50 protein-coding genes are annotated in these 57,671 nt (G+C 52.1%); 22 read left to right on the forward strand and 28 right to left on the reverse strand.

What is annotated here, in order from left to right; all coding sequences use genetic code 11:
- Positions 1-246: 246 nt before the first annotated feature.
- A complete protein-coding gene (locus P9L94_17530) occupies positions 247-846 on the forward strand; it encodes a hypothetical protein (GenBank protein ID MDP8245887.1) in 600 nt (199 codons plus the stop codon).
- Here the strand turns inward: P9L94_17530 and P9L94_17535 are convergent.
- Both P9L94_17535 and P9L94_17540 read right to left on the reverse strand, forming a co-directional pair.
- A complete protein-coding gene (locus P9L94_17535; GenBank protein MDP8245888.1) occupies positions 836-1,195 on the reverse strand; it encodes an STAS domain-containing protein in 360 nt (119 codons plus the stop codon). The genes P9L94_17530 and P9L94_17535 overlap by 11 nt on opposite strands.
- A gap of 137 nt (positions 1,196-1,332) precedes the next feature.
- Positions 1,333-2,223 carry a polysaccharide deacetylase family protein gene (locus P9L94_17540; protein MDP8245889.1) on the reverse strand — a complete coding sequence of 297 codons (891 nt, stop codon included), beginning with the start codon at positions 2,221-2,223 and terminating at the stop codon, positions 1,333-1,335.
- Between the two features lie 71 nt (positions 2,224-2,294).
- On the opposite strand from P9L94_17540, the gene P9L94_17545 reads away from it, so the two are divergent.
- The 4 genes from P9L94_17545 (at position 2,295) to rplU (ending at position 6,988) form a co-directional block, all read left to right on the forward strand.
- Positions 2,295-4,079 (forward strand): ABC transporter ATP-binding protein, encoded by a 1,785-nt coding sequence (locus P9L94_17545; GenBank protein MDP8245890.1) that lies wholly within the window; start codon positions 2,295-2,297, stop codon positions 4,077-4,079.
- Positions 4,080-4,108: 29 nt separating this feature from the next.
- Positions 4,109-4,489 (forward strand): CoA-binding protein, encoded by a 381-nt coding sequence (locus P9L94_17550; GenBank protein MDP8245891.1) that lies wholly within the window; start codon positions 4,109-4,111, stop codon positions 4,487-4,489.
- 419 nt (positions 4,490-4,908) lie between these two features.
- A complete protein-coding gene (locus P9L94_17555; protein MDP8245892.1) occupies positions 4,909-6,588 on the forward strand; it encodes a glycosyltransferase family 39 protein in 1,680 nt (559 codons plus the stop codon).
- Positions 6,589-6,673: 85 nt separating this feature from the next.
- The gene (gene rplU / locus P9L94_17560) at positions 6,674-6,988 is read left to right on the forward strand and encodes a 50S ribosomal protein L21 (protein MDP8245893.1); all 315 of its coding nucleotides are present in this window, start codon (positions 6,674-6,676) and stop codon (positions 6,986-6,988) included.
- A gap of 414 nt (positions 6,989-7,402) precedes the next feature.
- On the opposite strand, the gene pnp is transcribed toward rplU, so the two are convergent.
- The 10 genes from pnp to P9L94_17610 all read right to left on the reverse strand — a co-directional run bounded on the left by pnp (position 7,403) and on the right by P9L94_17610 (position 19,835).
- The gene (pnp, locus tag P9L94_17565) at positions 7,403-9,781 is read right to left on the reverse strand and encodes a polyribonucleotide nucleotidyltransferase (protein MDP8245894.1); all 2,379 of its coding nucleotides are present in this window, start codon (positions 9,779-9,781) and stop codon (positions 7,403-7,405) included.
- A 396-nt stretch (positions 9,782-10,177) separates the two neighbouring features.
- The gene (rpsO, locus tag P9L94_17570; GenBank protein MDP8245895.1) at positions 10,178-10,447 is read right to left on the reverse strand and encodes a 30S ribosomal protein S15; all 270 of its coding nucleotides are present in this window, start codon (positions 10,445-10,447) and stop codon (positions 10,178-10,180) included.
- Between the two features lie 28 nt (positions 10,448-10,475).
- On the reverse strand, positions 10,476-11,426 hold the full coding sequence (gene truB, locus P9L94_17575; GenBank protein MDP8245896.1) for a tRNA pseudouridine(55) synthase TruB: 951 nt from the start codon (positions 11,424-11,426) through the stop codon (positions 10,476-10,478).
- Complete coding sequence (rbfA, locus tag P9L94_17580) at positions 11,413-11,796, reverse strand: 30S ribosome-binding factor RbfA (protein ID MDP8245897.1); 384 nt, start codon at positions 11,794-11,796, stop codon at positions 11,413-11,415. Before rbfA ends, truB begins: the two co-directional genes overlap by 14 nt.
- A 13-nt stretch (positions 11,797-11,809) precedes the next feature.
- Positions 11,810-12,091, reverse strand: a complete 282-nt coding sequence (locus tag P9L94_17585) for a DUF503 domain-containing protein (protein ID MDP8245898.1) — start codon at positions 12,089-12,091, stop codon at positions 11,810-11,812.
- A 33-nt stretch (positions 12,092-12,124) separates the two neighbouring features.
- The gene (gene infB / locus P9L94_17590) at positions 12,125-14,692 is read right to left on the reverse strand and encodes a translation initiation factor IF-2 (GenBank protein MDP8245899.1); all 2,568 of its coding nucleotides are present in this window, start codon (positions 14,690-14,692) and stop codon (positions 12,125-12,127) included.
- A gap of 41 nt (positions 14,693-14,733) precedes the next feature.
- On the reverse strand, positions 14,734-16,146 hold the full coding sequence (nusA, locus tag P9L94_17595) for a transcription termination factor NusA (GenBank protein ID MDP8245900.1): 1,413 nt from the start codon (positions 16,144-16,146) through the stop codon (positions 14,734-14,736).
- Between the two features lie 682 nt (positions 16,147-16,828).
- A complete protein-coding gene (locus tag P9L94_17600; GenBank protein MDP8245901.1) occupies positions 16,829-17,467 on the reverse strand; it encodes a prepilin-type N-terminal cleavage/methylation domain-containing protein in 639 nt (212 codons plus the stop codon).
- A gap of 143 nt (positions 17,468-17,610) precedes the next feature.
- A complete protein-coding gene (locus P9L94_17605) occupies positions 17,611-19,320 on the reverse strand; it encodes a CRTAC1 family protein (protein ID MDP8245902.1) in 1,710 nt (569 codons plus the stop codon).
- 92 nt (positions 19,321-19,412) lie between these two features.
- Positions 19,413-19,835, reverse strand: a complete 423-nt coding sequence (locus P9L94_17610; GenBank protein MDP8245903.1) for a hypothetical protein — start codon at positions 19,833-19,835, stop codon at positions 19,413-19,415.
- Between the two features lie 306 nt (positions 19,836-20,141).
- Here P9L94_17610 and icd point away from each other — a divergent pair, with 306 nt between their 5' ends.
- The 4 genes from icd (at position 20,142) to P9L94_17630 (ending at position 24,136) form a co-directional block, all read left to right on the forward strand.
- A complete protein-coding gene (gene icd, locus P9L94_17615) occupies positions 20,142-21,467 on the forward strand; it encodes an isocitrate dehydrogenase (NADP(+)) (protein ID MDP8245904.1) in 1,326 nt (441 codons plus the stop codon).
- A 375-nt stretch (positions 21,468-21,842) separates the two neighbouring features.
- Complete coding sequence (gene mdh / locus P9L94_17620) at positions 21,843-22,775, forward strand: malate dehydrogenase (protein ID MDP8245905.1); 933 nt, start codon at positions 21,843-21,845, stop codon at positions 22,773-22,775.
- Positions 22,776-23,117: 342 nt separating this feature from the next.
- Positions 23,118-23,768, forward strand: coding sequence for an MBL fold metallo-hydrolase (locus tag P9L94_17625; GenBank protein ID MDP8245906.1), 651 nt, complete (start codon positions 23,118-23,120; stop codon positions 23,766-23,768).
- A 29-nt stretch (positions 23,769-23,797) separates the two neighbouring features.
- Positions 23,798-24,136 carry a P-II family nitrogen regulator gene (locus P9L94_17630; GenBank protein ID MDP8245907.1) on the forward strand — a complete coding sequence of 113 codons (339 nt, stop codon included), beginning with the start codon at positions 23,798-23,800 and terminating at the stop codon, positions 24,134-24,136.
- Here P9L94_17630 and P9L94_17635 read toward each other — a convergent pair.
- The 3 genes from P9L94_17635 to P9L94_17645 are packed head-to-tail and all read right to left on the reverse strand — an operon-like array spanning position 24,133 to position 26,763.
- A complete protein-coding gene (locus tag P9L94_17635) occupies positions 24,133-25,002 on the reverse strand; it encodes an NAD(+)/NADH kinase (protein ID MDP8245908.1) in 870 nt (289 codons plus the stop codon). The genes P9L94_17630 and P9L94_17635 overlap by 4 nt on opposite strands.
- Positions 24,999-25,799: a TlyA family RNA methyltransferase gene (locus P9L94_17640; protein ID MDP8245909.1), complete on the reverse strand. Its 801-nt coding sequence runs from the start codon at positions 25,797-25,799 to the stop codon at positions 24,999-25,001. Before P9L94_17640 ends, P9L94_17635 begins: the two co-directional genes overlap by 4 nt.
- 7 nt (positions 25,800-25,806) lie before the next feature.
- Positions 25,807-26,763 carry a glycosyltransferase gene (locus tag P9L94_17645; protein MDP8245910.1) on the reverse strand — a complete coding sequence of 319 codons (957 nt, stop codon included), beginning with the start codon at positions 26,761-26,763 and terminating at the stop codon, positions 25,807-25,809.
- A 292-nt stretch (positions 26,764-27,055) separates the two neighbouring features.
- Here P9L94_17645 and P9L94_17650 point away from each other — a divergent pair, with 292 nt between their 5' ends.
- From P9L94_17650 to P9L94_17670, 5 genes are all read left to right on the forward strand, one after another.
- Positions 27,056-28,459, forward strand: coding sequence for a sigma 54-interacting transcriptional regulator (locus tag P9L94_17650; protein MDP8245911.1), 1,404 nt, complete (start codon positions 27,056-27,058; stop codon positions 28,457-28,459).
- 116 nt (positions 28,460-28,575) lie between these two features.
- Entirely contained in the window at positions 28,576-30,393 is a 1,818-nt protein-coding gene (locus P9L94_17655) for a glycosyltransferase (GenBank protein MDP8245912.1), read from the forward strand.
- Positions 30,390-31,163: a class I SAM-dependent methyltransferase gene (locus tag P9L94_17660; protein ID MDP8245913.1), complete on the forward strand. Its 774-nt coding sequence runs from the start codon at positions 30,390-30,392 to the stop codon at positions 31,161-31,163. Before P9L94_17655 ends, P9L94_17660 begins: the two co-directional genes overlap by 4 nt.
- 138 nt (positions 31,164-31,301) lie before the next feature.
- Positions 31,302-32,114, forward strand: a complete 813-nt coding sequence (locus P9L94_17665; GenBank protein ID MDP8245914.1) for an MBL fold metallo-hydrolase — start codon at positions 31,302-31,304, stop codon at positions 32,112-32,114.
- 40 nt (positions 32,115-32,154) lie between these two features.
- Positions 32,155-33,387, forward strand: a complete 1,233-nt coding sequence (locus P9L94_17670) for a hypothetical protein (protein MDP8245915.1) — start codon at positions 32,155-32,157, stop codon at positions 33,385-33,387.
- A gap of 574 nt (positions 33,388-33,961) precedes the next feature.
- On the opposite strand, the gene accD is transcribed toward P9L94_17670, so the two are convergent.
- From accD to trpB, 3 genes are all read right to left on the reverse strand, one after another.
- Entirely contained in the window at positions 33,962-34,867 is a 906-nt protein-coding gene (accD, locus tag P9L94_17675) for an acetyl-CoA carboxylase, carboxyltransferase subunit beta (protein MDP8245916.1), read from the reverse strand.
- A gap of 81 nt (positions 34,868-34,948) precedes the next feature.
- Positions 34,949-35,791, reverse strand: coding sequence for a tryptophan synthase subunit alpha (trpA, locus tag P9L94_17680; protein MDP8245917.1), 843 nt, complete (start codon positions 35,789-35,791; stop codon positions 34,949-34,951).
- Positions 35,791-37,017, reverse strand: coding sequence for a tryptophan synthase subunit beta (trpB, locus tag P9L94_17685; GenBank protein MDP8245918.1), 1,227 nt, complete (start codon positions 37,015-37,017; stop codon positions 35,791-35,793). The genes trpA and trpB overlap by 1 nt, the downstream gene beginning before the upstream one ends.
- A 456-nt stretch (positions 37,018-37,473) precedes the next feature.
- On the opposite strand from trpB, the gene P9L94_17690 reads away from it, so the two are divergent.
- The 4 genes from P9L94_17690 (at position 37,474) to P9L94_17705 (ending at position 42,241) form a co-directional block, all read left to right on the forward strand.
- On the forward strand, positions 37,474-38,646 hold the full coding sequence (locus P9L94_17690; GenBank protein MDP8245919.1) for a DUF362 domain-containing protein: 1,173 nt from the start codon (positions 37,474-37,476) through the stop codon (positions 38,644-38,646).
- A gap of 11 nt (positions 38,647-38,657) precedes the next feature.
- The gene (locus P9L94_17695; protein ID MDP8245920.1) at positions 38,658-39,878 is read left to right on the forward strand and encodes a PQQ-binding-like beta-propeller repeat protein; all 1,221 of its coding nucleotides are present in this window, start codon (positions 38,658-38,660) and stop codon (positions 39,876-39,878) included.
- A 250-nt stretch (positions 39,879-40,128) separates the two neighbouring features.
- The gene (locus P9L94_17700; GenBank protein ID MDP8245921.1) at positions 40,129-41,079 is read left to right on the forward strand and encodes a hexose kinase; all 951 of its coding nucleotides are present in this window, start codon (positions 40,129-40,131) and stop codon (positions 41,077-41,079) included.
- Between the two features lie 46 nt (positions 41,080-41,125).
- Complete coding sequence (locus P9L94_17705; GenBank protein ID MDP8245922.1) at positions 41,126-42,241, forward strand: DUF1080 domain-containing protein; 1,116 nt, start codon at positions 41,126-41,128, stop codon at positions 42,239-42,241.
- A gap of 328 nt (positions 42,242-42,569) precedes the next feature.
- Here P9L94_17705 and P9L94_17710 read toward each other — a convergent pair whose 3' ends face one another.
- Positions 42,570-43,355, reverse strand: coding sequence for a class I SAM-dependent methyltransferase (locus P9L94_17710; GenBank protein MDP8245923.1), 786 nt, complete (start codon positions 43,353-43,355; stop codon positions 42,570-42,572).
- 216 nt (positions 43,356-43,571) lie between these two features.
- On the opposite strand from P9L94_17710, the gene P9L94_17715 reads away from it, so the two are divergent.
- Positions 43,572-44,279: an RNA methyltransferase gene (locus P9L94_17715; GenBank protein MDP8245924.1), complete on the forward strand. Its 708-nt coding sequence runs from the start codon at positions 43,572-43,574 to the stop codon at positions 44,277-44,279.
- A 323-nt stretch (positions 44,280-44,602) separates the two neighbouring features.
- On the opposite strand, the gene P9L94_17720 is transcribed toward P9L94_17715, so the two are convergent.
- The 5 genes from P9L94_17720 to P9L94_17740 all read right to left on the reverse strand — a co-directional run bounded on the left by P9L94_17720 (position 44,603) and on the right by P9L94_17740 (position 49,114).
- A complete protein-coding gene (locus P9L94_17720; protein ID MDP8245925.1) occupies positions 44,603-45,721 on the reverse strand; it encodes a hypothetical protein in 1,119 nt (372 codons plus the stop codon).
- 471 nt (positions 45,722-46,192) lie between these two features.
- On the reverse strand, positions 46,193-46,741 hold the full coding sequence (locus P9L94_17725; protein MDP8245926.1) for a hypothetical protein: 549 nt from the start codon (positions 46,739-46,741) through the stop codon (positions 46,193-46,195).
- Between the two features lie 111 nt (positions 46,742-46,852).
- Positions 46,853-47,602, reverse strand: a complete 750-nt coding sequence (locus P9L94_17730) for a DUF1080 domain-containing protein (GenBank protein ID MDP8245927.1) — start codon at positions 47,600-47,602, stop codon at positions 46,853-46,855.
- 15 nt (positions 47,603-47,617) lie between these two features.
- On the reverse strand, positions 47,618-48,613 hold the full coding sequence (locus P9L94_17735; GenBank protein MDP8245928.1) for a hypothetical protein: 996 nt from the start codon (positions 48,611-48,613) through the stop codon (positions 47,618-47,620).
- Positions 48,614-48,712: 99 nt separating this feature from the next.
- Positions 48,713-49,114, reverse strand: coding sequence for a secondary thiamine-phosphate synthase enzyme YjbQ (locus P9L94_17740; GenBank protein MDP8245929.1), 402 nt, complete (start codon positions 49,112-49,114; stop codon positions 48,713-48,715).
- 373 nt (positions 49,115-49,487) lie between these two features.
- On the opposite strand from P9L94_17740, the gene P9L94_17745 reads away from it, so the two are divergent.
- Positions 49,488-50,771 (forward strand): Gfo/Idh/MocA family oxidoreductase, encoded by a 1,284-nt coding sequence (locus P9L94_17745; GenBank protein ID MDP8245930.1) that lies wholly within the window; start codon positions 49,488-49,490, stop codon positions 50,769-50,771.
- A 602-nt stretch (positions 50,772-51,373) separates the two neighbouring features.
- Here the strand turns inward: P9L94_17745 and P9L94_17750 are convergent.
- Both P9L94_17750 and P9L94_17755 read right to left on the reverse strand, forming a co-directional pair.
- The gene (locus tag P9L94_17750) at positions 51,374-52,699 is read right to left on the reverse strand and encodes an NCS2 family permease (GenBank protein MDP8245931.1); all 1,326 of its coding nucleotides are present in this window, start codon (positions 52,697-52,699) and stop codon (positions 51,374-51,376) included.
- A gap of 77 nt (positions 52,700-52,776) precedes the next feature.
- Positions 52,777-53,523, reverse strand: coding sequence for a hypothetical protein (locus P9L94_17755; GenBank protein MDP8245932.1), 747 nt, complete (start codon positions 53,521-53,523; stop codon positions 52,777-52,779).
- Positions 53,524-53,697: 174 nt separating this feature from the next.
- Between P9L94_17755 and P9L94_17760 the strand changes: the two genes are divergently transcribed.
- Together P9L94_17760 and P9L94_17765 are read left to right on the forward strand one after the other, a co-directional pair.
- Positions 53,698-54,162 (forward strand): hypothetical protein, encoded by a 465-nt coding sequence (locus P9L94_17760; protein ID MDP8245933.1) that lies wholly within the window; start codon positions 53,698-53,700, stop codon positions 54,160-54,162.
- Entirely contained in the window at positions 54,155-54,496 is a 342-nt protein-coding gene (locus tag P9L94_17765; protein ID MDP8245934.1) for an STAS domain-containing protein, read from the forward strand. Before P9L94_17760 ends, P9L94_17765 begins: the two co-directional genes overlap by 8 nt.
- Positions 54,497-54,517: 21 nt before the next feature.
- Here the strand turns inward: P9L94_17765 and P9L94_17770 are convergent, their stop codons facing one another.
- Both P9L94_17770 and P9L94_17775 read right to left on the reverse strand, forming a co-directional pair.
- The gene (locus tag P9L94_17770; GenBank protein MDP8245935.1) at positions 54,518-57,028 is read right to left on the reverse strand and encodes a PAS domain S-box protein; all 2,511 of its coding nucleotides are present in this window, start codon (positions 57,026-57,028) and stop codon (positions 54,518-54,520) included.
- 166 nt (positions 57,029-57,194) lie between these two features.
- Complete coding sequence (locus P9L94_17775) at positions 57,195-57,479, reverse strand: hypothetical protein (GenBank protein ID MDP8245936.1); 285 nt, start codon at positions 57,477-57,479, stop codon at positions 57,195-57,197.
- Positions 57,480-57,671: the final 192 nt, after the last annotated feature.

Raw genomic sequence — 57,671 nt, forward strand, 5'->3', positions numbered from 1 at the left:
GCACAGGCGCTCCCAGAGTTACACCCATGCCTGGTTTGGTTTGTCAATTATTGATACGCCGGAATACGTTTTCGGAATCAAAATCATGACCATCCATTAATGTAGGTACTCAATTACCGGATGAACCAAAAATGTTCGGTAAAAATTTTAACAAAGTCTAACGGTGGGATTCTTTACATTCATCCCACCCTACATTAGATTTCAGCGTATTAAAACACGTCATCGAATTATCATTGCGCATTGACGATGAAAAGCCAAACTCCCGTTTCAAGACATTTTCTCGCAGGCGTCCTGACATTCTTTATGTTGGGGCTGGCTATATTCATGCTCACAGACCGTTATCAGTTTCTGAAGACCAAGCGCGATTTGCATATCTTTTTTGAAAATTCTCTCCGGCATATTTACCAGAATCCTGTCATTCAATTGAGCCAGGGAACAGAGGCGACTCAAGGCGACAAACAACTGCATGAAGAACTAAAAAACCGACCTTTAAGCACTGTTTATATAGTCGATAGCAATAATATAGTGCGCCCGTTTTTAAATTTTAACCAATTATTCGGTCTCAATAATGCTTTGCTCCAAGGCTACGGCCAGGTCACTCATGCTCATGTCCCGGCGAAGCCGAATATTACAGGCGTCACGCGGGCGTGGTTTGTTGTGAGCGCGGGGCCGTCGGGCGTGGATGTGAAGATAGAAGAACGCGCAGAGCCAGACGGTGTTCACAAATATACTATCGCGAGCCAGCCCTATCACATCACAAACGGAATTCACAGCGTGGGGTATTTATACACGGATACAAATGGGATGAGAGTCGGCTACACGCCGCTGGTTGGAACTACGAAGTGAATTGCTTCGCTGCTTCTTCGATGGTGTCGCAATGATATTCATCAAACAAAGCGTCGAGGCGAGTGATCTCGAACAAGTGCTTCACCTTTTCGCTGAAGGCGCCGGTCAGGATAAACTTGCTTTTTTTTGATTCCGCCAGCTGGACGCCCTCGACCAGCGTCGCGATGCCGGAACTGTCCATATAGTCGCAACCGGAAATATCAATAATCATGCTCTTGCCTTGCTCAAATGTTTCTGCGATCAACGTGCGCAGTTCAGGCGAGTGGGTGGCGATAATTGGCCCGGTAATGCGTACGGCGGTGTAAGCCGCCTCAGCGCTAACGTCGAGTTCCATGGGTTCGCGGTTCATGTTTGATGCGCTCGCAGCATATTGAATAAGTTGTTCGAGTTTGTTTTTCACAGGTTTATGCAAGTTGATCTTTAAGTTAAAAACAACTGGAAATTACAATCGTACTCTGAGGCGGGGTTTGATTCAATCCAAATTGCTTATCTTTTTGAATTTGCTTCATTCGTTGTTTGAATGGCCGCCGCATATTCGCCCATCGGGACGCAACGATACTGGTCAAACAGTTTGCGCAATTTGCTCTCGACGCTTCGCAGCCCCCAATGGTGAATCCATTGTTGTTTGATCGGCAAATTCAACGGCGGGTGTTTTTGTAAAAATTCCCACGGGTGCATGTAAATCACAGGCGGGAACCCTTCGCGGATGTAGCGTTTTCGCGCCCAGGTTTGATAGAGCGAGGGCAAGATGCGCAGCGTCCCGCCGCCGCCGACCGGCCAGCGGCGCCCCAGGCATTCAATGGAAGCAGGCGGCAACTCAAGCAGCCCATGCAGCATGTAGGGATGGCGCGGCGCCTCTGCGTCGCCGTATAGATAAGTCCCGTGCGGGTTGATCGACGAGTCGTACTGAATGCCGTTTTGTTTGAGCGCCTCAAATTGCCAGGGTTTAGCGCGTTCCAGTGAAAACGCCGGGGCGCGATGGCCGACGACTGCGTTTTTGCCCGCGATGTCGCGTAAGATACGCAGGCTTTTTTGTAACGATTGCGTGAATTGCTCTTGCGATAACGTATTGACGAAATGGTGGGTGTAGGTATGGGTGCCGATTTCGTGGCCTTGTTCGAGCGTCCATTCGACGATCTGCGGGTAGCGTTCCGCCAGCCAGCCGACGAAGAAGAACGTTGCTTTTACGCGATGCTCTTGCAATAATTTCAGGCAGCGCTCCATGCCGGTTTCGATGCGCGATGGAAACGAAGGCCACGCCTCGAACGGGATGGTTTCGGGGCTCATAAAATAGTCTTCGACGTCGATGGTGAAGACGGCGGCGCCATCAAACCCCGTGGGTGAAAAAACCGTTACTTCGTTTTCTGAGTTTGCCATAGTATACTAAATGAAAGTCATAAACTACGCTTCGTTTTTTGAAATAGTCCAAATAGAAACCTGATTACTTTATGCGCGAAGAAACAATATCCGGTAAAGCGTACGACGCCCGATTGATGCAGCGTCTCTACCCTTACATCGCCCCCTATTGGAAATACATCGTTTGGGCGTTTTTGGCGCTGACCATTTCGACTTCGATCGAACTGGCGTCTCTCTATTTGTATAAATCCGTCATCGACCAGTTTATTCAGAACGAAGAGACGCGCGGGCTGGCGATGTTGTGCGGCATTTATATTTTATTGCTTCTTGCCGGGTTCCTCTTTCAGTATACCCAATTTTATCTGGTCAACCTGATGAGCCAAAAGAGTATGTACGACTTGCGGCTGCATCTGTTTCGCCATCTCGAAAGCCGCTCGCTGGCATTCTTCAACAACCGCCCGGTCGGTTATTTGATGACCCGCCTCACCAGCGACATTGAAGCGATGGACTCAATGTTCGCCAATTGTATTGTATTCACTTTCAGCGACGTGTTGTACATCATTGGGCTTTTGGTGGTGATGTTTTCGCTTAGCCCTTCGCTGACCTTTGTTGTCTTGCTGGTGATGCCAGTGATTGTGTGGGCCAGTATAAAGTTTAAAAACGAAGTGCGCGACTCCTATCGCGAAGTGCGCCGCGTATTGTCTGAGATCAACGGCTTTCTGCAAGAAAATATCTCCGGCATGGAGACCGTACAAATTTTTGGCCGGCAAAAAGAACATCTGGGCTATTACAGCAACCTGACCGACGAATATCGCAAAGCCAACGTACGCAGTATTTATAATTATGCGGTGTTTTATCCGACGGTCGAATTTCTCGGCGCGGTGACCACGGTGCTGCTGTTGTGGTTTGGCGGCGGATTTATTTTGATTGAGAATCCCGCGTTTGTCGGGACTTTGGTTGCGTTCATTATTTCATCGCAGAAGTTCTTTCAGCCGATTCGCGACCTGGCCGACAAGTTTAATATTCTTCAAACCGGGATGACCGCCGCCGAGCGCGTGTTTAAACTGATGGACATCGACGAAGTTGTGTCGGAGCCGGAACAGCCCGTCCAGCAGGAAATCAAAGGTGAGGTCGAATTTCGCAACGTCAGTTTCGCTTACAAAGAAGGCGAATGGATTCTGAAAAATGTCTCCTTCAAGGCGCCGATTGGCAAGCGCGTCGCTATCGTGGGGCCGACCGGCTCAGGCAAAAGCACCATCATCAATCTGATTTTCCGTTTTTATGACGTGCAAGAAGGCGAAGTCTTAATCGACGGCGTCAATGTCAAAGAATACGACCTGTCGTATCTGCGCGAGCAAATCGGGCTGGTGTTACAGGACTTCTTTTTGTTCTCCGGCGACATTCAGGGCAACATTAGTTTAGGGCGCCCGGATGTGACCCCGGAGAGAATTGAACACGCCGCCAAAATTGTGCAGGCCGACCGCTTTATTGAAAAAATGGCGGACGGTTATGGCAGCGAAGTCAAAGAACGCGGCGCGACGCTATCCGTCGGCCAACGCCAGTTGCTATCGTTCGCGCGCGCGCTGGTGTCGAACCCGCAGATTCTCATTCTGGATGAAGCCACCTCCAGTGTTGATACCGAGACCGAATTTCTGATTCAGGAAGCCATTGAGCGCCTGATCGAAGGCCGTACCTCGCTGGTGATCGCGCACCGGCTTTCGACCATTCAACAGGCGGATGAAATACTCGTGCTGCATCGCGGCGAGATCGTCGAACGCGGCGCCCACCAGGAACTGCTGGCGCGCAAAGGCATGTACTACCGCCTCTACCAGCTGCAATACAAAAACCAGTCGCTTGAGACTGCGGTTAATGAGTAGCCGTAAACTTCAATAAAAAGGAATTCTCTTTGTCAACCAATAACACGATCGCAATCATTGGCGCATCAGCAAACCGTACGAAATACGGCAACAAAGCGGTGCGGGCGTATCAGGCGCAGGGCTACGCCGTGTACCCCGTCAATCCAGGCGCTGACGAGATTGAAGGGCTGAAGGCGTATGCGTCTGTTGGTGAGATTCCCGGCGAAGTAGAGACCGCCAGCGTGTACCTCCCGCCTCATAAAACGCTGACGGTTTTGGATGACTTAAAAGCGAAGGGCGTCTCGACCATCTTTCTCAACCCGGGCAGCGAAGATGAAACCGTCGTAGCCCGCGCGGATGAATTAGGGCTGAACATTGTCCAAGCGTGCAGCATCGTCTCGGCTGGGCGCTCGCCGGGCGAGTTTGTTTGAGACGGGACGAGGCCTGGGTACGTCTCACTTCGCTTCCGTGCGGGCTGTCAGGCCCTTTGCACAGGCGCTCACAGAGACGCCCCCAGGCCTCGTCCGCTTTGTTGCAATGAACGATGTTGCAGTGTAGGGGCACATTGACTTAAGGGGTGGCAAGCCAAGGCGTCGCGAAGTAAGGGCAGCCCTTGATGCAACGAAATCAAAAATATCAGCCCTGTAGGGGCGCAACGTGTTGCGCCCGAATCCCCCCTGGCGCTTTCAGCGCCGTCCCCCCTTAAAAAGGGGGGCTAAATGTCTTAATTCAATGTCCGTGAAAACGGGGGAACTTCAGACATTGGTGTAGGGGGGGCGTGAGTTATTTTAACATTACCGATGTATTGATAATTCTAGTATCCTAACCACTTTTCGCTCAGAATGGTTGAATGATATCCAAGCGAAATTCAACTGGGCTCTTATTACTTATACTTGTGTTGGGCGCGTTGTTGCGCGTCCCGGCGGCGCGGTTCGCCTCGCCCTATTCATACAATTGGGATGAGAGTTCATATATCTATGCTGCACATCGAATGCTGTCGTATCAATCGCTGAAATACACCTGGTTTAATGTCCCGCCGTTTTTTCTCTATCAACAAATTTCCGCCAACGCCGCCCACTACGCCTGGGCGCTTGGGACCGGGACGATCTCCAGCCTGGATGAGGTTCACATTCAAACCAGTGGAATCAACCGCAATATATCGCCTTCATCGCTGTTGTTTTTTTGCCGCATGTATACGGTGTTTTTAGGGCTTTGTTCGATTGGATTGGTCTATGCGCTCGGTGCGCGGATCGCGAACGCATCCGTTGGGCTGATCGCGGCGTTTCTGTTGGCAATCGCGCCTGGGTTCATCGAGCATTCGCTGTTTGTGACCATGGACCTACCGCTCGCCTTCATGGCGGCGCTGACAGTCTACGTCAGCCTGTCGATGTCAAAGCATCCAACCTATGCCGCCTATTTTTCGACTTCATTTTTTGCTGGACTCACGGCGGCGACCAAGTACAACGGCGCCATGATCTGGCTGCTGCCGTTTGCGCTTCATTGCAAGCATTTCAAATGGCGCTTTTTGAATGTGCGTCTAGTGTTTTTAATTGTGACCCTTTTTTTCGCATTCAGCCTCGCGTGTCCCTGGTGGAACTCGATGGATGATTTTACGCGGCAAGTCGGAATCGAAATTCAACATTATGGACGCGACATTGAATATTTGACTGGCTCTTCCATGTATGGATGGGCGTTTGTGCGTTCATGGGCGCAGGGCGGGTTCGGCGTCTTGCCGCTGCTATTTGCCTTCGGCGGTATGCTCGCTTTCGCGTTGTCGTCATCGAAGCACCGGGCCGCGATACTGATGTTTCCGCTCGCTTACTTCGCCATGTTGGCGATACAAAAAGCCGACTTTATCCGAAACGCTGTCGCGATGCTGCCCTTTTTGGCCTTGTTCGCTGCTTATGGCGTTGAGCGCTTATCGGCTTGGATCGTGAAGTGCACGGGATGGAAATTTACGCGAACTCTATTGATTGCGGCGGTCAGCCTGCAACCGCTCATTCAAGGCGGTCAGTTCGCTTGGGACCTCTCGCAATTGACCGATACGCGAACTCAGGCGGTCGCATGGTTGAATGCGCATGTCCCGCCGGGCGGCAGGGTCTTGATGGATGAAAACCTGGCGGTGCATCCCGAAGACCTGGCGCGGGCGCGTTTTGAATATGACATTGCACCTATTAATGAATGGCGCCAGCGGGATACGGCTTCGTATTCGTACTTGGTTTCGGTGGATGAATTTGTCGCGGAAGACCTGGTGAAGCATTGGCGTTATGAGATCAAAAATTGGAACGCCGCTCCGTATGAATTGCTGCACGAATTCAAGCGAGCGCCCTTGCCCGCGCATCTTGCCGCATCGCTAGAGAAAATCGAGCAGGTCAATCATTTTTTGTATGAACAACGCAAGGCCCGTCAATTTACGCCGGATATGGCTTTCCCCGCGTGGAGTTCGCTCTCGCTGTTTGATGCGGGGACATCGTATTTGGGGCGCGCATCGGTGAATCCGCCTGTTGCGGTTTATCGCCCGATTGACTGATGGGCGTTTCGTAAGGATTGTGATTTCGCCCCAATCCGGCTATATTACTCGTTCTGGATATATGAAGAGACCTTGGAGGACAACCATGTACGCAATCATTCAAACTGGCGGCAAGCAGTTTCAAGTCGCTAAGGGTGATATTCTCGAAATCGAGAAACTCGACGCCGCTGCAGGCGATCAAGTCTCGTTAGATCAAGTGCTTTTGATTCGCGACGGCGAAAACTTAGTCATCGGTCAGCCGATGGTGGAAAACGCTTCCGTCAAAGCCAAAGTGTTGGCGCACGACCGGGGCAAGAAAATTGTCGTGTTCAAGTTTAAAAAGCGCAAACAATACCGCCGCACTCAGGGCCATCGCCAATCATTCACCCGCATCAAGATCGAAGACATCGTCACCAGCTAATCGGCGATTCATAACCCGCGTTTCCAACAGGCTGACGGCTTTCCGTCAGCCTGTTTTGTGTTGATCTTTATTGGTCAGAGGCTGGGAATTTCGCAAAGTCGCTCGCCGGATGATCTCAAACGCCCGCCTTTTCATATCGAGTAACATTGATTTCATCATTCTGTAAACGCGCTTTGGACATATCATAAGCAAGTTGCATACGCATGAGGTGATCGGCTGGGTGGCAAGGGCAAGGCGACGCGAAGCGGCGACAGCCCTTGAAAAGTAATGCCACTGGATTCTCGTGGTGGGCTGCTAACGCGAGCCCACCCTACCCTTGGGCAATAAAAAAACGGGGCGCAGCACGCTGCACCCCGTTGGTCATTCAATGATTATACCCGGTGGGTTAAGAACCCACCCTACATCAGACGTTGTTTAGCGTCGACCGCCTCGGTCTCCGCCGCCGCTGGGACGACCACCGCCGCCGCCACTGCGACCACCGCGATCTCCACCGCCGCTACGTCCACCACCACCGCTGCGTCCGCCTCGGTCTCCACCACCGCTACGACCGCCGCCGCCGCTGGGGCGACTTCCACGGTCGCCGCCGCTTCCACCACTGGGACGATCTTCACTGCGGCCTGCATCCTGCGGGATGCGGCCTGCGTCGCGGTCGGCTTCTTTCTTGCTGAGATTGATGCGGCCAAATTCATCAATTTCGACGACTTTGACTTCAATCTCCTCGCCTTCCGAAACAACGTCGGTGACTGACTCAACCCGGCGCGGTTCGAGTTCGGAAATATGAACCAAACCTTCCTGACCGGGCAAGACTTCGACGAAGCAACCGAAGTTGGTGATGCGGGTGACCTTGCCTTTGTAGACGCGGCCTACTTCGACTTCTTGCGTAAGATAGTCAACCCACTCGCGCGCCTTGCGCCCGGCTTCTTCGTCGGTCGAGGCGATGATGACCTTGCCGTCGTCGTCGATGTCGATCTTGGCGCCGGTTTCGGCGATGATCTTACGGATCATCTTGCCGCTTGGCCCAATGACGTCGCGAATCTTATCAATGGCAATCATCATGGTTTGGATGCGCGGCGCAAACGAACGCAGTTCGCCTCGCGGCGCTTCCAGCGCTTCGGCCATCTTGCCGAGAATGTGCTGGCGGCCTTGCTTGGCTTGTTCAAGCGCTTTCGCCATGATATCGCGAGTGATGCCTTCGATCTTGAGGTCCATCTGGAAGGCGGTGATGCCGTTGCTGGTTCCCGTGACTTTAAAGTCCATGTCGCCGAGGTGATCTTCGACGCCGAGGATGTCAGACAACACCGCGAAGCGGCTGCCGTCGGAGATCAAACCCATCGCGATGCCCGCGACGGGCGCTTTGGTCGGGACGCCTGCATCCATCAACGCCAACGAACCGCCGCAGACGCTCGCCATTGATGATGAACCGTTTGATTCGAGAATGTCAGAGACAATGCGAATGGTGTACGGGAATACTTCGTGGTCCGGCAGCATCGGCTCTAACGCGCGTTCGGCGAGTGCGCCGTGACCAATTTCACGACGGCCCGGGCCGCGCATCGGGCGGGTTTCACCCACGCAGAACGGTGGAAAGTTGTAGTGCAAGAAAAATTTCTTGTAGTATTCTTCCGCCAGGTTATCGACTTTTTGTTCATCTGAGACGGTGCCCAGGGTTGAGATGACTAACGCCTGGGTTTGACCGCGGGTGAACAGCGCCGAACCGTGAGCGCGGGGAACGACCCCTGTTTCACAGGAGATGTGGCGAATTTGGTCGAGGCTGCGACCGTCGCTGCGGACGCCTTCATCCAGGATGCGGTTGCGCATGATTTCTTTTTCGAGATCATGGAAACTGCCGCCGATTTCTTTCGGCGCATTGGAGAGGCGTTCTTTGACGGCGGCCACGGCGGCTGCGTCGCCTGCGGTTTCTGCGTTTTGCACGTCGGTCGTGAGGCCGTCAATAATCGTGGCTTTGACTTCGTCGAGAATAACGCCCAGCGCGGCTTGGCGCGCGTGTTTGTCGCCCACCATGCTGGCTTCGCGGATGCGGCCTTCGGCCAATTCACGCAACCAGTTTTTGATGCCTTCGTCAGGCTGAGGCGCTTCAAATACGTATTTCTCTTTGCCGCATTTGCCGCGCAGTTCGGTAATCATTTCGCATAGGTCGCTAATGATGGATTGCGCGAGTTCAAAGGCGTCAAGCATGACCTCTTCAGGCTCTTCCTTCGCGCTGCCTTCAACCATCATGATGGCGTTTGACGACCCGGCGATTGTCAGGTTCATCGAACTGTCGGGCAGACGGTCCAGGGTGGGGTTGGCGACCAATTCGCCGTTGATGCGTCCGATACGGACGGCGCCCAGCGGCCCCGCGAAGGGTATCTCTGAAATTTCGATCGCAGCAAACGCCGCGACCATGCCGAGAATATCCGGCTCGTTCTCGCCGTCATACGAAAGCACCTTGAGCAATACCTGGACTTCATTTTTGAAGCCGTCAGGAAACAAGGGGCGCATGGGACGGTCGATGCAACGTGAGGTCAGCGTTTCGCGGTCGGAGGGACGCGCTTCCCGCTTGAAAAATCCACCGGGGAAACGGCCTGCCGCATAATACGGTTCGCGGTAATCAACGGTGAGGGGGAAGAAATCTTGACCTTCCCGGGCGTGTTGCGCCATGGTGGCGCAGGCCAATATGACGGTATCGCCATATTGGACGGTAACCGAGCCGCCAGCCTGTTTGGCCATGCGTCCGGTTTCGATCGTCAGCGTACGGCCGGCGATCTCTCTTGATACTTGTGTGACTTCAGACATAAAAGTCTCCCTTTTAATATCCGCTTGGCGAACGCTAGAGCGTTTGTCAAAAGCATGTGCGGAAAGCGCGCCCGTAGGGCTCAGCGATAGATGCAGTGATGAAAACTCAATCCGCACAAAATTTTAGCAACCACAATAAAAAGCGTTGAGCGCCAGTGAAAGGAAGAACTGGAATGGAAATGTCTCTGCGTTATACAGACGTGAGCGCAAATCATTGCGCGCCCCCGAATGAGGCAGGTACGGGTAAGACGGATGCCGACCCATCATCACCCTGACTAGGAGGTGGGAGGTTGTCGCCAACCTTCGACCTCCTAATCGGGGTGTTGAGGATACACTTCGGCCTCCGTCTCATCTCTTCCGTCCCCGAACTCCATTTCGCCCGGCGCTGCGCAGCAATTAGCGGCGTAGGCCTAAGCGGTCAATCAATTCGCGATAGCGATTCACTTGATTTAGTTTTAAATAGTCCAACAAACGGCGACGACGGCTAACCATTTTGATCAAACCGCGACGCGAGTGGTGGTCTTTTTTATGCATCTTAAAATGCTCAGTCAGGTTCTTGATTTTTTCAGTCAAAATGGCAATTTGAACTTCGGCTGAGCCTGTGTCGGTGTCATGCACTTTGTAATCGGTAATCAGTTCTTTCTTTTTGACAATGGTGATAGACAAAGTCTCACCTCCTCTATGATTCTACACGTTAAGCCGTGTGAAAAACTTTCACCGGTTTAATTACACGTAAATTTCCAGCCAGCGAGTCGAGCTGGTCAGAAGCCATCAAGGCCTCGCCCACGCCAATCAAGGCGCCGTCGCGGCTGGTGACGCGAATAAACGCGCCGCTGGTAAAATCGCCGATGCGCCGGGTGATGGCGCCTCCCGCCAGAGACCGTCCGCAAAACATTGAGGTTTTGCCTTCCGTCCCGACCATGACCGAAGGCATCGAGTCGAGCGCCTGGTTCAGGTCAAACAATTTGGCGGCTACATCATCGGGCGTACGCAGATCGGCCAGATCGACGGATTGGTCAATGTGAAAGCGTCCACATCGCACCCGCGACAATCCGGCCATCACGGCCCCGCTATTCATGGCTTCGCCGATATCGTGGCAAAGCGTACGTATATACGTCCCCTTGCTGCATGTAACCAGAAAGTGGACGTATGGCGGCTGAATATCCGTTAATTCTAATTTATGAATGGTAATCTTACAAGGATCACGCTTGACCTCAACCCCTTGACGCGCCAGTTCATAGAGGCGCTTGCCTTTATGGTGTTTGGCTGAAATCATGGGAGGCGTCTGCATGATTTCTCCCGTGAACTGGAGGAGGGTTTTCTCGACGTTTTCCCGGGAAAGATCAGGCATCGGGCGTTCTTCAATGACTTCGCCGGTGCGGTCTTGGCTGTCGGTGATGAGGCCCAGTTCCATCTTGACGTCATATTCTTTATCTTGGGCGATTAAAAATTGTTGAATTTTTGTCGCGCGTCCAACGCAAATCGGCAAAACGCCGGTCGCCATCGGATCGAGCGTCCCTGTATGTCCAACTTGTTTAATTTTTGCGGCGCGGCGTATGCGGTCGACCACGTCATGCGAGGTCATGCCGCTGGGTTTGTTCACGTTTAATACGCCGACGATTGTTGTGTTCTTATTCAATTTCATCGTCCTCGTTATCATCTTCCGGCGGGATGTCCAGATGATGGAGATGTTGAAAAATTCGCTCGGCTTTGTCGAGCGAGTCGTCATAGCGGAACGATAAATTTGGAATCGTTCTCAAATGAAGCCGCCCGAAGAGAATGCGGCGAATGTATCCAGAGGCGCGTTGCGCTGATTCGAGCGCCTGCTCGTGATCGGCGTCGCGGTGCACGGCGATAAATACGACAGCGTTACTCAAATCTCTGGATGCGCGCACTTCGGTGACGGTTAGGCCGCGTAAAATTTCATCCTGCATCTCAGTGAGAAGAACCGAGGCGATTTCTTCGCGCAATTGGCGGTTGATCTGATGGATGCGGTAAGTCTTTTTTTGGGTCATAGTGGTTTTTATTCTAATAATACTCAGTCCAGGATTCGGCGTGAGCGATTTCTGGACGGCTTTCGATCAAGTTGATGATCGTTTCAAAATCTCTTTCGATCACGGCTTGTTGCGATGCGACTGCGGCAAAAGCCAGCGTACAGGAGCGCCAGGTTTGGTGGCCCTCCGTTTCAGCGACCGAGACGTTATAGCGATTGCGGATTCGGTCTTTGAGACTGCGCACAACATGGCGCTTGTCTTTGAGAGACCCGGATTCCGGCAGGCGAAAAGAGACTTCGAGCACTCCGATGACCATGGCTGGCTTCGGCCTAACAAGGCCCTGCGTAATTTACAACGTCGCCGCCACCTCTTCGACCTGGTAACATTCTACCACGTCGCCTACGCGAACGTCGTTAAAGCGTTCAAAGCCGACTCCACACTCCATGCCGAATTTCACTTCGCGGGCGTCTTCTTTAAAGCGCTTGAGCGACGTGAGTTTGCCTTCATGAACAATGACAGAGTCGCGCAGCAACCGACAGCGGGCGTTGCGTTGCAACAGGCCTTCTTGCACATACGAACCCGCGATTGAAAGGCCTTTCGACAGGCGGAAGACTTCGCGAATTTCTCCGCGTCCCATGATTTTCTCGACGAAGGTCTTGTCGAGCATACCCGTCATGGCTTTGCGTATATCGTCTACGACTTCGTAAATGACGCGATAGGTGTTGATGTCTACGTGTTCTGATTTGGCCAGGTCGCGCACATTGGGGTGCGGCTGAACATTAAAGCCAATAATGATGGCGTTTGACGCTGAGGCCAGCATGATGTCCGATTCGGATATGGCGCCCACGCCGTTGTGAAGAATTTCGACGCGCACTTTGTCGCTTTCGATCTTCATTAAGCTGTCGCACAGGGCGTCGACGGAACCGTGCACGTCGCCTTTAACGATGACGCGCAGGTCTTTAACTTCACCGGATTGAATTTGCAGGTGCAGGTCTTCCAGCGTGACTTTATGCTGCTGGCGTAATTCGCGCTCGCGCTGAATTTGCATCAAACGGGCGCTGATTTGTTTCGCTTGCGAGTCGTCAGACACGACCTGGAACGGGTCGCCCGCGCTGGGGACTTTCTCAAGGCCGAGAATTTCAACCGGCATCGAAGGCCCGGCCGATTCAATCGGCTCGCCCTTGTCATTCATCATGGCGCGCACGCGGCCTGAATAGACGCCCGAAACAAATGGATCGCCTACGCGGATGGTGCCTTGCTGAATCAATAGCGTGGCAACTGCGCCGCGTCCCTGCTCAAGTCGGCCTTCGACGATGGCGCCGCGTCCACGGCATTCGGGATCGGCTTTGAGTTCCATCATTTCAGATTGCAGAATTATGCTGTCCAGTAAATCATTAACGCCTTCGCCGGTAATGGCTGAGATGGGCGCTACGATAGCGTCGCCGCCCCAGTCTTCTGCGAGCAGGCCTTTTTCGGATAATTGTTTTTTGACGCGATCCAAGTTGGCGTTTTCAAGATCAATTTTGTTGATTGCGACAATGATCGGAACGCCCGCCGCCTTGGCGTGGTGAAGCGCTTCGATGGTCTGCGGCATGACGCCTTCCACCGCAGAGACCACCAGGATAACGATGTCGGTCACCATGGCGCCGCGGGCGCGCATCGCGGTAAACGCAGCGTGACCGGGGGTGTCGAGAAAGACCACTTCGCCCGCTTTGGTTTGGACATGGTATGCGCCGATGTGCTGAGTGATGCCGCCTGCTTCTTGCGAAACCACGTCGGTTTTGCGCACGGCGTCGAGTAATTTCGTCTTGCCGTGGTCAACGTGGCCCATGATGGTAACGACTGGCGGACGTTTGACGCGCCGTTCTTCGACCACGTCGTTTTCCCACATTTGGCTGAAGACGTCGATGCCGGACAGGTCAACTTTTTCGACTTCAAAGCCGTATTCTTCGGCGATGATTTGAATCGTGTCTTCATCCAGGCGCTGGTTGATGGCTGCCATCACGCCCAGCGAAATCAGTTTTCCAATCAGTTCGTTGGCGTCGATGCTGAGTCCGTTGGCGATATCGGCCAGGGTGGTCGCTTCGTGCACTTTGAGGACCGTCAGGTCTCTCTGCCGACGTTGCTCGTCCGCCGCGATTTGATTTTCAAGGCGTTCGCGTTTTTCACGCTTCCAGGCGCGCTTGCCCCGGCTGGTGCGGCCGGTTGGCTGTTGTTGGCGGCGCTGAGGGCGCTGAGGGCGACGGCCCCCTTGGTCTTTCTTTGGCTCTGACGCCTCGCTGGCTTTTTTCTGTTTTTGTTTGAGTTTTTGAATTTCCCTACGAATGACCTCTTCCGGGTCAGTGGGCGTCTTGGACTCAACGTCAGCGGCAGGCACTGGCGACTTATCTTCGACAATTTCTTCGCCGGTGATTTCGGGCGCTTCAATAATGATTTCTGGTTCAGCGCCAGGTTTAAGTTTGGGTTCGAGAGCGATTGTTTTCAGTTTTTGTTTTTTCTCAGCGGGGTGTTTTTTCTTCTTGGCTGATTTTTTATGGTCTTTTTTCGTAAAATCTCTTTGCGGCGTAATCGGCGTCGTTTGCGCTGCTTGTCCGGCCGGCGCAGTTTGAGCGGAACCGGCTTCGACAGGAGGCGCTAGTGACGGCTCAATGCCGTCATCCTCGTCCTCTTCCTCAGGCTTTTCATCTTCGGGTTTCCAGCCTTTGGGACGCCGAATGCGCGCAAACCGGTTATTGTCTTTTTGCGTTTCTTCTTTTTTGGGCTCTGAGGTTTTCCCGAAATGTTGCAACAAGAGTTCCATGGTCCCATCATCAAGCGAGGAACTATGGCTTCGCCCCGGCATCCCGATGGTTTCGAGATATTCCAGGATGTCCTTGTTGTCGATGCCGAATTTCCGGGCGATCTGGTTGATCCTCATAAGCGCTCCTTCCCCAGAGGGGAGAATTAAATTCGTTCTTGCTACGCAACTGGAGTTTCTTCTTCTGCTTCTGCTTGTGCGTCTTTGGCGTCGCTCTCATCTTCGGGCGTTTCGCCTTCTCCAGATTCGTCTTCGTCTTCATCCGCGTCTTCATCCACAAGATCAGGCGAGGCGTCGCTGTCGTCTTTGTCATCGCTTTTTACTTCGATGGGTTTGCCGATCAAGTCGCGGGCTTCTTGCAGTATGGTCTCGGCGAGTTCTTCGTCGATGCCGTCGATGTCAGTCAGTTTTTCTAGCCCGGCGCTGAGAATGTCGCGACGGCTGATGATGCCTTTAACCAGCAACGCATCAATCAATTTGCTTTGCTCAATCAGCGCTGGAATCGAAGCCAGTTCTTTTTTGGCTTGCAGTTCACGCGCATTGAGTTGCGACTCGGTAATGATGTCGATTTCGCACTTGGTTAATTGGGAGGCCAATTTTGCGTTCAAACCGTTTTTGCCGATCGACAGGGCGAGTTCGTCGTCTTGAACGACTAACAATGCGCGGTTGTTTTCATTGTCGAGTTCGACGCTTTCAATATTCGCGGGTTTCATTGCGTTGGCGACGAAGCGTTGTCTGTCGTCGCTATATTCAATGATATCAATGCGTTCGCCGCGTAGTTCTTGCACCACCATCTGTACGCGGGAGCCTTTCATACCAACGCAGGCGCCGACCGGGTCGACGTCGCTGTCAGAAGAAAGCACCGCAATTTTGGTGCGCTTGCCTGGTTCGCGCGCAATCAGGCGGATCGAAACGATGCCGTCTTTGATCTCGGCGACTTCCTGCTCGAATAGTTTTAGTACCAGTTCAGCCGAATTACGCGACAGGATGATCTGGGCGTCTTTGGATGATTTGCGGATATCGGCAATGACGGCTTTGATGCGGTCGCCAAAGCGGTAGCGTTCGCCTTGCGGCTGTTCGCGGTTGGGCAATACGGCTTCCGCGTTGCCAAGATCGACGATCACGTTGCCTTTTTCGTATCGTTGAACCGTTCCCACCACCAAGTCGCCGGTGCGGTTTTTGTATTTATCAAAGATGATTTCGCGTTCTGCTTCGCGGATGCGTTGTGTAATGACTTGTTTGGCGCTTTGCGCCGCGATGCGGCCAAAGTCTTCGGGGGTGACGTCGATGACGAGAAATTCGCCTACCGAAACATCGTCAACGTATTTACGGGCTTCTTCCAGTAAAATTTCGGTGAATTCGTCTTCGAGTTCTTCGACGACTTCCATGTTGGCGTAAATACGAAACTCGCCGCTTTCGCGGTCGAGTTCGGCTTCGACGACTTCAACATCGTCAGGAAGCATTTTTTTTGAAGCGGAAATCAGCGCAGCTTCAAGCGCGTCCTGGAGCGTTTGTACGGGGATGTTTCGCTCTAGGCTAATCCGTGTAATTATGTCCAACACTTCTTTAGACATGCGTTCGGCTCCAGAAGGAATCGGCGCGTAACCGTCCTCTACCTTTTCGAAAATACCTCAAACCTAAATAGGAGAAATGCTTACGATTGGCAAGATCAAGTTACGCAAAAAAGGCGGGACAGACGTCCCACCTTTCGAGTTCGTAGTATAGCAGGCTCGCGTCTGAATACAACTGGCGTCAATCTTATTGCGTCGAATGAATCCGCTTGGCTCCATTTAAAAAACGAAAATGGTCGGTCCTATCCATCTGCAATCGAAGATAAAAACCAATGAACGTGGCATGGATTATTGCGCTCAATGGCTAGGTGAATTTATCACTGACACGCCGATTCACTTCATCCCAGCCAATAACCCCTACTGTGCGCCGTAAAAAATCATGTATCGTAAAGGATAAAAATTATCTCATAATACTAGATATTTCACTTCGTGTGGCATGGGTACAACTCTGCTCGCTTCGGTGCGGGCTTTCAGGCCCTTATGCACAGGCGCTCCCAGAGTTGCACCCATGCCCGCCGGATTGGATTGTCATTTTTTGATATGCCGGAGCCCGTTTCTGAATCAAAAAAATGGCCATCCATCAAGGTAGGCGCTCACTTACCGGATGAACCTAAAAAACGAAAATGGTCGGTCGCCCGCGCCTGAAATCGAGACAGAAAACCCGGGGCGCGGGCTTGGTTTTCTCTCACCTCATGCCCCAGCGGATGATTTCGCCCGCGCTGGTGACGCCGTTGCTGGGATTATATTGCACCGCTTGCAACTCGACAAACGGCACGTCGATGCTGCAAAGCGAACAGAGTTCTTCCGCCTGGGTCTCGGTTTCAGGGAAATAGCCCAGATATTGGATATATCCGTCCGGCCCGCTTGAGGTCGCCATCCATTTGTTGGTCCCAAAATAATAATTGCCGTTATGGCCGGAAAAATCGGAACGGAAATAGCCGTATGAATCCGCACCGGGCGCAATTTTGCGCAGGTCGGCTGTGGTGTCGAATTCAAATTTGCTTTGATGTGGAAACGGGTCTTTGGGAATGTCTGCGATATATGCGGTCGGCGTGGTCAATACTTTGAGGCGTTCGCTAAAGTTGTACAAGCGCAATCCCGCAAATACTGGCGCCGCAGGATAATCGACCCGCTCCATGCGGTAGAGTTCAACGGCTGTATAAATCGACTTGAGGTCGGCCTGAACGCGCGCGACTTTTGACCTCGTAATCGCGTTTAAAAAATTTGGAACAGCAATCGCCGCCAGGATTCCAATGATCGCCACGACGATCAGTAGTTCGATTAAGGTGAAAGCGCGTCTTCTTGTATATTGTTTCATTTTCATAGAGTTTGCATCGCATTATCTGCCGCCGGGGTTGGGTTTTGCTTGTCTCCGTCGCGGCTTATTGCCGCTGACTACGAAAGCCGCTCCACCCAATCCCCAGCGACGATTTGTTTTATTTATTGCTGAATGAGCGAACCCATTCCTTATTTCAACAACATCCAATCGCTGACATGCGACGTGATGGATTGCTCCAGCGTATGTTGGGCGTTGATTTCGATTGCGCCGAAGTCTTCCTCTGCGCCGTCGGGCCAGATGACGCGTACATTCGCCTGGGATGCGTCGCCGAGTCCGATGCTTTGCGCATAAGGCGCCTGTGAACCCCATCCGGTCGAGCAGAAGCCGACTTCGCGGGATTGCGTTTTTCCAGGCGTTTCGACGATGATCTTCGCTCCAATAGCGCGGGTGTTCATGCCAGATGAGCGCAATTCAATTTGGAGCCAGTTGGCGCCGGTGGCTGCGGTCGCGTTTTCATAAAAACGCATCGGCCCAAGCCCCATTGCTTCGACGATGACTAAATCGAGGTCGCCGTCGTTGTCACTGTCGCCGAACGCCGCGCCGCCTTGGTGCCCTAAATCGGTAATGCCGGAAATATAGGGCAGGTCGATCAGATCGGCGTTGACGTTGGTGAATGTCCCGTCGCCGTTCGCGATATACAACGGATGCGGGATGCGGGTGGGGTTGATGTGGTGGTCGGGGTAGTCGCGCATGTCGGGGTGAATGGCGATGTAGAGGTCAAGCAAGCCATCGTTATTCACGTCCGCCCAGGCGGCGCCGAAGACGGAAAATTCTTCACTCATACCAGCGAGGTCGGTTACGTCAGTGAAAGTACCGTCTTGGTTGTTCTGGTAGAGGCGGCTTTGCGCCAGGGTGTTCATGGTGATGGAACCGCGATTGCCCGAGAACAAATCGGGGTAGCCGTCGTTGTTGAAGTCGCCCCAGACGGCCGTATGCGAACGCGCCGCGTTGGTCTCGTACATGAGGCCCGCCGCAGTGGTTGCATCGGTGAAGGTCCCGTCGCCCTGGTTCTGATAGAGTTTGTTGGAAGACATCATGCTCATCTGCATGGGCTGAACCGACATCGCAGTCATTTCTGCGTCTGTGCTCATCGGCATTGTCATTGCGACCCCTGCGCTCAGAAACAAGTCGAGGTCGCCGTCGAGGTCATAATCGGCCCAGACGCCGTGTTCATAACTGTTCGCCATGCCGCCTATGCCGCCGTGCAATCCAGCAGACATGGTGGCGTGTATGAAGGCGCCGTCGCCTTGGTTTTGATAGAGATAGACGCCCAACATGCGGTTGCAATTCAGCAGGTCGATATCGCCGTCATTGTCGTAATCGGCCCAACTGGCGCTGGTGGTCCCGCCGGTGACGCCTTCGGGGATGCCCGAAACGCCCGCTTGTTCAGCCACGTCGGTGAATTGCCCGCCGTTGTTTTGATAGAGGCGGTTTTGAGTGACCATCATGCCGCCGCCGTCGCCTGACATCATCGGGCCGAGGTTGCCGACGAATAAATCGAGGTCGCCGTCGCCGTCATAGTCGCCCCAAGCGCTGGTCGCCGCTTCCGCCATCGGGTCTTGCAGCTCGAAGGTTTCAGCCACATCGGTGAAGGTGTTGTCGCCGTTGTTTTTGAATAGACGATTATTGGGCGTGGTTGCAATGAAGACATCCATAAAGCCGTCTTCGTCATAGTCGCTCCATGAGACGCCCAGTTGCCGATATATAAAGTCGTCTTGCATCCCGCTTTCGACGCTGCGGTCAATAAACATCGTATCCTGGCTATTGGCGTTAAAAGAAAATACGATGGAGCAGCCCAATACGAAGGCAGACCATCGGTATGCACGAATCAATTTCATGTTTTGAAATCTCCTGTAAATGAATAGACCTCTCCCCACTGGATATGAGGGAGCGAAAAGTCGAAACGTCTGTTTTGGTGTTTCAGGAGAAATCAGGCGTCGGGCGGCGGTGTGGGCGGTTCAACCTGACGGGAACACATTGGAATTACATTGCATTCTTGAAATCCAGCGTTCTCGCGCACGGGTTCAATTTCGTAAGGGCTTGCTTCAAGCCATTTGATGCTGGTGAAGAAAAACGAATAGTCGTGATGTTGAAATGGGTTCGGTGAACAGGCGTTATCTGTGATCTGAATCGGCATGGGGTTCGGCTCGCCAGACTCGTTGGGGACATAGCAGCAGCAGGACGCGCCCATCGGGCAGACGTCGCCGCAGCAGGTGCATCCGCAGACAGTTTCTTCGAGTTGCGGTTCGCTGGTATGCCCAATATCAAACGCATTCACGAACATTGCGGCATGATCGAGCGCAAAAACGGCAATCAAGCAATAGGATATGATAACGCGGGGCGAGTGCTTCACAAATTTCCTGACAGGATCGGGTATGGCTTTATGTAATTTTATATGTTTAGTATATTTTGCCGGAGCGTAAAACACAAATGGTTTCGCTCAATTTGTTTGTTCAGCGCTATTGATCTTGTATATTCATCTATGTGTTTTGTGTGAGTTGAATGTTTAAATCATTTTTGAATAAATAGTTCATTGACTGAACTGAAGCGGGTACTACTATCTTTTTGACTTAAAACTTGTCAGGCTTTATTCTATTATCGTTAATTAGTCAGCAAAGAAACAAACTGAACTCTTTATAAAATAGAAGCGGGGTGCGAAATGGCATATCAACCGGCAGTTCCAACCGACGGGCAGAAAATCACATTTCAGAATGGGCAACTGACTGTTCCTGACAACCCAATTATTCCTTATGTTGTTGGCGACGGGACCGGGGTTGATATCACGCCCGCGATGGTCAAAGTTCTCGACGGCGCCGTTGAGAAAGCCTACAGCGGCAAAAAGAAACTCGCCTGGATGGAAGTCTTGGTCGGCGAGAAAGCCTTTAACGAAACAGGCTCCTGGCTGCCGGAAGAAACCCTGCAAGCCTTTCGCGATTATTTTGTCGGTATCAAAGGCCCGTTGACGACGCCGGTCGGCGGCGGCATCCGCTCGCTGAACGTCGCCCTGCGGCAGGAACTCGACTTGTTCGTGTGCTTGCGTCCTGTGCGGTATTTCCAGGGCGTTCCCAGCCCGGTTAAGCATCCTGAATTGGTCGATATGGTGATCTTTCGTGAAAACACTGAAGATATTTATGCGGGCATTGAGTTCGCCGCTGGAACGCCCGAAGCGCAAAAAATGATCGACTTCATCATAAAAGAATTTCCTGAACGCGCCGCGAAAATGCGCTTTGGTACGCAAGAAAAAGTATCCGGCTGGCAAAAAACGCTGGAGAGCGTCGGTATGCCTGCGCGTGAAATGGGTATCGAAACTGGCATCGGCATCAAGCCCGTCAGTTATCAGGGCACCGAACGCCTGGTGCACAGCGCCATTGCCTACGCCATCAAACACAATCGCAAGAGCGTGACGTTAGTGCACAAAGGCAACATCATGAAATTCACCGAAGGCGCGTTTCGCGATTGGGGCTACAAAGTCGCGAAAGACTTTTACGGCGCCGAAGAACTCGACGGCGGGCCGTGGATGCAGATACCCGAAGGCAAGCCCGGCGCGGGCATCATCATCAAAGACGTGATCGCCGACGCCTTCTTGCAGCAGATCCTCACTCGTCCGGCGGAATACGAGGTCATCGCTACGCTGAACCTCAACGGCGATTACATCAGCGACGCGTTGGCGGCGGAAGTCGGCGGCATCGGTATTGCGCCCGGCGCGAACATTAATTACGTCACTGGACACGCCATCTTCGAGGCGACCCACGGCACCGCGCCGAAATACGCAGGCCAGGACAAAGTGAACCCCGGCTCGCAGATTCTCTCCGGCGTGCTCATGCTCGAACACCTCGGCTGGCAGGAAGCCGCCGACCTGGTGGTGAAGGGAATCGAAGGCGCGATTTGCCAAAAGCGCGTGACCTATGACTTCGAACGGCTGATGGAAGGCGCGACGCTGTTGAAATGCTCCGAATTCGGCGACGCGATTATTGAAAATATGTAGTCGCTCATTATATGTACATGATGTTGTAGGGGCGCAGCGCGCTGCGCCCCTATCATCCCGAGGTGACTCAATCAGATAATCTTGCTCAAACCAGGGTAGGGTGGGCTCGCGTTAGCAGCCCACCAATAGCGTTAATAATTGCGAAAATGCAGCCGCCTTCTTCCATTGGGAGAAGGCGGGGGATGAGGATTAAAAAACGGTGGGTTAAGAACCCACCCTACTCGGCTGGTGATTTCAAGGCGAGATTGCTTCGCTTCGCTCGCAATGACACAAAAAGTTAGGATGAGGGCAAGGAATTTATATTTCCTTCTACCTGTAAATCGCAAAATAACAGCTATGCTGAAATCATAAAAAAAAGGACTTAAGGAGAAAAATATGCAAAAGAAAATTACTGTTGTCGGCGCGGGTAACGTCGGCGCATCGTGTGCGCTTTATCTCGCCGAACAAGAACTAGGCGACGTCGTACTGCTCGACATCATGGAAGGCGTGCCCCAAGGCAAGGCGCTCGACATCTTGCAAGCGGGCGCGGTGCTGGGTTTTGACACACTGCTGACGGGTACAAACGACTACGCCGACACCGCCGATTCTGACATCATCGTCATCACGGCTGGCTTAGCGCGTAAGCCCGGCATGGACCGCCTTGACCTGCTCAAAAAGAACGCTGAGATCGTCGGCGGCATCGTTGAGCAAGCGGTCAAATTATCGCCCAACGCCATCATCATCATGGTGACCAACCCCATCGACGTGATGGTGTATCTCTCTTACAAAAAATCCGGCTTCCCCAGCCACCGCGTTATCGGTCAGGCGGGCGTTCTCGATTCCGCCCGGTACGCGACCTTTATTGCGCGTGAACTCAACACCTCGGTCAAGCATGTGCGCGCGATGGTGTTGGGCGGACACGGCGACAGCATGGTGCCGCTGCCCAGTTACAGTACCGTGTCGGGCGTTCCCATTACGGAATTGATCCCCCCAAACCGCATCAAAGCGATTGGCGACCGCGCCCGCACTGGTGGCGGCGAAATCGTGAAGTTGTTGGGTACGGGCAGCGCCTTCTATGCGCCCGCTGCCGCAACGGTGAAGATGGTTGAGTCAATTGTGAACGATGCGAACCAGATTCTGCCCTGCTCGGTGTATGCGACCGGACAATACGGCATTTCGGATATCTATGTTGGTTTGCCGGTGAAATTAGGCAAAGACGGCGTGACGGAAATTATCGAAGTGAATCTGGACCCGACCGATAAACAAGCGCTGCTTAATTCCGCTGAAATTTATAAGAGCAGCGTGCAAGAAGTCGCTGAATTTTTCTAAACCGCGTTGCTGTGACCTGTAATCTTTCGCCCGCCTTTCGATCCAGAGAGGCGGGTTTTGTTTTGCGCCTTAGTCGCCAATGTCATTGACTTAAGGGGTGGCGAGCCAAGGCTGAATAAAATGAAGCCAGCCCTTGAAATATTGTTTGAATGTATCGCTTTATTTGTGCTGTTTTGAAATCCCTCCTGGCGCTTTCAGCGCCGTCCCCCCTTAAAAAGGGGGGCTAAAAGTCTAAAGTCAATGACATTGCCTTAGTCGTTGGCAAACGGTGAATTCAATGTAAACTGTAAACGCGCATCCCAAGATGGTTTATGCTCAAGTTTTTGCGCAAGGTTCGGTTGTATGAAAATCAAATATATTGGCCATTCGTGTTTTTTGTTGACTTCCTCTGATGAGGTTTCAATCATTATTGATCCTTACAAGCCGGGCGCTTACGGCGGCGCGATTTGTTATTCGCCAATCGTTGACCGGGCCGACATTGCGGTGCTCAGCCGCGAACACGAAGACCACGCCAACGTCAAAGATTTGATCGACCAGCCGCTGTCGGTTCGCGCCGACAGCCGGGTGCGCGGCGTCGAATTTGACATGGTGGATACCTTTCACGACGACTGTGAAGGCCAAGACCGCGGGCCGAATCGCGTCATCTGTTTTACTATGGATGAACTGCGGGTGTGCCATTTGGGCGACCTGGGGCATGTGTTGACGCCGGAGCAAATCGAGAAAATTGGCCCAGTGGATATTCTGTTCGTCCCGGTGGGCGGGCGCTTCACCATCGGCCCGGCGGAAGCAGACCAAATCGTCGAACAATTACAGCCGAGCATCATCACACCCATGCACTTTAAGACCGATAAGTGCCTCTTCCCGATTGAGCCGGTTGAGTCGTTTTTAGATGGGAAAAATGAAGTGCGTCGTTCTAACAGCAGCGAAGTCGTGGTCCAAAAATCCGACCTGCCCGAAACGCGGACGTATTTATACATTCCTCCCAGCAACTAATCGAACCATAAATAGGAACAACAAAAGCCATGAAAAAAATCGAAGCCATCATCAAACCCTTCAAATTGGATGACGTGAAAGACGCCCTCAACGAAATCGGTATCGTCGGCATGACCATTTCTGAAGTGCGCGGCTTTGGCCGCCAAAAAGGACACAAAGAGTTGTTTCGCGGCAGCGAATACGTCATCGACTTATTGCCCAAGGCGAAAGTTGAACTCGTCGTGAATGACGATAAATGCCAGGAAGTTGTAGACGCAATTCTCAAATCGTCTCGTACTGGCAACATCGGCGACGGTAAGATTTTTGTTTCCGACCTCGCCGAAGTCTACCGCATTCGCACCGGAGAAACCGGCGACAGCGCGGTCTAGCGTTCCCCTAGATTAAACTTTAAGCGCAATACTTGAGAGAAGCCGCGCTCGGGCAGCGAGATGGTTGCGATCGACTGTTGCGAGCGGCAGATATGGACTTCATCATCGGGGTTCAAGTCGGCGTGAATTTGCCCATCAAGAATCAAGACTAACTCACGGTTTTCATGGTTGAATCCGACCTTGAGTTGGCGTTTGCCGTCAATCACCAACGGGCGGTTGAACAGCGAATGCGGCGAGACTGGCGTAATAATCAACGCAGGCAGCCCCGGCTCCAAAATCGGCCCGCCCGCTGAGAGCGAATGTCCGGTTGATCCCGTCGGCGTCGAGACGATGAGGCCATCGGCGCGATAGGTCAACGGCGCATCTCCATCTTCGCACAGCCATACATCCAACAAACGGCCGGGGCGTTTTAATGTAAGCAGCGCTTCGTTGAGAGCGTAGGATTGCATGATGCGCTTGCCGCCGCGCACGATATGCGCTTCGAGAAAAAAGCGGTTGACTGTGCGGTAGTCTCCCCGAAGTAGACAGTCTAAGGCTTCGGTGAGTTCGGTGCGGTTGCTTGACGTCAGAAATCCAAACCCGCCCAGGTTCACGCCAAGAATGGGCTTCGGCGTTTCAGCCAGACAGCGCGCGGCGCCGAGGATGGTGCCGTCTCCGCCGAGGATAATAATGACGTCTGCGTTTATTGATGACCGGGCGATGGCGTTTTCTTTTTCAAGCGGGTGATTGTATTCGATGCACCCGCATTCAATTTGTTGCTGCTGCAGATAGGCCTGCGCTGTTTGGGCGGCGCTATGCGCCCCTTCTTTTTGCGGGTTGAAGACAATCAATACTCGCTTGGGGATGGGTTGATTGTATGGAGTCATTTGTTTTCGTGTGCGTTGTTCACGATTTCCGTCAATTCGCTTCGATTGATGGATGGTTGGTCTTGGTTGTATCGCATCCAATAGAGAAATTCAATGTTGCCGCTTTTTCCGGTAATGGGCGAAACGGCGGCGCCGACAATGCGCCAGCCAGCGGCTGTATACGCATCATAGCAATCTTCGAGCACCTGTTGATGGTCTTCGCGGCGCCGTACTACGCCCTTCTTGCCGACTTTGCCTTTTCCAATTTCAAACTGCGGTTTGACAAGGACAATCACTGAGCCGCCAGGTTTGAGGATCGACTGCATCGCGGGCAGCACTTTCTCGATGCTGATAAACGAGAGGTCGGCGGTAACGAGATCAACGGTTTCGCCCAGGTCGTCTTGGGTCACATAGCGGCAGTTGGTTTTGTCCATCACCACCACGCGGGGGTCGGTTTGGAGATTATAGGCGAGTTGACCATGACCAACGTCAATGGCGAATACTTTGACTGCGCCGCGCCGCAGCAGGCAATCGGTGAAGCCGCCATTGGATGCGCCAAAGTCTGCGGTCGTCCAGCCGGAAACATCAATGTCGAATGCGTTGAGCGCTTTTTCAAGTTTAAGGCCGCCCCGGCTGGCGAAGTCGCACTCTTTGTGGGTGAGGCGAATGACGGCGTCTTCGTCTACCTGGACGCCGGGTTTGTCAAAGACGGTTTCGTCGACCAAGACCTCGCCTGCGCGGATGTATCGTTGGGCGGTTTCCCGCGAGGGGGCGAGACCGCGCGACGCCAATAGTGCGTCGAGGCGTTGTTTTGCCATGTTGAATTTAAACCCCCTGTTGTTTGACGGGCGCCAGGCCCTGCGCCGCGCGCCTGGCCCCTTCATACTGCCCCCAATTTGACGCCCAGGCGTGGCGGGGCGCTTGCATCATATCACGCGCCCATGAACGGTTGAGGGCCGGGTGTCGAAGCAGCCACGCCCAATCCCGCAGCGTCTTGTTCGACCAGCCTTTGAGCGCAGCCGTCCGAGTTGGCGTGGTGCGTACGCCAAACAACTCATATAAGCGGTAGTGGTCGATGAGGGTTCGCTTATAGGTATATGCCGGGGGGCGGTCGTGTGAGTGTTCGACCATTGCGTTTGGCTCATAGACGATTGCGTAGCCGTTGCTTATGGTGCGCATCCCCCATTCGATGTCTTCCCCATAAGGCGCATCAGGGATAGGGATTTTTTCCCACACGTCGCGGCGGATCACGCTGGAGACGTTATCGAATATGCACGACAAATATTGTTTCATCGGCTCCAGTCGGCAGAAGTTGGTCATTGAGTCAAAACGGACGACGCGGCGGATTTCAGAGCCTGCGATCCAATTTTTGATATCCCGTTGCACGATTGGAGAGGCTGAGGGGCGCGCGATTTGCCGGGCGAAGCCTCCGGCGGCGTTTTCGGCAAGCATGGACGAAATCATTCGTTCACAAAAATCATCCTGTAAGGGCTTGGCGTCTTGGGTGAAGAAAAAGAGAAAGTCGCCCCGGCTTTTTGACGCCGCCAGGTTTCTGGTACGACCGTGATTGAATTCGTTCTGCTTAATCTGGATGACTCTGGCGCCAAATTGTTCGGCTGTCTTGACCGTATCATCGGTCGAACCCGAGTCAATGACAATTATTTCTAACTGGTCTGCTAGAGTTTGGTTTTTTAATGCGGATAAAAGTTGGAGCAAATCTTGCTCTGCATTCAATGTTGGTATTATTGCGCTATATTTATGGGAGTTTAGTGTTCGTTTCATGTTTTTTATGTTGAGTCTTATATTAGAATTCGTAATTCGTTTGGTCGTGAATTCATACTATCCATTGAACTCAGGCGAAAGGTAAGTTTTAATAGTTCTCAAAAAGATGTTGGCTTTTTGCTGCAAACATGCTAGATAGAAAATGACGTTTTGTTCCATCTATTGAAAAATAACACAGAATCACTTAGACAAGAGTAAACCGAATGCGACGTTTTGGGAATGGAATTCATCCCGATTACACTGTTTTTTATTGCTGGTTAATACACTCTTGATTTCGCCAAAGGAACTGAGAATGAAAGGCAAACCGAAGGCATCAACGGTCCTAAATGGAGTCCATATCGCTTTTTTAGCGAGGCGTACGAAAGCTGAAAAGCAACTGGTTGAAAACTTAACGCAAGCCGGTTGCAAGGTTTCACATGAAACCGACCTGAAAGACCTGCTGTTTGTTGTGTCCCAGGCGCCTGCGGATGCATTATTTATTGACCTTTCCTATTGCCAATCTTTTCAAGATGAAAAAGACCGAAAAGTAACGATGATTGATTCGCTGGGCGATGAGATGATCGTGATGTCCAACCAAAGCGATATCAGCGACGCCGCTCGATGGGCGCGCGTCTTCAAAGGCTATTGTTTAGCCACGCCCGCTGATGCGGCGGAAGCGGTGATCCTGCTTGAGCGAGTGATGGATGCAGGGTTGCTGAAGCGCCGGTTGTCACGCTATGAAACCATGGATTCGTCTTTAGAACAATTCGGTTCGTTTATTGTGAAATCGCCCGAAATGAGAGACGTCATCCGGCTGGCGAGAATCTTAACAGACCGGGACGATTGTATCTTGTTTTCTGGAGGCGTTGGGGTTGGCAAAGAACGCCTGGCCCGCACCATTCATGAAAACAGTAAGCGCAAGCATGGCCCGTTTTATTCCATCAATTGCCGCTCGTTTTCGGGTGAAGAACTCGCGCTTGAACTTTTTGGGCAAGCGGATACGGGAAAAGGTTCTACAGACAAAACAGGCAGCCTGCTCGAACAAGCCAGCGGCGGGTCGTTATTTTTAGATGAAATCAGCATGATTCCGCCTTCTGTTCAGGGCAAATTAGAGCGGTTGGCGTCGAAAGGCTCCTTTACGCCCGCGAACTCCCGCGCATCAACCAAATCAGACATCCGGCTGTTTAGCGCAACCAGCCAACCCTTGGATGAACTTGTCGCCAGCGGCGGGTTTTCCGAAGAACTTTATTTTCATCTGAGCCGCTTTGTATTGCATCTGCCCGCCTTACACCGCCGGGTGGAAGATATCCCTATACTGACCAAGACCATCTTAGAACGCATGGCCAGAGAGCGGGGCGAGGAGCCTTTGCTCGTGACAGAAGAGACTCTCCGGCTGTTGATGGATTACCAATGGCCCGGCAACTTGCGCGAGTTAGAGAATGTTCTCGATTTTGCTTCATTGGTGGCGGGCAAGGGGCCGATTGATCCCAAACATTTGCCCAAGCAGTTCAACGATGATGTGGGGAGTCTGTTTGTTGGGGTCACGTCGGATGAACTGCCGCCTATGAGCGAAATTGAACGCCGCTACATCTTAAAAGTGATGGATGCGGTCAACGGCAACAAAGTAAAAGCCGCCGTGATTTTAGATATCAACCGCGCTACGCTCCACCGCAAATTGCAAATTTATGAGAACATGCGCCGCACAGAAATCGCATAACCGCAATCGGCGAAATTGACCTCCAAGCCCGGCCCTCAGCGCCGGGCTTTTTCGTATGAATTGAGGGTTTACACTGTGCGGGACTAAATCCATTGAACGGTTGCAAGGCGTTCTTGATGAAAATCGTCTTTGTGAATCATACCTTCCCGCCGCACAGCATGGCCGGTTCGGAATTGTGCGTACTTCGGCTGGCGCAAGACTTGCAGCGCCGGGGCCATGAAACCGTGGTGTTTTATCGCATCGCCGATGAAACGCTCGATGAACTCGCGTTGGTCGAGGGCGAATTTGAAGGCGTTTCGACCTGCGCGATCAACCATACCTACCGCTTTGCGCGTAAGTTTCAAGACATTTATTTAAACCCGATCTTAGCGGCGCGGTTTGCGCATTGGCTTCGTCAACAAAATGCGGATGTCGTCCATTTTCATCATCTGACCAACCTTTCACTGTCACTGGTGCAAGAGGCAAAGGCGGTTGGCTTGCCGGTTGTGTTGACGCTGCATGATTATTGGCTGTTGTGTCAGCGCGGACAGTTGCTGCGCCGTGATTTGAGTTTGTGCGACGGCCCCGGTGATGCGAAATGCCGGGCGTGTTTGTCAACGCAATTATTGCGCGGCCCGGCGCAGCGCTATGCCTCGGCGTTTATTGGTCGGGCGCTATCCGGTTCCAATTCCCGGCTTATCGTTGATGGGTTGGATATAAGAAAAGCGCAAATCCATACGCCCAATGCGAATTTTGTTGCGCGGACTTCATTTCAATTCGACGGTCAACTCGGCGACGCGTTGTTGATGCACCCGCCTGCGGAGGTGCGGTATCGTTTGAAATTAAATTCGCCCGCGCACTTTGTTTCGTCGATTGCTCTTCATCCAGACGTGTATCAGAAACCCGGCGGCGGGGTATGGTTTTTTGTCGAACGCAATGGCGAAACGCTGTTGAAACAATGGCTGAATCCAAAAGAGAATGAAGAAGACCAAGGCTGGCATGAGGTTGCGATTGACTTGCCGCCCAGCGAGTCGGCGCATGACGAATTGGTGTTGAAAACTATTGCTGAAAATGAAGACGCCCAATTTTGCAGCGCTGGTTGGAAGGCGCCTCGGGTTGAGTCTCTTACGCCCGCGCCAACGAAAGCCCATGCAGTCAGCGGGTGGAAGAAGCGCTTGTTTACGCTGGCGGCGGACGCGATTGTTCATCTGTCGGCGCAGGCGCGCGAGGGCATATCGCATCGAAAACATTGGGCGCAGCGCGTGATGAACGGCGCCGATCTTTTGGTCTCTCCCTCGCACTTTTTGGCTGATTTTTTTATTCAACATGGCGCACCGAAATACAAACTGATCGTGTCGGACAACGGCTTCCCTGATGCGCCCGCTGCGGCGCCGCGCACAACCGGAACGCCTCTGCGGTTCGGTTATATTGGCACCTGGATTCCATCAAAAGGCGTCCATCTACTGTTAGAGGCGTTTCAAACAATTGACCCCGCCGATGCGGTGTTGCATGTCTATGGCTTCTTCCCCGGCTATGCGGGTTATGAACAGTACGAAGACGAACTGCGCGCGCTTGCGGGGCCGGCGGTCGAGATGATGGGGCGCTATCAACCCGAAGACGCGTATTCGATTGTGGGTGGCTTTGATTGTTTGGTGGTTCCATCTATCTGGTGGGAAAACTCGCCGATGACCATCCATGAGGGCTTGCAGATGCGCGTGCCTGTTTTGACCGCTGATGTTGGCGGCATGGCGGAACAGGTACAGCAGGGCGGTGGATTGACCTTTCGCCATCGCGATGCGGGCGACTTACGCCGCGTGATCGAAAGCCTCATTCAACGGCCGCAGCGGTTAGACGCCTTGAGAGAGTCGGCTCCCGCCGTAAAATCAAGCAGTGAACATGCTGATGAACTCGCGCAACGGTATGAACAACTCATTCAACAAAGGAACGCTTCGTGATTTCAACTTCAGAAAAAGACATCTATTCCGCCTTTGCTTTGATTTACGATACGGTGATGCGCGATGTTGACTATGATTCCTGGGCGCGGCACATCATGCGCCTCGCGAAAAAATTCCGTTTGCCTCATTCCAAATTATTGGAGATTGCCTGCGGCACGGGGACGCTGTCTCTTCGCATGAAGCAGTTGGGCTGCGACGTCACCGGAGTCGATCTGTCGGAAGACATGCTGAAACTGGCGCGGATCAAGTTACGAGAAGAAGGCGTCGACTTGCCTCTCTATCAAGCGTCGATGGACAACTTGTCTGCGCTCGACCTCGAACCCGTATTTGATCTAGTCACCTGTCTGTATGACAGCTTAAATTATCTGCTTTGCGAAGAGGCCGTCTTGCGCTCGTTTCACGATGTCTACGAATTGTTGCGCCCCGGCGGCGGATATATTTTTGACGTGACGACTGAATACAACCTGCTGCATAACTTTGCGGGTTACACCTTCGCCGAAAATTTTGACGACGTGTCGTACATTTGGGAAAATGAGTACGATATTGAAAAGAGCATCTGTTCGTCAAAGGTAAGCATGTTTCGTCTGGAGAACGCCGTGTATCAAAAATACGTCGAAGTGCACCGCCAAAAGGTGTACGAAACCGCGTGGCTAAAACAAAGCCTGAAGGCGGTCGGCTTTGAAGTATTGGGGACATTCTATAATATGACCGACAAGCCGGTGAGAGCAAAATGCGAGCGCATCCATTTCGTTTGCAAGAAACCCAAATAAGCAGTCTTCGCAAAATGGAGAGAGGCGTTTCGTTCGCCAGCGTCATCTGGTCCAAATAAGAGGGCGCTACTTGATTTTACGCTATGACCGGTGCATCTTTTTTGCTAGACTAAGCCATCGTTTAAGGGAGAAATATCAATGACGGAATGGCGCGTGTACGGCTGTGGTTCTGCTTCATCAAGCCAGTTTATGCAAAGCAGCTACGAGTTCACCAGCGGTGATACCCGTTTGCATGTGGATTTTGGCAATGGCGCTCTCTATCAACGCTGCCGCCTCGAAGGCGACATTTTTAAAGCGCTTGATTCGATTGAGCACTTATTCATTACCCATAGCCATGCCGACCACATCGTCGATTTAACCCGCCATGTGGTGGCTTGGAAATACACCCCCAACTACAGCCCCGGCAAACCCGTTCATTTATATGCTACTAAACATACGCTAGAGCGCGTTGAACACCTGTTGGAGTACGCGACCTTTCCCGGGTTGTTTGACGAGGTTTTTGTTTCGCACCCGGTCGAAGAAAACCGGCCCATGCAGATTGGCCCATTGACGGTGAGGCCGTTTCTGGTGAAACACATGCCCGGCGCGGTCGGCTTGCATGTCGAGTCGCCGGACGGCGCCAGCGCGGCGTTCACAGCGGACACGGCGCCGTTCAATGAACTGCACGCCGAAATTCAAGACGCTAGTTTATTGATATCAGAAGCGAGCTTCTGTGAAAAAGACCACCCCATGCACCTGACCGTCTCGCAAGCGGCGGAACTGGCGGAAAAAGTCAACGCCAAAACCTTGCTCATGGTCCACGCCTATCCTGAAGTCGAAGAACTCGAACAAACGCAATTACAAGACCGCGTGGGTAAGTATTTTTCGGGCGAATATTTTGCGGCGCATGATGGAATGTCGCTGGTTTGGGACCCGAACAGCCAGTCGTGGAACCAAAGCAAAATGTTTTGAGGTTCGTGTTCGTATTCGCGCCGGAACGATTACCGCTTCCATGAATAGACCCGGAAGAACAAAAAAACGCCTGCTTCGCGCCGCGCAAAATGCTGCCCTGGTTTTTGCTTCGGTTTTGTTTGCGTTGGTATGCATCGAACTCGGGGTGCGGCTGGTTGGCGTTTCATATCACAATGTTGTTCTTAATCAGGCTATGATGCTTGATCCTGTCTGCGGCTTTCGTCTTAAACCCAATGCGAAGTTGGCGCTCGCTCCAGGCGTTTTCCCTGAAGTGAAGATCAATACATTCGGCCATCGCGATCAAGAATATCCAAAACAGAATGACCATTCGTTGCGCATCCTCGCCTTGGGTGATTCGTTTGCGTATGGGCGGGTGGCGTATGAATATAACTTTCTTACATTGCTAGAAGAGCGGCTGGATGAGGCGTTTGCTGATGAAACAATAGAAATACTCAATTCAGGCGTTCCCGCGTATCAACCGGTCAATGAATTCGCTTACTTGAAAGCCTACGGGTTTCGGTTTGAACCAGATGCGGTGATTTTTTGTCTGTATGTGGGCAACGATCTCCGCAACAATGATCTCGCGCCGACAGACATTCATCCCGAAACGCCAGTGAGCGATTTGAAAACCGCAGCGCCGGTAATTTCGTTTGAATATTGGCTGTCTCATTCAGAAGTCTACTGGATGGTGCGCAATATTTTGATGCGCCGGGCGATGATGGGCGAAATCGAGTCGCGCCTGCCAGAATTTTCATCGCGCGCGCTCGATGAGCCAAACCGAATTGAGCCGGATTTTTGGATGATGAGCGAAGACCAATACAAGCACAATATAGAAAACCAAATGCGCAGTTACATCCTGCCGCAATTTTGGAGCGATTGGGACCGCAAGAATATTGAAGCGACAATCGCAGTTACGCTGAAAATGAATGAGGCGTGCAAAGAAAAAGGCATTGATTTCGCGGTGGTGTTGGTCCCGTCGGAAGTTCAAGTTGATGATGACGTCAGCCAGGTATTGTATGAAGTGATCGAGGGCAAGATTGATCGCAATGCGATATCGCTGATGGAACCGCAAGCGGCTTTGTTTACGCGCTTGGCGCAACAGGGCGTCAATGTGATTGATTTATTGCCCGCGTTTCAAGAAAAAGGAAAAGATCAACGATTGTATCTATTGCGCGACACTCATTGGAACGAAGACGGCAACGCCCTCGCAGCGGAGGTTTTATTCGAGCCGCTCGAAGCCTGGGCGGCGGCGAAATTGGCTCAAGACAATTAGATCGGGCGATGAGCAATTCGATAAAAAAGGTTCTTCCGGTATTTGGATGCTTTTTCCCAAATAGAATTGAGATTTATAGAAGCCTCTTCATCAATACTTGAACTTTCGCTGTGTGTGGCATGGGTACAACTCTGCTCGCTTCAGTGCGGGCTTTCAGGCCCTTATGCACAGGCGCTCCCAGAGTTGCACCCATGCCTGATTGGTTCGTCAATTTTTAATATGTCCGAATATGTTTTCTCAAACAAAATTATGGTTCTTCCGGTATTTGGATACTTCATCACAAATTGAATTGCGTTTTTTTGACGCTTTTTCGTAAATACTTGATCTTTCGCTGTGTATGGCATGGGTACAACTCTGCTCGCTTCAGTGCGGGCTTTCAGGCCCTTATGCACAGGCGCTCCCAGAGTTGAACCCATGCCTGATTGGTTCGTCAATTTTTAATATGCCCGAATATGTTTTCTCAAACAAAATTTTGGCCATCCATCAATGTAAGGACTCACTTACCGGATGGACCTAAAAAAAGCCGCCTTTCAAATGGAAGGCGGCTTTTCTGTTTTCTTATTTTAAACTTGCTTTACGCAGTTTTGCCTTGGATCGACAACGCGCCTTCGCTGTAGGATTGACCGCGCTTGGCGGCTTGGCTTTGCCAGGTGTGGCGCAACAGCGTTCCGAGGTTTTCGCGGATTTTGGGGCGTTCGATGATGAGATCAATCATGCCCTTTTCCTGTAAAAACTCCGAGCGCTGGAAGCCCTTCGGCAGTTGCTGACCGATGGTTTGTTCAATGACGCGCGGCCCCGCGAAGCCAATCAGCGCGAACGGTTCGGCAATAATGATATCGCCTAGCGCGGCGAAACTGGCGGCTACGCCTCCCATGGTCGGGTGGGCGATGATCGAGATATAGGGGATGCCGTTTTGGCGCAAGCGGCCAATGGCGGCGCTGGTCTTCGCCATTTGCATCAGCGACAACACGCCTTCGTGCATACGGGCGCCGCCGCCGCCGGTCGAGACGATAATCAGCGGCATTTCATCATTGAGGGCGCGTTCTGCGGCGCGGGCGATTTTTTCGCCGACCACGGAACCCATGCTGCCGCCCATGAACGAAAAGTCTAACGCGACAAAGACGACGGACTGGTCATAGACTTTTCCAAGGCCAGTGACGCAGCCTTCCTGGCGTCCGGTTTTCTTTTGTGCGCTTTGCAGTTTTTTGTCGTATCCGTCAAAATCCAGTGGATTTTTTGAGGCGAGGTTAGAGTCAAATTCTTCAAACGAACTCGCGTCTAACAGGTTTTGGATGCGGTCTTCAACCGGGAACACCGAATAGTGGTCGCACTTCGGGCAGCGGTACAAATTGCGTTTTATTTCTTCGTTGGTGATATATTCAAGACATTCAGGACACTTGGTCCAAACGCCCTCAGGCAAATCGGTTTTTTTGTCTCCGCCGATGCGGGTAAATTCTTTTTTCTTACGAAACCAAGACACTAACATTCTCCTTCAATCACAGATGATTCACAGGTGGTGGAATAGCCGCAGATATACATTTTTGTAAGTATACTAGTTTTCCTAACAATTTGAAGCCGTTTTTTCATGCAAAGCCTCGATGTAGGGTTTGATGAATTTGGCGGCTTCTCTTTCGTGCAGCGCCTTCGTATCTGCAATTAAACGTACGATCGCACTTCCGATAACGACGCCGTCGGCGTGGGTTGCGATGGTTTGGGCTTGTTCCGGGCTGGAAACGCCAAACCCGACCGCAATTGGTAAGTTTGTAAGTCCTTGAATTCGCTGGACATTCTCAGCCAAGTCCTCAGCGATGCTTTTTTGCTCGCCGGTGACGCCAGTACGCGAGACATAGTAAATAAAGCCGCGCGCTTTGTTAGAAATCTTCTGGATGCGCTCGCTGGTGCTGGTGGGCGCGATCAGATAAATATACGCAAGCCCTTGTTTTTCAAGGAGTTCGTTGAATTCGCCTGATTCTTCCAGCGGTAAATCCGGCACAATAACGCCGTCGACGCCTGCTTGAGCGGCCCGTTGGGCGAATTTTTCTAAGCCGAATTTATAGAACAGGTTAAAGTATGTCATTATAACAATTGGCGTGTCGATATGCAGCCGCAATTCTTCGACCCGTTGCAGCGTTTTTTCCAGGGATACGTGTTGACGCAACGAGCGCTGGCCTGCGGCTTGAATGACGGGGCCGTCGGCGATGGGGTCAGAAAAGGGTACGCCCAACTCGATGACGTCGACGTCGATGCCGGAAAAGGCTTGGACGATTTTTTCGGTGGTCCCTAAATCGGGATCGCCCGCCATGATGTAGGTGACGAGCGCTTTGCCGCCTGCGTCATTGCGTCGGCGAAAGGCGTGTTCCAGCGCTGCGGCGCCGCGTTGGATGGTTTGACTGGTTTCGCTCATTAAAATGTTCCTTTGAGGTGCTTGACCGCTGCTTCTACATCTTTGTCGCCGCGTCCTGACAGGCAGACCAAAATCACTTGGTCTTTTTTCATGGTCGGCGCTAATTTTTTCAGATAAGCGATGGCGTGGGCGGTTTCTAACGCGGGCAGGATGCCTTCGCTATGCGCCAGCAGGGTGAACCCTTCTAACGCTTCATCGTCGGTGATGGCGACGTATTCGGCGCGCCCGATGTCTTTGAGCCAACAGTGTTCGGGGCCGACGCCGGGGTAATCCAGTCCGGCGGAAATCGAATGCACTGGCGCGATCTGGCCTTCAGGGGTCTGGATCAGGTAGGTCATTTGTCCGTGTAACACGCCGCGGTCGCCCAAGGTTAGCGAGGCGCAATGTTCGTTGGTGTCGAGGCCCTTGCCGGCGGCTTCGACGCCGATGAGTCGTACGCTCTCCTCTTTTATAAAGTCATAAAACAGCCCCAGCGCATTACTGCCGCCGCCCACGCAGGCGACGCATACGTCAGGCAGTTTGCCTTCGCGTTCGAGTATCTGTTGTTTGGATTCACGCCCGATCACCGCTTGGAATTCGCGCACCAACTTGGGGAACGGATGCGGGCCGGCGACGGTGCCGATGATGTAATGGGTGTCGCGCACGTTGGTTACCCAGTCGCGCATGGCTTCGTTGAGCGCGTCTTTCAGCGTCTTGGTTCCACTGGAAACAGGAACGATCTTGGCGCCCAGCAACTTCATACGGTAGACGTTGAGCCGCTGGCGTTCGGTGTCTTCCTCGCCCATGTAGATGATGCACTCCATCCCCAGCCAGGCGCAGGCGGTCGCGGTGGCGACGCCGTGTTGTCCCGCGCCGGTTTCGGCGACGATGCGCTGTTTGCCCATGCGTTTGGCGAGCAGCGCTTGTCCGATGGTGTTGTTGATTTTGTGGGCGCCGGTGTGGGCCAGGTCTTCGCGCTTGAAATAGATTTTCGCCCCGCCCAGTTTTTCGGTAAGCCGGGGGGCGTAATACAGCGCGGTCGGGCGTCCGACAAAATCGCGTAAAGCGTTGTCGAGTTCATTATGAAACGCCGGGTCCGCCAATGCGCTTTTCATGGCGGATTCGAGTTCTTCAATGGCAGGCATGAGCGTCTCTGGGACGTAGCGCCCGCCGTATAAGCCAAACCGTCCCACTTCGTTGGGGACAGTGGCGTTAAGGTCTGGAGAAAGAGTCGGTTGCGTAACCATTCAGGTATCTCTCCTAAAGCGTATGTTCGGCAGGCGTACTCTGCGTTCCGTTTCCGGTTGCGTTTGCTGCGCCGAACATTTATCTGAAAAACAACGACAAAATACAAAGCGCCCCGAAAGGCGGTGGATAGAGTGTAGTTGTCAAAGAATTAAATGAAAAGTGAATACAATGAATTCGGGTTCTTCCGTAAATTTGGATACTTTTTTTATATCGCTGCATGCGGCATGGGTACAGCTCTGCTCGCTTTAGTGCGGGCTTTCAGGCCCTGATGCATAGGCGCTCCCCGAGTCGCACCCATGCCTGAATTCGGACTTATGATTGACGAATGTTATCATTTATCGTTATAGTATTGAGAGTGTCTTTTTTTTAGGATGTTACATTTTCGTTGTTATTTTTGAAATTGAATTGCAGACCGGGTTGCTTCTAAGGTCATTCACACAACACAAGGGGTCATCATGCAATCTCGCCAATGTTGTTCACGCCGTACGTTTTTAAAGTCTACCGCTGTCAGCATGTTCGCCGCAGCCAATGAAAGCGTGCTGGCTGCCGCGCCGACCCAAGGCGCCTTGCCGCCCACCGCTCCGGTTGCGCTGCACCGGTGCAATACCTACCAGTTTGAATTGGTCAAATCGCGCTTGTCGGAAATGTTCGACTGGCTGGGCACGGTGCGCGATTTAGTCAAAAACAAGACCGTTACCATTAAAGTCAATCTGACAGGACACCTGGCGAAGGGGTTGTTTTCGCTCAATCGGGTTGAAACCGTATACACTCACCCGATGGTGACGCTGGCCGCCTGTAAGTTGTTTGAAGAATACGGCGCCACCCGCTGCGTCGTGGTTGAGAGCATCTATTCTACTTCACAGGAAGAAGGATTTATTGAAGACGGCTACGATGTCAGCCTCTTCCAGTCGATGTGCCCGATTGTTGAGTTTGAAAATACGCGCAACAAAGGACGCGGAGGAAAATACCACACCCTGCAAGTGGGCGACGATGGTTATCTGTTTAACTCGTTTGACTTCAATCATCGTTACGTCGAGACCGACGTCATGGTTTCAATCGCGAAGATGAAAAACCACGACATTGCGGGCATCACGCTGTCGATGAAAAATATGTTTGGAATTACGCCTAACGCGTTATACGGCAGTGACGCCCAATCGAGAGGCGAAGGCGCTGTGCAGGCGCGCGGAGACGTCTTACACAGCGGCCAGCGCTCGCCCGAAACCGACGGAATGATTTCACCGGTGGTTTCACATAATCCAGGTTTCCGTGTTCCGCGCATTGTGACGGACATTAACCGCGCGCGCCCGATTGATCTCGCGATCGTTGACGCCGTCGTCACCCAGTCCGGCGGCGAAGGCGCCTGGAACGGCGACCAACTCGGATTGTGCGTACCAGGCGTATTGATTGCGGGGACCAACTGCGTGAATGTTGATGCGGTCGGTTCCTCGGTGATGAACGCCGACCCGCAGGCGCTGGGTTGGACGAAGCCGTTTTATAACGGTGAAAACACTTTCCAACTGGCTGCTGACAAATATCTGGGAACCAACAACCTGAGCGACATCGACGTTGTTGGTACGAGTATCGCGGAAGCGCGTTACGCTTTTCTACCCGGCGCGGATAAGGAATAAGGAGACCAACCATGAAACGTACATACATGACATACTTCTTCGTGATCTGCTTCGGGTTGACCTCCTGGAGCCAGGCGACGCCGACTTTTCACGGCAATAACCAACGCACCGGACTCAGCCCCTACGCTGGGCCTGCCAAGCCGGAATTAAAATGGATGTTTTATGCGGATTCTTCATTTTACAGTTCGCCTGCTGTCGGTGAAGACGGCAGCATCTACGCCGCATCGACCGACAATTTTTTATATGCGCTCAACAGCGACGGCGAATTGCAGTGGAGCTATGAAGCGCAAGATTCGCTCTTCTCGGCGCCCGCAATTTCTCCCAGCGGAGAAATTATCTTTTCCGACCACGAAGGCAATGTGTATTCGGTTGATTCGGAAGGGCTGGAAAACTGGAACTACCAAGCTAGCCGAGGCGAAGAAAACCGCATCGTCGCTCCAATGCTGGTTTCCGAAAGCGGGCAAACCTACGCGGTGTCATGGAACAACTATATGTATTCCATTCGCCCCAACGGCGCTTTGCTTTGGAGTACGGACATCGGCGGAAAATTATCGTCTTCGCCAGTGTTAGATACAGACGGCAACATCTATGTCTGCACCAACGACGGCAGCAAACTCGTCGTCGAAAAATATCAACCGAGTTCTAAACGCCAAGTAACCGAGTTTTCAGAGACGATTGAAAGCAACCATAACCGCGTTGTGTCTTCGCCTGCGATTGATACTGAACGCAACGCATTATACGTTGGCGTATCGCGCACCAACGACGGCGCCTTGTATGCGGTTGATCTGGGCGGAATGCGCCGCAAATTTCGGGTGACGCTGCCCAAAGCGGTGTACTCATCGCCTGCCATCGGGCCGGACGGGACCGTGTATGTTGGTTGCCTCGACGGTTCGTTATACGCCATTGACGGTGATGCGCGCAGCATCAAATGGAACTACTCTGTCCGCCCGGCTGAACTAGCGGATGATCCCGATTATTACGGCCCTCCGTATGTGATGGGATCGCCAACCGTTGACGCCAACGGGACCGTCTACTTCGGCGACACCAACGGCGTGTTATATGCCGTCAGTTCTGAAGGCGAAGAAATCTGGCAGATGAAACTGGCGAATTCAAATATTACGGCGGCGCCAGTGATTACTTCTGACGGCGTAATTCTGGTTGCAGCCTATGACAGCACGCTCTACGCCGTTGGCGAAGCCACCCCGATTAAAGATTGGGCGTCATACGAATAAAAGGTGACCTTTAAATTTTTTTGGGGAGGGCGAACCTAAATGCCATTCAATTGCGGGAAAAGTTCTTCAGTTATCCCCCCGGCGCTTGTAGCGCCCCCCCCTTATTAAGGGGGGCTAGGGGGGATCCGAAAACGCGACCCGCCATCGTTCACCTCATGGGCTGGCTTTATTTCATTCAGCCTTGACTCGCTCCAAGAGTGGCGGCGAATTTTCTTAAATCCAAAACCAAATGAAATCGATATGGTTCCTTATGCCTGATATCTACACGATAACCCTAAACCCCGTCGTCGATTTGATCTATTGCGTCAGCTCGTTTGAAAAAGGCGATACAGTACGCAGCCGCGCCTTTGAATGCGTCCCCGCTGGAAAAGGATTAAACGTCACGACTGTCTTGGCTGCGCTGGGCGTCCCATCCACGGCCTACATGCTGCTGGGTGGAAATGATGAAGACATGTACCGTCGCTATTGCGACAAGCGCGGGGTGGAGATGAAGGCGGTGACGGGCGGCTTTTCCGTGCGCCGCCATTGCACCATCCTGGAAGACGGCGGCGGCGTGACTCATGTGCAAACCCGCGGCTGCGACGTCCAAAAAAAATGGGCTGACGAGTTGGTCGAACAATTGCTCTCGTCCCTCGGAACAGACGACTACGTTGTCATTTCGGGTAGTTTGCCTCCTGGGTTGCCGGACGATTATTATTACAACTTGATCGAGCAATGCCGCATGTGCGGCGCCTTGACCATTCTCGACGCCAGCGGCCCGGCCTTGATGCGCGGCGCGAAGTCTCACCCCTACGCGGTCAAAATCAATCAAGAAGAAGCCGAAGAATTGTCTGGGCGCAACATGAACGGCGCCCAGCAGGAGTTCGCCGCGTTGCAGGCGGTACACCAGATTTCCAACATCCCGTTTTCGGTGATTACCTTGGGTTCTCGTGGCTTGATCGCCGGGTGCGAAGACGGCGTCTGGCGGATGAACGTCGAGATGAATCCCGGTGAAATTCATGACTCGGTTGGGTGCGGCGACGCGCTGGCGGCGGGGCTGGTTGTGGGCATGATTCAAGACCTGCCCCCGGAGGACATGTTTAAAACCGCGATTGCGGCGGCCTCGGCGGCGGTGAAGCACGTCGGCCCCGGTTGGCTCGACCGCAAGCAACTTGAGGCCATGAAGGCGCGGGTCAAATCGCGCAAAATCGGCGAACTGTAGATCAGAGCCAATCCTATGTTGTTTGCTTGCATGAAAGGGTAATGAAATGAAAATACGATTTTTCGCGTTGTTGTTACTCGTCTGTCTTTGTTTGTTCACCGTTCGCGCGGAGGAAAACTTCACGCCGTTGTTTAATGGAAAAGACCTGAGCGGGTGGACGCCGATTGGCGAGCCGGGCGCTTTTGCCGTGAAAAAGAACGCGATCTTCACAACTGGCGCCGGGCCGTATCCGACCTGGCTGCGTACAGAAAAAGAATACGAAAACTTCGTGCTGCGTTTTGAATTTCAAACCGAAGGCTGGTATGAAGGCGGCGTCTTGATTCATGCGCCCGCTGACGGCCCGGCTTCAAAATTGGGATTGAAACTCCATCTTCGCCACGATCAGAAAAAATACGGCGCGCGCTCGCCGGGCGCCATCTATGACGCCGCCGCGCCAATGGCGATTGCGAACAAGCCGTCGGGCCAATGGAACCAATGCGAAATCGTCTGCGATTGGCCTACGTTAAAAGTGACACTCAATGGCGAACTCATTCATAATATAAATATGGAAAATGATGACGCCTTTCGCCATCGCTTGCGCAGCGGTTTTGTCGGAATTCAAAACATCGGCTGCAAGGGGTATTTCAAAAATATCGAAATCAAGACGCTGCCCGGCAAAGAGCAATGGACAGACCTCTTCAAAGACGGACTGGACGGTTTTCACCTTCATGAAAAAACCGAATGGAGCCTTGCGGACGGCGTCCTCACGGGTAAAGGACAAAATGGGTTTGCCAGCAGCAAAGAAGAATTTGACGGCCCGATGGAATTTCAGGCCTGGTGTAAAACGATTGTGAACGGTAACGGCGGCGTCCATTTTAACTGGGCCGGAGACGGGCACGGCATCGAAGTGCAATGCTTCAACTCGCCCGACAGCACCAATCCCACAGGAAGTTTATATGGCATCGCGCCCGCGCAACGCATCGTTAGTTATGACGAAGAATGGTTTCTGTTACAAGTTTTCAGCGACGGCCCGCACGCTATGGTTCGAGTTAATGGCGAGAACGTGTGCGAGTCCAGCGAGATTGCCGAGCCGCATCGTGGAAGCGTCGCATTCCAACAGCATACGCCTGGAACCGTTATTCAATACCGCGACGCGAAGATTATCAAACGAAACTGGCGGTAAGAATTTGAAGTTCAAGGTCAGCGTCATTGCGAGGTGGGTTAACCCACCAGATACAACCAGTTGAATGACCGAAGGGGCGAGTTTATATCTCGCCCCTTTTTTATATGAACGCTCACAATCCTATTTTTTGAGAATTCAATATTACAACCGGCTTGGGTACATCTCCATTCGCTTCGGTGCGGGCTTTCAGGCCCTTTTGCACAGGCGCTCACAGAGACGCCCCCAAGCCTGTTTTGCTTAGCATTGTCCCGCTTGGCGGATTAATAACCAGCAGGGCAGGGTGGGTTAAGTATAAAGAACCCATCCTACAAAAACAACATTATGCCCGCTATTTATAATCGCCTTCGGCGTATTCGGTTTCGCCGGTTTCGCAGACGAGAATTAAATCGTTGCTTTCCGTATCCACAAACTTACTGAAGTCATAGCCGCCGTATTGCATGACCTGGGTGAAGCCCGCTTGCTTGGCGAGGCTGACCAGTTCGTCGCGGCGCCAGGGGTGGTGCATCAGCTGATGGCTGTGCGAGCGCCAGTCGCCGTTTTCTTTCACCGCCGTGACGAAATGAAACGTCAGATTGGGCGTTCCAAATTCATAATAGCGGCAAAAGACGTATTCCTTATCGTCGAGGATGCGCGACTTGACCGGCATGTCGCGTTTTTTAACGTCGAGAATGCGCTGGTAATTCAGGCAATGAAAAATCGCGGAGCCGCTGGGTTTGAGCGAGGCGATGGTTTCGTTGAAGCATTTCAAAACATCTTCTTCTGTGAGTAAGTGCGATAAAGTGTTGCCCACGCAAACCACGGAGTCAAATTGTTGCTGAATGCGTTTGGAAAAATCGGTAATCGGCAGGCAATGAAACTCGATGTCCAGTTCTTTTTCATCGGCGAGATGTTGCGCGCGTTGAATCATGGCGGCGGCGCTGTCGATTCCGACCACGTTCATGCCCATGTCGCCCCAATACAGCGAGTGGCCGCCCGAGCCGCAGCCCAAGTCGAGGATAGAGGTCGCCAGGCATTCACGGAATATGTGTTGAAAGAAAGGGTTTTCGCGTTTGAGGCGCTCTTCCCAGTCGATGAATGCGTCGTAGTCGGAAGCCAATTGGTCATAAAATTTCATTACAGAAACCTCGATCCAGGGTAGTCGTGGGTTGTTGGATTCGCCGCTGAAGTTTCAACGGCCCGCTGGGCGGAAAAGCGTAGAATCCAACGGAATGATTATACCCGATGTTGTCGCTTGCGAAGGGGAGCGGCGCTTGTCTCTTGAACGATTCGCCGGGTGGAGTACGCTCATAAAAATTGTGAATGCGCGCGGGGTTTTGTTTGAGTAGATGAAATGAAGACAACAGATATTGCCGTGATTTTAGTCCGGCCTCAGATTCCCGAAAACGTCGGCTTTGTTGCGCGTTCGATGAAGGCGTTTGGCTTTGACGATTTGCGTTTGGTGAGCGATCCCGCCCGTTGGAGCCTCAATTCGCCCGCTTACCGCACCGCCAGCGGCGCCGAAGACCGCCTGCTCAACATGGCGCTGTTTGAATCCCTGGACGACGCCGTCGCCGACTGCCATCGCGTGTACGCCTTTTCACGGCGCGAACATGGGTTTCATCGTCCGGGTTTGGAGCTGGTCGAGTGGAGCCAAGGCGATTGGCGCGCGCAGTCTGGAACCCGCGTCGGGTTGCTGTTCGGCCCCGAAGATGCGGGGCTGACCAACGAAGACAAGCATGTCTGCGACGCGGTGGTTGAAATCCCGTTGCAAGCGGAGACGCTGAGCCTGAATCTCGCTCATGCGGTGGCGATTGCCTTGTATGAATTAACCCGCAACCCTGCGCCTGCGCCCGTCGAGCGTCCCGCCCCGGCGTCGCGGGAGAACCTGGCGCGTATTGGCGACGAACTGCTCGCGGTGTTAGACCATGGCGGATTTTTTAAAGCGGGGCGCCGCGAACAACAGTTTGAAGTGGTGCGCGACTTGTTGTATCGCCTGCAACTGACGCAAGACGAATACCCGGTGTTGATGGGCGCGTTGAAGTCGATCCAGAAAAAATGACCCCCGGGCGGCCGCAATGACTGCCCGGGGTGATGCAACATTCAAACAAAACATTATTTGTCGTTCTTCCGGTATTTGGGTACTTTATCACAAATTGAATTGCGTTTTTTTGACGCTTTTTCGTGAATTTTTGATCTTTCGCTGTATCAGGCATGGGTGGGACTCTGCTCGCTTCAGTGCGGGCTTTCAGGCCCTTATGCACAGGCGCTCCCAGAGTTCCATTCATGCCTGATTGGGTTGTCAATTTGTGAAATGCCGGAGCCTATTTCTGAATAAAAATCATGGCCATCCATCAATGTAGGAACTCAATTACCGGATGAACCTTATTTATATACATCATATTCCACGCTGGACATTGTTTGCCAGGGAATCCAGAACACTTTGGAGCCGTCTTTGGTGAGAATTGCGCCAGGAGAGGCGTCAACGCCGTCAGGATTAACCTTTTGCTGTTTCCATTCTCCATCGTCTTGCTTGATGAACAGAAAGAGATCAATGTAATCGATAATGCCGTCTTCCTCTCTAAGTGATTCGATTAGAACGACGTTGCCGTCTTCTGAAATCGAATAACGATTCGAAAAAGGCAACTGCCATTGGAAATCTAAGAATTCAGGAAGTCCCCATTCATTATTCTTGCCGTTTACGACTGCCAGCCCACGGCTTTCTGCTCGAATTAACAGGGTGTCGCCGTCATTGGCCACATCACGAATCTTAAACTCCAACTCGTTTAGATCATGGTCATATAGACTAAAAAACGATGGCTCAGACCAGCCATCCGCCGATCTCTCAATCAACGCATGGCGTCTTGACTCATCCTCAAACTCAATCTCGGTGAAAACACGATCACCGGATGAGGATATTATTGGGTTGCCTTTGGTATTAGGAACTAAATCAGTTTGGAATTCACTCCCCTTGCGAGTGACGAGAGAACGGCTTGATTTTGAAATATGGGCAAATGTATTCGCATCGGAGCTAAAGGCAGTTTCACCAAAAGCCCCTTCAAGTTCGAATGTATACATAATCTGTTTAGTAACGAAATCAATATACTGCATTTCTGATTGATCTAATTCTGTATTATACAGAATTCGTATCAACCAATTTCCATTATTGCTTACATAATACCCAACATTTAAATTGGGTTCCGAGACATTGAGTGAAGTGTCCAATCGCGCATTGGTCATAGAGCGGTCTAAAAAACGGCCATCACCATTTGATATGATGATATTCCCATCTCCACTTGCCCGAAATGATGTGAGGTAGCCTGGGGTGCCTACCACATTGATTTTTTGTTGCGGCAAAGCAATTTTGCTAACTGCGCTGATTGGAGTAATAAGCAAATCTCTAAATCGGTCAGGTTGTCCGGGCGTTAGTTCGATTTTAGACTGCGCGAAGGTTGAAGAAACACAACACAGACAAACTGTGGTTATAATCAGAATCGTTTTCATAATTAAATCTCCTTTGGCGTTACACCGTTAGTATGGTAGGGTGGGCTCGCGGCAGCAGCCCACCAGGAGAACTTCAGAAGAAAACAATATCGCGCCTCGTAACGAATGTCTGGATCAAAAGAGAATAATTTGAGCAATACTATAGGCGGGCGCGGCGAGGGCAGGGCCGCAAAGCGATGCGCCCGAATCCCCCCTGGCGCTTTCAGCGCCGTCCCCCCTTAAAAAGGGGGGCGAAAAGACCGGGCTTCGAGTCTAAAGTCAATGATATTCATAAAAACAATGTCATTGACTTAAGGGGTGGCGAGCCAAGGCTGAATCAAATGAAGCCAGCCCTTGAAATATTGTTTGAATGTATCGCTTTGTTTGTGCTGTTTTGTGATCCCCCCTGGCGCTTTCAGCGCCGTCCCCCCTTAAAAAAGGGGGGCGAAAAGACCGGGCTTCGAGCCTAAAGTCAATGAAATTCGGATTGGTTTAGGTTTCATTGGTCAGCGCAAAATCGACCGCGTGGAACAACTTGCGGGCGTTGTCGAGTATGCGTTTGGCCAGGCGCTGTAGCGATTTGAATTCCTTGTCGGTGATTTCGACCTCGATGCCGACGAAGCGCTTGTCGGACCAACTGCGCTTTCCGCTGTGGGCGGGCTGGGTGTAGACCACCATCTCCGGCTTGGGTTCATCAAAGTGCATGAAGGCGTATTCGCGCATGTATTCCACCACGGCGGTCGAATCTTTGCGGGTGACTTCATCGGTGATTTCAATGTCGAGAGAAATGCGAAAACGGTCGGCTAACTCGGCGCGTTGAATGACAAAGCCGAAGCCCGCCCGCTGTACGTCGCGGCGGCGGCAGACCTTGGTGATATAATATTGGGCTTGCGGGCTTGTGCCGATGTATTTGAAAATGCCGTTATCGTTGTCGGGCGGCGATAGGATTTCCATTTCATCGCATAAGACGTCGTAGATGTCTGTGATGACTTCGCTGAGTTGTTTGCTCTCTAATTCTCGTGAAAATTCCGGGCCTTCCATTAAAAAAATCTCCAATTCGATGCGAGTAGAATGCAAATGAGGCGGCTATTGCGCCGCCCCATGTATATCATAGCCGCTGGGTTCTCAAGTCGGAACGTTCAATCTCCAGGCTTATTTCAATTTCAACGGGGTCATGCGAATATTGCGGTAGGCCACCGGGCCGTGGTCGCCTTGCAACATCAGCGGGCCGAGCGGGGCTTCGTCGCGGTCCATGTGGGCGCGGGTGCCGCCGGTGACTTCGACGTTTTCATGGACGGTAACGCCGTTGTGCGCCACTTGAATGAATTTGGCGTTCTCGGTTTTTTTGCCGCTGGCGTCAAAGCGCGGCGCACGGAACACGATATCATAACTTTGCCAGACGCCGGGGGCGTTGCTGGCGTTGACGCGGGGCGGGTGGCCTTCATAGCCTCGGCCTTCGCCTTCAACGTAGCGTTGATAAATGCCGCCGCAGTCGGAATGTTCTACGACGCCCTTGCCGTAGCTGTCAAACACTTGAATTTCGTACAGCCCCTGAAAATACACGCCGGAGTTTGAGCCGTTGGGCACAACGAACTCGATGTGAAGGCGGCAGTCGCCGTGTTGATCGTCAGTGAACAGGTTGACGGTGCGGCCTTGCAGCGAGTTGGTCATGATGCCCTCGCCGCGTTCCATGGCGAATGCGCTTTTGTCTTTGCTGCCGAGCTGCACGTCGCCGACGACCAGCCATTGGTTATTCTGGCCTTGGCCTTCCCAGCCGGTGAGGTCTTTGCCGTTAAACAATTCGATTGGCTTGTCTGCTTGCGCGTTGCTTGTTATTGGCGTCGCGATGCAAAGCGATGCAAGCGCAATCAAACTGAGGCTCATGGTAAACCACTGTTTCATCTTTCTCTCTCCCTGTTATTTATATTGTGTCTGATTGATGCCGTTTTCGGCGATCAGTTCATACTCGTCCGTCCATTCGATTGACTCGCCGGGTTCGATGTCGATTTTTAGAAACGGTTCCGGGCAGGTCGCCAGCGTCGTCGACCAATAGTGAAATTCATAGGCGCCGTAGTCGCCGTTGATTTTGATTCCGGCCTTGCGGTCTTGGTTGTAAATGGTCACGCCGGTGTTTTCGGGCGCGACCTCATAGCCTTCGAACTCAGCGTAGATGCTGGTGTTTTTGAGCGGCTTGAGAAATTGCACTGTTTTTCCCTCTGCTTTGGCGTAGCCGTTTAGCGACTGGGGAAACTGCAATTCAAAGGGGAACTCCAGCGTATACGCCGGGCCGATGGGGTCGTCGTCGATGATGGTGAAATTGTGGCAATAATAGTCGGTGTTGATTGGGTTGGAGCCTGTGTTGACGATCTTGTGGTAGATGCTGAAGCGCGGCGCGGCGCCTTCTGCCAGTTGAATGCGCTTTTCGAAGTGATATTTCCAACCCTTAAAGCCGGGCGACTCTTGTATGAATTCGATGCTGTTGGACGTGCTGTTGATGGTCCAATCGTACGCAGTGGCAACCTCGTAGTTTGTGTGAAACTGATAGCCGCTGGTGTTGATGCGCTGTAATTCGCCGATGCCGATCTTGACGAAGGTCTCTCCCCGTTTCGCGTCGTCATAGCCCAGCGGCGTGAACATGCCGAACTCGCTGGCGGTCCCGGCCAGGTCGTCATGGTTTTCTGGGTCGTGGGTGGATTTCCAATCGCCGAAATAGGTGTGTCCGGCGTATTTGATTTGCTGAATCAGTCCCGACCATTCAAAGCGCGAGCCGCGATAGTAGCCGTTTTCTGCATCGGGCAGATAGATCAACATTTCCATCGCGTCGTTTGACAAGGTCGTCTGCGGATAATCGGCGGCAATCGGCGTGAAGGTGATCGAACAGACGATTACGATGCAAGCAAGCAGCGTCTTCATGTTGGTTTCCTCCCACGGAATGAACACGATCAAGCGATATCGAAGAGCAATGATAGAAGCATATCAAAAATGCTTCGGCGCTGCAAATGGCGCTTTGTGTTATCCCTCGATTATCGAAACAATTAGTTTACGGGTGCGCGGGCCGTCAAATTCAGCGAAGAATATTTCTTCCCATTGGCCTAACAGCAAGCGCCCGCTTTCGACTAGCACCTGCTGGCTGTTTCCCGTGAGGATGGCTTTGATGTGGGCGGCGGCGTTGCCTTCGGCGTGGGCGTAGCCTGCGCGCCAGGGGACCTGCCGCTCAAGCGAGGCCTCTACGTCGCGCATTACGTCGGGGTCGTATCCCTCATTGATAAACACGCCCGCCGTGGTATGGGGGACGTATAGCGTACAGACGCCGTCGCTGGAGGTGAGTTCCGTTAGCGCTTTTTGCACCGCTTGCGATACGGCGGTGAATTCGGTGCGGCTGTGAGTTTGTATTGTGATGGTTTTTCGTTTCATCGGGCGGCCCCCATTCTTAACAATATTTTATCAAACGTTCTAGAATCCATCTTAACATACATTGTACTTTCGTTGCGAAAGGCGTGGGTACATCTCTCTTCGCTTCCGCGCGGGCTTTCAGGCCCTTTTGCACAGGCGCTCACAGAGATGCACCCACGCCAGAATTGGCAGTCCGTATTCCCACCCCAAACAAAATGGGTTTTAGATGGATTCTCAATACCCGATTTGATCCCCCGCTGCTTGCGTCGGGGTTATTCATTTTTTAAGCGAATGATTTTTTCGTTGATTATCCATATTCAAGACGAGTGAAATGGTTTACTTTATTGGCATCCGATTGAATTCGATATTTGCGGTTTTTTGAGGAGGAACCAGGATGAATACAGTAACACGACGTGGATTTGTTGGCGCGGCTGCGGTTGGCGCTTCAACGCTGGCAAACTTTAGCGCTCTGGCGCAATCAGACGGGCCATTGCGCGTGGGCGTGATTGGCTGCGGATGGTTCGGTAATGAACTGATCAAAAACGCGCATCAAGTCGGCGGCGTTCAGGTGATCGCCGTGTGCGACGTGGATTCTGAACAAAGCAAAAAAACGATGGATAACGTCGAGCGCTTGTCCGGCTCGCGTCCGAAGGCGTTTAAGCATTACGAAGAATTGTTAGACCTTTCTGATTTGCAAGCGGTCTTTATCGCGACGCCGCCGCATTGGCATGCGCTGCCGTTTATCGCCGCTTGCGAAAAGGGATTGCCGATCTATTGCGAGAAACCGCTGGCGTATGATCTGCGCGAAGGCCGCGCCATGGTGAACGCGCACAAGAAGGCGGGCAACATTGTGCAGATGGGTTTCCAACGGCGGCAGGTTGCGCCGTTTCACGTGGTCAAAGAACGCTTGCAGCAAGGCGCGCCCGGCAAGGTCGTGCAAGTCGACGCCAACATCCACTACAAAGCGGGCGTACAGGATACCACGCCGCAAGACCCGCCCAAGACGCTCGATTGGGATCTGTGGTGCGGGCCTGCGCCCAAGTTGCCTTACAGCCCCGCCATCGGGCATTTCAACTGGCGGCTTGAGAAAACCACCGGACACGGGCACCTGGTCGATTGGGGCATCCACTACATCGACGCCACCCGCATGATGCTCGATTTGGGAATGCCAAAGTCAATTCACGCAGCAGGCGGGTTGTATCAACTCGACGGGAAAATCACCACGCCGGATACGCTCTGTGTCCACTTTGAATTTGATGAATGCCCGGTTGTCTGGCGGCACCGTCTCTGGGGCGCGGCGGAGTACACCCCCGAAACCAACATCGGCGTAACGCTGTTCTGCGAAAACGAAACCATTTTTGTGGATGATAAGAAAGTCGTGATTGTCCCCAACCAACGCAACGCCGAGCGCCAAACCATCACGCCGGAGCAGGGCAGTTCGGGCGTCGCCCACATGGCGGAATTTCTCACAAGCCTTAAGGCGAACAAGCCTGCGCCGTGCTCGCCGGAAGTGGCTTATCAATCAACCGGGACGGTGCAACTCGGTATGATTGCCTATGAAACCAACAACCGCGTTGATTGGGACGCAAAATCAGAAAACATCACCAATCGCGAAGCCGCCCAGGCGCTGCTCAAACGCGAATACCGCGCACCGTATAAACATCCGTATACGGGGTGAGAATCGTATGCTCGTGACCCCGGGCTTGGGTACGTCTCTCTTCGCTTCAGTGCGGTCTTAATGACTTCCTTGCACAGGCGCTCACAGAGCCGCCCCCAAGCCCGAAGCGTTTGTCGGGTGGATGAATGAAGTGGGGAGGGCGAACCTCCTGGTGAGCCGCGTGTAAGCGAGAACATTTCTTTTGATCGCGGCTCGGCAGGGGCTGGGGTGAGGGGCGGCCTCGCCGCCTTTTATTTTGCAACTAATTTTGTTTCAAATCTTCACCTGCATTAAGAATAAATCGCGGAACCGTTCCGTCGCGCTGGAATTGCATCATTTTAAAACCCTCATCCTCACCTTCTCCCAAAGGGAGAAGGGACTACGTTTTCGCTCATTCATGAAAGTATCGTTTCGCTATGCGGTAGCAAGTAGGGTGGCGTTGAGCGAAGCGAAACCCACCAATAAGAACCTAACAATTTCCGATGGTGGGATTCACTTTTTAAACAGAACAATCACTGGGAATGCGATTCATGCCATGCTCATATTTTTTCTTATAAAACCCTCATCCTCACCTTCTCCCAGAGGGAGAAGGGATTACGTTTTCGCACTGTCTAAGCGATGCCCTAAATCGTCATAAAGAAATAGCGGAAGACGAAGATCACAGACAAAATCGCCATCAGTGGATGAATGTCTTTGAATTTTCCCGTCACGGATTTCAGCAACGTATAACTGATAAAGCCGAATGCGATTCCCTCTGTAATCGAAAAACTAAACGCGATCATCACGATGGTGAGAAACGCGGGCATCGCTTCGGTGATATCGTCCCAGGGGACCATCTTCACTGAGCGCATCATCAGAAAGCCGACGATAATCAGTGCGGGCGCAATGGCGGGATACACGGTCGCGCCGGTGGTGGATTCAACCCCGCTGCCCAGCATCTTCACTAGCGGCGAGAAAAACAGCGCAGCGATAAACAGCGCCGCCGTCACTACGCTGGCGAGTCCGGTGCGCGCGCCGGAACTGATGCCGGCGGATGATTCGACGTAACTGGTGACGGTCGATGTTCCCAACATGGCGCCGATGGTGGTGCCTGCTGCGTCGGCGAATAACGCTTGATTGGCGCGGGGCAGTTCGCCGTCTTTCATAAATCCGCCCAGTTCAGCAACGCCGACCAGCGTACCAATGGTGTCGAATAAATCCACAATAAAGAAGACGAAAATAATGCTGAGAAAGCCCAAATTAAGCGCCGCCATGACGTCCATTTGCATGAGCGTCGGCATGATGGAGGGCGGCGCATCCAAGAACCCCTGATAGGTGAACATGCCGAAGTAGAGGCCGACGCCGGTCGAGACGATCATGCCGACCAGGATGGCGCTGCGGACTTCCAGCGCAAGCAATACGATGGCAGTTAACAGCCCTGCGCCGGACACAAGCACGCTGGGTGAAGTCAGGCGTCCAATGCCGATCAAGACCGCTTGGTCGTCGACTACGACGCCGCCCCATTGAAACCCCAGCAGGCAGATCATCAGGCCGATTCCCGCGCCGATGGCGATTTTCATGGATTGCGGAATGATGTTCATTATCATGCGGCGCAGTCCGCACGCCGTCAGCGCCAGAAAAAGAAGGCCGCTGATGAATACGGCGCCGAGCGCGGTTTGCCAGGGGATGCTCATCCCCATACAGACGGTGATGGCGAAGAATACGTTCGGCCCGACGCCGGGCGCGAGCGCGATGGGATAGTTGGCGTACAGCCCCATGATGAGGCAAGCGATGGCGGAGGAGATGCACGTCGCCGCCATGACCGCGCCCATGTCCATCCCCGCGAGCGAGAGCAGGGCCGGTTGCATGAAGATGATGTATGACAGAGTAAAAAAGGTTGTTAGTCCGCCTAAGACTTCACGCTGAATGGTGGTTTGGTTGTCTGCAAGATGAAACCAGCGCTCGAACATGATTTATCTCCTGTCATAAAAACGGGCCGACAAAAATATCGGCCCGTTGCGCGTTACTTCACATAATCGGTGGTGAACTACATTCCGGGGTAAGACACCACGACTTTTTGAATCACGAGATCACCAAGGCCGAGGCTGCTCGTGATGGGGCTTTTGCCGATCACTAAACGCAGTGCGCTTGAGTTGAAGGTCAGCGGCGCATAGTTATGTTCGATGACGACTTTGCCGTCGACCGCCAGCCGCGCTTTGCCGTTCATCCAGGTTAAGGTGATCGTTTGGGTGTCATCTGGATACAACGCCACTTCGCCGCTGGGCAATGTCTGTTGATACGAAAGTTCCGGCGTCTGGTCGCTGTAACGAACGTCGTTCGGCGCATCAGGCGGGAAATTTTTGATGGTCCATTGCAGGTCAAAGGTTGAATGAGGGTGCGCCAAATAATTTTTAGCCGCAAGCGTCACCAAGTAGGGATTTTTTGTGACGAATGGCTCGGCGTATTGGCTATCGACGGCTTCAAAGAGGGTTAAAAAGACGCCGCCGTCTTCTAAACGGCTCAAGCCGGATGCTTGAATGGTGATTTGCCCTTGGGGCATCCCCGGTAGATCATAACTGATCTGTCCGTCGGCGCCGGGGCTCCAGCCCACTTTGCAGAAACTACCGCCGTCTTGATGGCCCAGCGTCATGCCGTGGTTTAATTTATCAATAATGTAGGGGTTTTTGGAAACCAATTCTTTGTATGGCGCCTGAATACATCCCATTGCGGCGAACAGAATGACTCCAGCGAGAAATACGGAAACGGCTTTCCCCATGTCGATGCCTCGATTCATGGACGGTTACTCTCCTTTTGGCGAATTCGATTGCGTGGACGAACAGCATAGCGTCCCGGTAACAAATCGTATCATAATTAGCATAAAACGTCTGAAAAGCCTACCGCTGGAGTGCATCTCGGTTCAATATAGTCTATGGTCAAGATTACCTGTACTCAATTTGGGAATGCGGATATGATGAAAATCGACGGTGAATTGGACGCTGAAGCCATCACTGAAGTCGAACGAACCATCTCTCTTATCCGCAGCCAGGGCAGCGTCGATTTGTTATGGATTGGCGAAGGTTTAGGGCATGTCCAGACCCAAGAACTAAACCGCTTGACCCGGACCTTCAGAATTTACCGTCAAATGGGCGGGCGCATTGTGCTCGCCGCGTTTCCCGAGCCTGCGTTGCGCGCCATTGAACGAACAACCTGGAAGCGTTTTATCAATGTGTTCAAAACGGTTGAAGACGCCAAAATATTTTTGCGAATTCCGCCAGAACGCGAACAACCGCTTGATCCAGTTGGTGAAGCGCTGGAAGCCCCCGCGCCCCAATTGGATGAAACGCATTCTGTAACCGACGAAAATGGAGCGGCGGACGGGGCCATCCCGAAACCGCAGGACGAAGACCCGGAGGGAAAAGATACAAATGATTGATGCGCGTAAACGTGATGTGGACGGAGTTACTGTGCTTGATATTTCAGGCACTCTCGATATGGACGGGTTTAATTTGCTGAAAGAAAAATTACAAGAAGTCCGGCAATCCGGCTCTGTTAAAATTGTGTTGAACCTGGAACGACTCCATTCAGTGCAAAGCACCGTTTTGGACGGCATGTTGACGCCCATTCGCGCATTGACCATGATGAAGGGAAAAATTGCGCTTACAACAATGAATGAGTCCGTCCATCGCGTAATGAAAACGTCCCGCTTTTATGAACACGTGATCGTGGCGGATTCTGTCGAAGAGGCTGTTGCTGACTTGAACGTGTAGCGCCGCGTTCGGCAAACACGATTAAACCGGTTCCTCTTTTCCCAACGCGCTGTTGATGCTTTTGATGAGGTCGTTTCGAGTAAACGGTTTCTGTATAAACAAAACGCTTTCATCGAGCACGCCGTGGTGAACGATCACGTTTGACGTGTAGCCTGACATAAAAAGGACTTTCATGTCAGGACGAATGATTTTCACTTTCTCCCAAAGGTCTGTCCCGTTCATTTGAGGCATGACGACGTCGCTAATCATCAAATCGATCGCGATATCCGGCTCCGAACAAATTTCAATGGCGTTTGCTGGGTCATTGGCGACAATGACGATATAGCCCGCTGATTCAAGCATTTTTTGCGTCATTTTGCGAACGAGGTCGTTGTCTTCGACCATTAGGATGGTTTCGCGACCGCTATCTTCTTCTTCAATCTTTAACGGTTTTCGTTCGTCTACCGCTTCGGCAGCGTGAGGGAGATACATTTTAAATGTCGTTCCCTGTCCGGGTTCGCTATAAACATTAATAAACCCATTATTTTGTTTGATGATTCCGTATACGGTCGCAAGGCCAAGCCCGGTGCCTTCGCCAACGCCTTTCGTGGTAAAGAACGGCTCAAATATTTTAGACAGCACGTCTTTGTCGATGCCTGTGCCGCTGTCGCTTACCCCGATGAGGATATATTGTCCTGGTGAAAAATAGACATGTTGGCGGCAATATTCTTCGTCAATGGAGACGTTATCGGTTTCAATGGTTAGTTTGCCGCCTTTGGGCATGGCGTCGCGCGCATTCACTGAGAGGTTAATCAGCAACTGGTCGAGTTGCGACGGATCAAATTTAATACTCCAAAGGCCTTTTTTGGGATAAAAGTTCATCTCGATATGCTCGCCGATGAGATGGACGAGAGACTTGATGGACGTTTGTATACATTGATTGGCATTGATCAATTTGGGCGAAATCATTTGTTTGCGAGAGAAGGCCAATAGTTGTTTTGTGATATCCCTCGCGCGGCAACCTGCTCTGCTAATTTCACGAATGTCAGAACGAATTGGGTTATTTTCATCCAATTGTCCTTCAATTAATTCCGCATAGCCGAGTATGACATTGAGCATATTGTTGAAATCGTGGGCAACGCCGCCGGCAAGCCGTCCAACCGACTCTAACTTTTGCGACTGGCGAAGTTGAAGGGAGAGTTTTTCTTGTTCTTTTTCCGCGTTTTTTCGCTCCGTGATGTCTTGGATTGTGCCAAACATGCTGATGGGCGCACCGTTTTGATCATATTCAAATTCTCCGACGCCATACATCCAGCAAGTTTCGTTGTCTGTTTGCCGGATAATTCGATATTCTTTATCGAATTTAAACTTTCTAGCCATGATATTGGTTAGGTACTGTGTCATCATGTCCTGGTCATCGGGATGAATTAAATCAACCCAGGTTTGTAGGGTTTTGTGCACATCAGGAGAAATTCCCAAGATGCGGTTCATTTCCTGAGAGCATGTCCAATAATCGTCGGTAATATTGAAGTGGTAGGAGCCAATCTGGGCGACTTCTTGTGATTTTCGTAAGTAATATTCGCTATTGCGCAAGGCGTCTTCTGCTTGTTTGCTTTCGGTAATGTCCTGAACCGTTCCAGTCATTTTGATGGGAGCGCCGTTTTCGTCGTGCTCCAACTCGCCCAGGCCATGGATCCACCGTTCATTCATGTCCGTCTGACGAATGACCCGGTAGGTTTTATCAAAGCGGGTTTTGTTTTTGATGCTGTCTTCAAAATCGTGTTCGAGTGAATCCCGGTCATCAGGATGAACCACTAGCAGCCAGCCTGCTTTTGTTTTGGGATGGTCTGGTTGAATTCCAAAAATTCGGTCTAATTCTGGAGAGCATTGAAACTGGTCATTTAACAGATCAAAACTATAGGAGCCGATATGAGCGATTTCTTGTGATTTGTGTAAGAAAAACTCGTATTCGAGTAATTTGTTTTCTGCTTGTTTGCTTTCGCTGATGTCACGAATTATTCCCCACATTGCTTCGGGTTGCCCGTCTTCGCTACGCAATAAAAATACCCGAATCTCAACAGGAATGATCGTTCCGTCTTTTCGTCGGTACTCTTTTTCATATACATCAGAATACCCTCTGGAGAGTAGCTGCTCTGTAGCGGTTGCTCGTTCAAATTCATGCCACTTCTCGGGAGTCAGGTCAAAGTAGTTTAATTGGCTTAGTTCTTCTGCGGTGTAACCGAGCAAGGCTTGATAGGAGGGGTTTGATTCAATAATTCGCCCCTCCATATCAGTACAAGCGAATGCGTCCTTCATTGAATCATGAAGACGATGATACTTGGCTTCGCTTTTATTCAGCGCTTTAGCGACGGAAAGTTTTGTTGTGAGGGTGTCTCGCGTTTTCGTAATCAGGTTGTTGACGGCGCGGGCGAGTTGGTTGTAATCCTCATTCCCTTTGATTTCATCAACTTGGACGGCGTAGTCGCCATCAGCGGCCCGTTTCATTGCATCAACAAGGTGGTTCAGATCAGATGGCCCAAGTTGTTCTGACATATTCCCGATTCATTCTATCTTCAAAGATGTTTGAGTCTTAAATGGCGCAAAATGAATACCAGTATTGGATTTATCATAAAGAAAAATGAACGGGTTTTCAATAAGAGATACGATTAAATGCTCAATCTTGGTCTAAATATTATATCTTAATAACAGAATGTAGTATTTAAATCGTTTGGTTTCTCGAAGGAAGACATGTTTTTGAATGAATCGTTGCATTATTGAGAAAAAAATGGTTCTTCCGGTATTTGGATACTTTATCACAAATTGCATTGCGTTTTTTTTGACGCTTTTTCGTGAATTTTTGATCTTTCGCTGTATCAGGCATGGGTACAACTCTGCTCGCTTCAGTGCGGGCATTCAGGCCCTTGTGCACAGGCGCTCCCGGAGGCGCACCCATGCCTGATTGGGTTGTTAATTTTTGAAATACCGGAGCCTGTTTCTGAATCAATATTATGGCCATCCATCAATGTAAGTACTCACTTACCGGATGAACAAAAAAAATATACATGATTTGGAACCCGGCGACCGATAATCACGTAAGTTATTAGCGAAAGGAAAATTCATGGAGGCGGCTGTGCTTGAGGAATGGGTGGAACAATGCCAGAAGGGCCACACGCGGGCGTTTGCCCGTATTGTTCAA

Source organism: Candidatus Hinthialibacter antarcticus, assembly GCA_030765645.1.
In the GTDB taxonomy this organism is placed as follows: Bacteria; Hinthialibacterota; Hinthialibacteria; order Hinthialibacterales; family Hinthialibacteraceae; genus Hinthialibacter; species Hinthialibacter antarcticus.

What these genes read in the sequence shown, in the direction of transcription:
- P9L94_17545 (MDP8245890.1), top strand. Translation starts at nt 2,295, where the DNA reads ATGCGCGAAGAAACAATATCCGGTAAAGCGTACGACGCCCGATTGATG.
- P9L94_17645 (MDP8245910.1), bottom strand. Translation starts at nt 26,763, where the DNA reads ATGAAACGAACACTAAACTCCCATAAATATAGCGCAATAATACCAACA.
- P9L94_17600 (MDP8245901.1), bottom strand. Translation starts at nt 17,467, where the DNA reads ATGAAAATGAAACAATATACAAGAAGACGCGCTTTCACCTTAATCGAA.
- P9L94_17700 (MDP8245921.1), top strand. Translation starts at nt 40,129, where the DNA reads ATGCCTGATATCTACACGATAACCCTAAACCCCGTCGTCGATTTGATC.
- P9L94_17530 (MDP8245887.1), top strand. Translation starts at nt 247, where the DNA reads ATGAAAAGCCAAACTCCCGTTTCAAGACATTTTCTCGCAGGCGTCCTG.
- P9L94_17535 (MDP8245888.1), bottom strand. Translation starts at nt 1,195, where the DNA reads ATGAACCGCGAACCCATGGAACTCGACGTTAGCGCTGAGGCGGCTTAC.
- P9L94_17745 (MDP8245930.1), top strand. Translation starts at nt 49,488, where the DNA reads ATGAATACAGTAACACGACGTGGATTTGTTGGCGCGGCTGCGGTTGGC.
- P9L94_17750 (MDP8245931.1), bottom strand. Translation starts at nt 52,699, where the DNA reads ATGTTCGAGCGCTGGTTTCATCTTGCAGACAACCAAACCACCATTCAG.
- P9L94_17585 (MDP8245898.1), bottom strand. Translation starts at nt 12,091, where the DNA reads ATGGTCATCGGAGTGCTCGAAGTCTCTTTTCGCCTGCCGGAATCCGGG.
- P9L94_17710 (MDP8245923.1), bottom strand. Translation starts at nt 43,355, where the DNA reads ATGAAATTTTATGACCAATTGGCTTCCGACTACGACGCATTCATCGAC.
- P9L94_17540 (MDP8245889.1), bottom strand. Translation starts at nt 2,223, where the DNA reads ATGGCAAACTCAGAAAACGAAGTAACGGTTTTTTCACCCACGGGGTTT.
- P9L94_17765 (MDP8245934.1), top strand. Translation starts at nt 54,155, where the DNA reads ATGATTGATGCGCGTAAACGTGATGTGGACGGAGTTACTGTGCTTGAT.
- rplU (MDP8245893.1), top strand. Translation starts at nt 6,674, where the DNA reads ATGTACGCAATCATTCAAACTGGCGGCAAGCAGTTTCAAGTCGCTAAG.
- P9L94_17665 (MDP8245914.1), top strand. Translation starts at nt 31,302, where the DNA reads ATGACGGAATGGCGCGTGTACGGCTGTGGTTCTGCTTCATCAAGCCAG.
- P9L94_17770 (MDP8245935.1), bottom strand. Translation starts at nt 57,028, where the DNA reads ATGTCAGAACAACTTGGGCCATCTGATCTGAACCACCTTGTTGATGCA.
- P9L94_17650 (MDP8245911.1), top strand. Translation starts at nt 27,056, where the DNA reads ATGAAAGGCAAACCGAAGGCATCAACGGTCCTAAATGGAGTCCATATC.
- P9L94_17630 (MDP8245907.1), top strand. Translation starts at nt 23,798, where the DNA reads ATGAAAAAAATCGAAGCCATCATCAAACCCTTCAAATTGGATGACGTG.
- P9L94_17715 (MDP8245924.1), top strand. Translation starts at nt 43,572, where the DNA reads ATGAAGACAACAGATATTGCCGTGATTTTAGTCCGGCCTCAGATTCCC.
- P9L94_17730 (MDP8245927.1), bottom strand. Translation starts at nt 47,602, where the DNA reads ATGAAACAGTGGTTTACCATGAGCCTCAGTTTGATTGCGCTTGCATCG.
- P9L94_17655 (MDP8245912.1), top strand. Translation starts at nt 28,576, where the DNA reads ATGAAAATCGTCTTTGTGAATCATACCTTCCCGCCGCACAGCATGGCC.
- P9L94_17735 (MDP8245928.1), bottom strand. Translation starts at nt 48,613, where the DNA reads ATGAAGACGCTGCTTGCTTGCATCGTAATCGTCTGTTCGATCACCTTC.
- P9L94_17635 (MDP8245908.1), bottom strand. Translation starts at nt 25,002, where the DNA reads ATGACTCCATACAATCAACCCATCCCCAAGCGAGTATTGATTGTCTTC.
- nusA (MDP8245900.1), bottom strand. Translation starts at nt 16,146, where the DNA reads ATGTCTAAAGAAGTGTTGGACATAATTACACGGATTAGCCTAGAGCGA.
- icd (MDP8245904.1), top strand. Translation starts at nt 20,142, where the DNA reads ATGGCATATCAACCGGCAGTTCCAACCGACGGGCAGAAAATCACATTT.
- P9L94_17690 (MDP8245919.1), top strand. Translation starts at nt 37,474, where the DNA reads ATGCAATCTCGCCAATGTTGTTCACGCCGTACGTTTTTAAAGTCTACC.
- trpB (MDP8245918.1), bottom strand. Translation starts at nt 37,017, where the DNA reads ATGGTTACGCAACCGACTCTTTCTCCAGACCTTAACGCCACTGTCCCC.
- P9L94_17705 (MDP8245922.1), top strand. Translation starts at nt 41,126, where the DNA reads ATGAAAATACGATTTTTCGCGTTGTTGTTACTCGTCTGTCTTTGTTTG.
- P9L94_17720 (MDP8245925.1), bottom strand. Translation starts at nt 45,721, where the DNA reads ATGAAAACGATTCTGATTATAACCACAGTTTGTCTGTGTTGTGTTTCT.
- pnp (MDP8245894.1), bottom strand. Translation starts at nt 9,781, where the DNA reads ATGTCTGAAGTCACACAAGTATCAAGAGAGATCGCCGGCCGTACGCTG.
- P9L94_17670 (MDP8245915.1), top strand. Translation starts at nt 32,155, where the DNA reads ATGAATAGACCCGGAAGAACAAAAAAACGCCTGCTTCGCGCCGCGCAA.
- mdh (MDP8245905.1), top strand. Translation starts at nt 21,843, where the DNA reads ATGCAAAAGAAAATTACTGTTGTCGGCGCGGGTAACGTCGGCGCATCG.
- P9L94_17625 (MDP8245906.1), top strand. Translation starts at nt 23,118, where the DNA reads ATGAAAATCAAATATATTGGCCATTCGTGTTTTTTGTTGACTTCCTCT.
- trpA (MDP8245917.1), bottom strand. Translation starts at nt 35,791, where the DNA reads ATGAGCGAAACCAGTCAAACCATCCAACGCGGCGCCGCAGCGCTGGAA.
- P9L94_17640 (MDP8245909.1), bottom strand. Translation starts at nt 25,799, where the DNA reads ATGGCAAAACAACGCCTCGACGCACTATTGGCGTCGCGCGGTCTCGCC.
- infB (MDP8245899.1), bottom strand. Translation starts at nt 14,692, where the DNA reads ATGAGGATCAACCAGATCGCCCGGAAATTCGGCATCGACAACAAGGAC.
- P9L94_17760 (MDP8245933.1), top strand. Translation starts at nt 53,698, where the DNA reads ATGATGAAAATCGACGGTGAATTGGACGCTGAAGCCATCACTGAAGTC.
- P9L94_17725 (MDP8245926.1), bottom strand. Translation starts at nt 46,741, where the DNA reads ATGGAAGGCCCGGAATTTTCACGAGAATTAGAGAGCAAACAACTCAGC.
- P9L94_17695 (MDP8245920.1), top strand. Translation starts at nt 38,658, where the DNA reads ATGAAACGTACATACATGACATACTTCTTCGTGATCTGCTTCGGGTTG.
- truB (MDP8245896.1), bottom strand. Translation starts at nt 11,426, where the DNA reads ATGAAATTGAATAAGAACACAACAATCGTCGGCGTATTAAACGTGAAC.
- P9L94_17740 (MDP8245929.1), bottom strand. Translation starts at nt 49,114, where the DNA reads ATGAAACGAAAAACCATCACAATACAAACTCACAGCCGCACCGAATTC.
- rbfA (MDP8245897.1), bottom strand. Translation starts at nt 11,796, where the DNA reads ATGACCCAAAAAAAGACTTACCGCATCCATCAGATCAACCGCCAATTG.
- P9L94_17755 (MDP8245932.1), bottom strand. Translation starts at nt 53,523, where the DNA reads ATGAATCGAGGCATCGACATGGGGAAAGCCGTTTCCGTATTTCTCGCT.
- P9L94_17605 (MDP8245902.1), bottom strand. Translation starts at nt 19,320, where the DNA reads ATGAAATTGATTCGTGCATACCGATGGTCTGCCTTCGTATTGGGCTGC.
- P9L94_17555 (MDP8245892.1), top strand. Translation starts at nt 4,909, where the DNA reads ATGATATCCAAGCGAAATTCAACTGGGCTCTTATTACTTATACTTGTG.